General features: G+C 72.1%; 53 protein-coding genes (1 of these 53 only partly in view). 29 read left to right on the top strand and 24 right to left on the bottom strand.

The window, feature by feature from the left end; all coding sequences use genetic code 11:
* Positions 1 to 157: 157 nt before the first annotated feature.
* Entirely contained in the window at positions 158 to 1,717 is a 1,560-nt protein-coding gene (locus IF73_RS0120665) for an MDR family MFS transporter (protein WP_078868168.1), read from the top strand.
* 446 nt (positions 1,718 to 2,163) lie between these two features.
* Positions 2,164 to 5,562 (top strand): HelD family protein, encoded by a 3,399-nt coding sequence (locus IF73_RS0120655; protein ID WP_031010182.1) that lies wholly within the window; start codon positions 2,164 to 2,166, stop codon positions 5,560 to 5,562.
* 96 nt (positions 5,563 to 5,658) lie between these two features.
* Here the strand turns inward: IF73_RS0120655 and IF73_RS0120650 are convergent, their stop codons facing one another.
* The 3 genes from IF73_RS0120650 to IF73_RS0120640 form a co-directional block, all read right to left on the bottom strand.
* Complete coding sequence (locus tag IF73_RS0120650; protein WP_031010180.1) at positions 5,659 to 6,531, bottom strand: alpha/beta fold hydrolase; 873 nt, start codon at positions 6,529 to 6,531, stop codon at positions 5,659 to 5,661.
* Between the two features lie 279 nt (positions 6,532 to 6,810).
* Complete coding sequence (locus tag IF73_RS0120645) at positions 6,811 to 7,596, bottom strand: creatininase family protein (protein ID WP_031010178.1); 786 nt, start codon at positions 7,594 to 7,596, stop codon at positions 6,811 to 6,813.
* A 64-nt stretch (positions 7,597 to 7,660) separates the two neighbouring features.
* Positions 7,661 to 8,728 carry an alpha/beta fold hydrolase gene (locus IF73_RS0120640; protein WP_031010176.1) on the bottom strand — a complete coding sequence of 356 codons (1,068 nt, stop codon included), beginning with the start codon at positions 8,726 to 8,728 and terminating at the stop codon, positions 7,661 to 7,663.
* Positions 8,729 to 9,264: 536 nt separating this feature from the next.
* Between IF73_RS0120640 and IF73_RS0120635 the strand changes: the two genes are divergently transcribed.
* Entirely contained in the window at positions 9,265 to 10,707 is a 1,443-nt protein-coding gene (locus IF73_RS0120635; protein WP_031010175.1) for an aldehyde dehydrogenase, read from the top strand.
* Between the two features lie 84 nt (positions 10,708 to 10,791).
* Here IF73_RS0120635 and IF73_RS37845 read toward each other — a convergent pair whose 3' ends face one another.
* Positions 10,792 to 11,265: a hypothetical protein gene (locus IF73_RS37845; protein ID WP_234338296.1), complete on the bottom strand. Its 474-nt coding sequence runs from the start codon at positions 11,263 to 11,265 to the stop codon at positions 10,792 to 10,794.
* Between IF73_RS37845 and IF73_RS37840 the strand changes: the two genes are divergently transcribed.
* The 4 genes from IF73_RS37840 to IF73_RS0120615 all read left to right on the top strand — a co-directional run bounded on the left by IF73_RS37840 (position 11,228) and on the right by IF73_RS0120615 (position 14,109).
* Positions 11,228 to 11,545, top strand: coding sequence for an SDR family oxidoreductase (locus IF73_RS37840; RefSeq protein ID WP_063833457.1), 318 nt, complete (start codon positions 11,228 to 11,230; stop codon positions 11,543 to 11,545). The genes IF73_RS37845 and IF73_RS37840 overlap by 38 nt on opposite strands.
* A 130-nt stretch (positions 11,546 to 11,675) precedes the next feature.
* Complete coding sequence (locus IF73_RS0120625) at positions 11,676 to 12,611, top strand: SDR family NAD(P)-dependent oxidoreductase (protein ID WP_031010169.1); 936 nt, start codon at positions 11,676 to 11,678, stop codon at positions 12,609 to 12,611.
* Between the two features lie 57 nt (positions 12,612 to 12,668).
* Positions 12,669 to 13,370 carry an alpha/beta hydrolase gene (locus IF73_RS0120620; protein ID WP_031010166.1) on the top strand — a complete coding sequence of 234 codons (702 nt, stop codon included), beginning with the start codon at positions 12,669 to 12,671 and terminating at the stop codon, positions 13,368 to 13,370.
* 82 nt (positions 13,371 to 13,452) lie between these two features.
* A complete protein-coding gene (locus IF73_RS0120615; RefSeq protein WP_031010164.1) occupies positions 13,453 to 14,109 on the top strand; it encodes a TetR/AcrR family transcriptional regulator in 657 nt (218 codons plus the stop codon).
* 105 nt (positions 14,110 to 14,214) lie between these two features.
* Here the strand turns inward: IF73_RS0120615 and IF73_RS0120610 are convergent, their stop codons facing one another.
* The gene (locus IF73_RS0120610) at positions 14,215 to 14,553 is read right to left on the bottom strand and encodes a hypothetical protein (RefSeq protein ID WP_234338295.1); all 339 of its coding nucleotides are present in this window, start codon (positions 14,551 to 14,553) and stop codon (positions 14,215 to 14,217) included.
* A gap of 276 nt (positions 14,554 to 14,829) precedes the next feature.
* On the opposite strand from IF73_RS0120610, the gene IF73_RS0120605 reads away from it, so the two are divergent.
* From IF73_RS0120605 to IF73_RS0120580, 6 genes are all read left to right on the top strand, one after another.
* A complete protein-coding gene (locus IF73_RS0120605; RefSeq protein WP_031010160.1) occupies positions 14,830 to 15,855 on the top strand; it encodes an alpha/beta fold hydrolase in 1,026 nt (341 codons plus the stop codon).
* 201 nt (positions 15,856 to 16,056) lie between these two features.
* Entirely contained in the window at positions 16,057 to 16,839 is a 783-nt protein-coding gene (locus IF73_RS0120600) for an SDR family oxidoreductase (RefSeq protein WP_031010158.1), read from the top strand.
* A 414-nt stretch (positions 16,840 to 17,253) separates the two neighbouring features.
* Positions 17,254 to 17,598, top strand: a complete 345-nt coding sequence (locus IF73_RS0120595) for an OsmC family protein (protein WP_031010155.1) — start codon at positions 17,254 to 17,256, stop codon at positions 17,596 to 17,598.
* A 353-nt stretch (positions 17,599 to 17,951) separates the two neighbouring features.
* Positions 17,952 to 18,398: a VOC family protein gene (locus IF73_RS0120590; RefSeq protein ID WP_031010153.1), complete on the top strand. Its 447-nt coding sequence runs from the start codon at positions 17,952 to 17,954 to the stop codon at positions 18,396 to 18,398.
* 105 nt (positions 18,399 to 18,503) lie between these two features.
* Positions 18,504 to 19,943, top strand: a complete 1,440-nt coding sequence (locus IF73_RS0120585) for a dihydrolipoyl dehydrogenase family protein (protein ID WP_031010151.1) — start codon at positions 18,504 to 18,506, stop codon at positions 19,941 to 19,943.
* On the top strand, positions 19,940 to 20,539 hold the full coding sequence (locus IF73_RS0120580; protein WP_031010148.1) for a GPP34 family phosphoprotein: 600 nt from the start codon (positions 19,940 to 19,942) through the stop codon (positions 20,537 to 20,539). Before IF73_RS0120585 ends, IF73_RS0120580 begins: the two co-directional genes overlap by 4 nt.
* A 124-nt stretch (positions 20,540 to 20,663) precedes the next feature.
* Here IF73_RS0120580 and IF73_RS0120575 read toward each other — a convergent pair whose 3' ends face one another.
* Entirely contained in the window at positions 20,664 to 21,221 is a 558-nt protein-coding gene (locus IF73_RS0120575; protein WP_031010147.1) for a hypothetical protein, read from the bottom strand.
* A gap of 498 nt (positions 21,222 to 21,719) precedes the next feature.
* Here IF73_RS0120575 and IF73_RS0120570 point away from each other — a divergent pair, with 498 nt between their 5' ends.
* Positions 21,720 to 22,349, top strand: a complete 630-nt coding sequence (locus IF73_RS0120570; protein ID WP_234338294.1) for a hypothetical protein — start codon at positions 21,720 to 21,722, stop codon at positions 22,347 to 22,349.
* A gap of 116 nt (positions 22,350 to 22,465) precedes the next feature.
* Here the strand turns inward: IF73_RS0120570 and IF73_RS0120565 are convergent, their stop codons facing one another.
* The 3 genes from IF73_RS0120565 to abc-f all read right to left on the bottom strand — a co-directional run bounded on the left by IF73_RS0120565 (position 22,466) and on the right by abc-f (position 26,512).
* The gene (locus tag IF73_RS0120565; RefSeq protein ID WP_031010143.1) at positions 22,466 to 23,026 is read right to left on the bottom strand and encodes a CGNR zinc finger domain-containing protein; all 561 of its coding nucleotides are present in this window, start codon (positions 23,024 to 23,026) and stop codon (positions 22,466 to 22,468) included.
* 113 nt (positions 23,027 to 23,139) lie between these two features.
* Positions 23,140 to 24,798: an ABC-F family ATP-binding cassette domain-containing protein gene (locus IF73_RS0120560; RefSeq protein WP_031010140.1), complete on the bottom strand. Its 1,659-nt coding sequence runs from the start codon at positions 24,796 to 24,798 to the stop codon at positions 23,140 to 23,142.
* A gap of 79 nt (positions 24,799 to 24,877) precedes the next feature.
* Entirely contained in the window at positions 24,878 to 26,512 is a 1,635-nt protein-coding gene (gene abc-f / locus IF73_RS0120555; protein WP_031010137.1) for a ribosomal protection-like ABC-F family protein, read from the bottom strand.
* 743 nt (positions 26,513 to 27,255) lie between these two features.
* On the opposite strand from abc-f, the gene IF73_RS0120550 reads away from it, so the two are divergent.
* Together IF73_RS0120550 and IF73_RS0120545 are read left to right on the top strand one after the other, a co-directional pair.
* Complete coding sequence (locus tag IF73_RS0120550; protein ID WP_031010135.1) at positions 27,256 to 28,872, top strand: tannase/feruloyl esterase family alpha/beta hydrolase; 1,617 nt, start codon at positions 27,256 to 27,258, stop codon at positions 28,870 to 28,872.
* A gap of 42 nt (positions 28,873 to 28,914) precedes the next feature.
* A complete protein-coding gene (locus tag IF73_RS0120545; protein WP_031010133.1) occupies positions 28,915 to 29,505 on the top strand; it encodes a DUF308 domain-containing protein in 591 nt (196 codons plus the stop codon).
* A 359-nt stretch (positions 29,506 to 29,864) separates the two neighbouring features.
* On the opposite strand, the gene IF73_RS0120540 is transcribed toward IF73_RS0120545, so the two are convergent.
* The 3 genes from IF73_RS0120540 to IF73_RS42100 form a co-directional block, all read right to left on the bottom strand.
* Positions 29,865 to 30,233 carry a hypothetical protein gene (locus IF73_RS0120540; RefSeq protein WP_031010131.1) on the bottom strand — a complete coding sequence of 123 codons (369 nt, stop codon included), beginning with the start codon at positions 30,231 to 30,233 and terminating at the stop codon, positions 29,865 to 29,867.
* Between the two features lie 130 nt (positions 30,234 to 30,363).
* A complete protein-coding gene (locus IF73_RS0120535) occupies positions 30,364 to 33,168 on the bottom strand; it encodes a helix-turn-helix transcriptional regulator (RefSeq protein ID WP_031010128.1) in 2,805 nt (934 codons plus the stop codon).
* Positions 33,169 to 33,406: 238 nt separating this feature from the next.
* Entirely contained in the window at positions 33,407 to 33,649 is a 243-nt protein-coding gene (locus IF73_RS42100) for a ricin-type beta-trefoil lectin domain protein (RefSeq protein WP_051717079.1), read from the bottom strand.
* A 496-nt stretch (positions 33,650 to 34,145) separates the two neighbouring features.
* On the opposite strand from IF73_RS42100, the gene IF73_RS0120525 reads away from it, so the two are divergent.
* Together IF73_RS0120525 and IF73_RS0120520 are read left to right on the top strand one after the other, a co-directional pair.
* Positions 34,146 to 34,469 carry a ricin-type beta-trefoil lectin domain protein gene (locus tag IF73_RS0120525; protein WP_031010126.1) on the top strand — a complete coding sequence of 108 codons (324 nt, stop codon included), beginning with the start codon at positions 34,146 to 34,148 and terminating at the stop codon, positions 34,467 to 34,469.
* A 164-nt stretch (positions 34,470 to 34,633) separates the two neighbouring features.
* Complete coding sequence (locus IF73_RS0120520; protein WP_031010124.1) at positions 34,634 to 35,092, top strand: cupin domain-containing protein; 459 nt, start codon at positions 34,634 to 34,636, stop codon at positions 35,090 to 35,092.
* Here the strand turns inward: IF73_RS0120520 and IF73_RS0120515 are convergent, their stop codons facing one another.
* Together IF73_RS0120515 and IF73_RS0120510 are read right to left on the bottom strand one after the other, a co-directional pair.
* On the bottom strand, positions 35,093 to 35,752 hold the full coding sequence (locus tag IF73_RS0120515; RefSeq protein ID WP_031010121.1) for a response regulator transcription factor: 660 nt from the start codon (positions 35,750 to 35,752) through the stop codon (positions 35,093 to 35,095).
* 75 nt (positions 35,753 to 35,827) lie between these two features.
* Positions 35,828 to 36,388, bottom strand: coding sequence for an isochorismatase family cysteine hydrolase (locus IF73_RS0120510; protein ID WP_031010119.1), 561 nt, complete (start codon positions 36,386 to 36,388; stop codon positions 35,828 to 35,830).
* A gap of 412 nt (positions 36,389 to 36,800) precedes the next feature.
* Here IF73_RS0120510 and IF73_RS0120505 point away from each other — a divergent pair, with 412 nt between their 5' ends.
* Positions 36,801 to 37,208: an SsgA family sporulation/cell division regulator gene (locus IF73_RS0120505; protein WP_031010117.1), complete on the top strand. Its 408-nt coding sequence runs from the start codon at positions 36,801 to 36,803 to the stop codon at positions 37,206 to 37,208.
* Between the two features lie 75 nt (positions 37,209 to 37,283).
* On the opposite strand, the gene IF73_RS0120500 is transcribed toward IF73_RS0120505, so the two are convergent.
* The 6 genes from IF73_RS0120500 to IF73_RS0120475 all read right to left on the bottom strand — a co-directional run bounded on the left by IF73_RS0120500 (position 37,284) and on the right by IF73_RS0120475 (position 43,712).
* A complete protein-coding gene (locus IF73_RS0120500; protein WP_031010116.1) occupies positions 37,284 to 38,681 on the bottom strand; it encodes a CHASE3 domain-containing protein in 1,398 nt (465 codons plus the stop codon).
* Positions 38,682 to 38,902: 221 nt separating this feature from the next.
* Positions 38,903 to 39,655 (bottom strand): pyridoxamine 5'-phosphate oxidase, encoded by a 753-nt coding sequence (locus IF73_RS0120495; protein ID WP_234338293.1) that lies wholly within the window; start codon positions 39,653 to 39,655, stop codon positions 38,903 to 38,905.
* Positions 39,656 to 40,175: 520 nt separating this feature from the next.
* The gene (locus IF73_RS0120490; RefSeq protein WP_031010114.1) at positions 40,176 to 40,583 is read right to left on the bottom strand and encodes an ankyrin repeat domain-containing protein; all 408 of its coding nucleotides are present in this window, start codon (positions 40,581 to 40,583) and stop codon (positions 40,176 to 40,178) included.
* A complete protein-coding gene (locus IF73_RS0120485; protein WP_031010113.1) occupies positions 40,583 to 42,046 on the bottom strand; it encodes a catalase in 1,464 nt (487 codons plus the stop codon). The genes IF73_RS0120490 and IF73_RS0120485 overlap by 1 nt, the downstream gene beginning before the upstream one ends.
* Positions 42,047 to 42,118: 72 nt before the next feature.
* Complete coding sequence (locus tag IF73_RS0120480; RefSeq protein WP_031010110.1) at positions 42,119 to 43,465, bottom strand: epoxide hydrolase; 1,347 nt, start codon at positions 43,463 to 43,465, stop codon at positions 42,119 to 42,121.
* Between the two features lie 55 nt (positions 43,466 to 43,520).
* Positions 43,521 to 43,712, bottom strand: coding sequence for a hypothetical protein (locus IF73_RS0120475; RefSeq protein WP_031010108.1), 192 nt, complete (start codon positions 43,710 to 43,712; stop codon positions 43,521 to 43,523).
* A 458-nt stretch (positions 43,713 to 44,170) separates the two neighbouring features.
* Between IF73_RS0120475 and rpmF (IF73_RS39120) the strand changes: the two genes are divergently transcribed.
* The 5 genes from rpmF (IF73_RS39120) to IF73_RS37825 all read left to right on the top strand — a co-directional run bounded on the left by rpmF (IF73_RS39120) (position 44,171) and on the right by IF73_RS37825 (position 46,864).
* Positions 44,171 to 44,344: a 50S ribosomal protein L32 gene (gene rpmF / locus IF73_RS39120; RefSeq protein ID WP_063833456.1), complete on the top strand. Its 174-nt coding sequence runs from the start codon at positions 44,171 to 44,173 to the stop codon at positions 44,342 to 44,344.
* A 436-nt stretch (positions 44,345 to 44,780) separates the two neighbouring features.
* Positions 44,781 to 44,984, top strand: a complete 204-nt coding sequence (rpmF, locus tag IF73_RS39670; protein WP_420706571.1) for a 50S ribosomal protein L32 — start codon at positions 44,781 to 44,783, stop codon at positions 44,982 to 44,984.
* Between the two features lie 180 nt (positions 44,985 to 45,164).
* Entirely contained in the window at positions 45,165 to 46,085 is a 921-nt protein-coding gene (locus IF73_RS0120460; RefSeq protein WP_031010106.1) for an alpha/beta fold hydrolase, read from the top strand.
* Positions 46,086 to 46,226: 141 nt separating this feature from the next.
* Complete coding sequence (locus IF73_RS37830; RefSeq protein ID WP_420706570.1) at positions 46,227 to 46,586, top strand: hypothetical protein; 360 nt, start codon at positions 46,227 to 46,229, stop codon at positions 46,584 to 46,586.
* 77 nt (positions 46,587 to 46,663) lie between these two features.
* Entirely contained in the window at positions 46,664 to 46,864 is a 201-nt protein-coding gene (locus tag IF73_RS37825) for a hypothetical protein (RefSeq protein WP_037879838.1), read from the top strand.
* 88 nt (positions 46,865 to 46,952) lie between these two features.
* On the opposite strand, the gene IF73_RS0120445 is transcribed toward IF73_RS37825, so the two are convergent.
* Positions 46,953 to 47,507, bottom strand: a complete 555-nt coding sequence (locus tag IF73_RS0120445; RefSeq protein WP_031010104.1) for a hypothetical protein — start codon at positions 47,505 to 47,507, stop codon at positions 46,953 to 46,955.
* Between the two features lie 128 nt (positions 47,508 to 47,635).
* On the bottom strand, positions 47,636 to 48,406 hold the full coding sequence (locus tag IF73_RS0120440) for an MBL fold metallo-hydrolase (RefSeq protein WP_031010102.1): 771 nt from the start codon (positions 48,404 to 48,406) through the stop codon (positions 47,636 to 47,638).
* 429 nt (positions 48,407 to 48,835) lie between these two features.
* Between IF73_RS0120440 and IF73_RS0120435 the strand changes: the two genes are divergently transcribed.
* From IF73_RS0120435 to IF73_RS0120420, 4 genes are all read left to right on the top strand, one after another.
* On the top strand, positions 48,836 to 49,333 hold the full coding sequence (locus IF73_RS0120435; protein ID WP_051717075.1) for a sigma-70 family RNA polymerase sigma factor: 498 nt from the start codon (positions 48,836 to 48,838) through the stop codon (positions 49,331 to 49,333).
* Between the two features lie 530 nt (positions 49,334 to 49,863).
* A complete protein-coding gene (locus tag IF73_RS0120430; protein ID WP_031010098.1) occupies positions 49,864 to 50,583 on the top strand; it encodes a molybdopterin-dependent oxidoreductase in 720 nt (239 codons plus the stop codon).
* The gene (locus IF73_RS37820; RefSeq protein WP_031010095.1) at positions 50,537 to 51,223 is read left to right on the top strand and encodes a cytochrome b/b6 domain-containing protein; all 687 of its coding nucleotides are present in this window, start codon (positions 50,537 to 50,539) and stop codon (positions 51,221 to 51,223) included. The genes IF73_RS0120430 and IF73_RS37820 overlap by 47 nt, the downstream gene beginning before the upstream one ends.
* Positions 51,224 to 52,347: 1,124 nt before the next feature.
* Positions 52,348 to 52,635, top strand: coding sequence for an ATP-binding protein (locus IF73_RS0120420; RefSeq protein WP_031010093.1), 288 nt, complete (start codon positions 52,348 to 52,350; stop codon positions 52,633 to 52,635).
* Positions 52,636 to 52,690: 55 nt separating this feature from the next.
* Here IF73_RS0120420 and IF73_RS0120415 read toward each other — a convergent pair whose 3' ends face one another.
* Together IF73_RS0120415 and IF73_RS0120410 are read right to left on the bottom strand one after the other, a co-directional pair.
* Positions 52,691 to 53,506 (bottom strand): Bax inhibitor-1/YccA family membrane protein, encoded by an 816-nt coding sequence (locus IF73_RS0120415; RefSeq protein ID WP_420706573.1) that lies wholly within the window; start codon positions 53,504 to 53,506, stop codon positions 52,691 to 52,693.
* 227 nt (positions 53,507 to 53,733) lie between these two features.
* On the bottom strand, positions 53,734 to 54,201 hold the full coding sequence (locus IF73_RS0120410) for an SsgA family sporulation/cell division regulator (protein ID WP_031010088.1): 468 nt from the start codon (positions 54,199 to 54,201) through the stop codon (positions 53,734 to 53,736).
* A gap of 773 nt (positions 54,202 to 54,974) precedes the next feature.
* Between IF73_RS0120410 and IF73_RS42740 the strand changes: the two genes are divergently transcribed.
* Positions 54,975 to 55,445 carry the 5' portion of a hypothetical protein gene (locus tag IF73_RS42740; protein WP_324616094.1) on the top strand. 15 nt of this gene lie beyond the right edge of the window, so 471 of the gene's 486 nt are visible here — the first part of the coding sequence; the start codon lies at positions 54,975 to 54,977; its stop codon lies off the right edge, out of view.

Genomic DNA, 55,445 nt, shown 5'->3' with positions numbered 1-55,445 from the left:
CCTCTCACGCGCTTAGAACCTCTCTGGTGAAGAGGTTTCATTTATAAGTGCTACATTGAAGTGACAGATAGGGAAGGTAGCGGCAGAGTCGTGAGGCACCGGCGTGTTGTGCGGCCGGTGCGGCGCCCCTGCCGCCCCCGACGAGGAAGGCGTGTCGATGCCCAAGACACCGTCCGCATCACCGCAGAAGAGCCGGGTCGCCGCCGCGATGAGCGCGCTGGTCCTCGCGGTCCTGCTCGCATCTCTGGATCAGACGATCGTCTCCACCGCGTTGCCCCGGATCGCCGAGGACCTCGACGGCTTCGACGACATCGCATGGGTCAGCGCCGCGTACCTCCTCGCGTCCACGGCCGTGACGCCGCTGTGGGGCAAGCTCGGCGACATGTTCGGCCGCAAGCCCCTCTACCTCGCCTCGACGACGGTCTTCCTGATCGCCTCGGTGGCCTGCGGGCTGGCGCGGAACCTCCCCGAACTGATCGGCGCGCGGGTGCTCCAGGGCGTGGGCGGCGGCGGCATGATCGTGCTGACCTTCGCCCTGGTCGGCGACATCGTCGCCCCGAGCGAACGCGGCCGGTACCAGGGCATGTTCGGCTCGGTCTACGGCGTCGCCAGCATCGTCGGCCCGCTGCTGGGCGGGGTGTTCACCGACCAGCTCTCCTGGCGCTGGGCCTTCCTGATCAACCTGCCCGTCGGCGCCGTCGCCCTGGCCGTCGCCGCCCGCGCGCTGCCCGCCGGCGCCCGGGGCGCCAAGGCCCGGATCGACTACGCCGGCGCCACCCTCCTGGCGGCCATCGCCACCGGCCTGGTCCTGGTCACGTCCTTCGGCGAGCGCTGGGGCTGGGGCTCGCCCGCCATCCTCGGCCTGATCGTCGCGACGGTCGCCCTGGCCGCCCTGCTCGTGCCCGTCGAGCGCCGCGTCGCGGCCCCCGTCCTGCCGCCGGCCATGCTCGGCTCGCGGACCGTGGTCTTCTCCTCGCTCGTCGGGTTCTTCGCCAACGCCGCGATGTTCGCCGTCCTGATCTACCTGCCGACCTACCTCCAGATCGTCCACGGCGTCTCGGCGACCCTGTCCGGCGTCCACATGCTGCCGCTGGTCGCCGGCCTGGTCGTCAGCCAGTCACTGGCCGGACGCCGGGCCGCCCACGCCGAACGGCTCCGGACGATCCTGCTCGTCGGACTGGCCGCCAACCTCGCCGGACTGCTCCTGCTCGGCACCCTCGGAAGCGGCCCCGGCACGCTGGTGCTGAGCCTCTACTCCCTGATCACCGGCGTCGGCATCGGCATGGTCCCCATGGTCGTGCTGACCACCGTCCAGAACAGCGTCCCCGCCGCCGACCTGGGGGCCGCGAGCGCGGTGGTGACCTTCGCCCGCTCCATCGGCGCCGCGTTCGGGGTCGCCGTCTTCGGCACCCTGCTCAACACCGGCTTCGCCGACCGTGCCGACGCCCTGCCGACGGCCGGCGGCTTCGACCCCGCCCGCCCCGACACCATCGGCCTCCTGCCCGCCGCCCCGCGGGACGCCGCCTTGGACGCCTTCGCCCACGCGACGGCCACCGGCTACCTATGGATCGCCCCGACCCTCGCCGTCGGCATCCTCCTCGTCCTCCTCCTGAAGCCCTCGGGCGAGAAGGGCGGCCCCACAAGGCCCACCAGCCCCACCGGCACCACCCCCCACCTCACCGGCTCCCGCACCGAGGAATCCGTCCCCGCCGCCTGAGACGGGCGCGTTCTCCGACAGCCGCCTGAGCTGCGCCAGCCACAGGGCGTGCAGGCGGCGCGCCCACAGGGGAGCCGACGCGGCGCCCGGGCCGCGTACGACGCCTTCGACCGCGAACCGCAGGTGCCCAACGCGGTACCGAGCCGTGGCCTGCCGTTCGTGGTCTTCGGGTTCGCGGTGGGCGCCCCCGAGCAGACCGCGTCACTGCGGGCCGAACTGGCCCGGGTCGTCGACGGGCTGGCGTCAGCCGAGTCCGGGGTGCCCTCCCACCTGTACGAGCCGCGCCCACGTGCGACCAGGCCCGGGGCCGGCGGACCGAGACCCGCGGCTTTGTCCGAGAACTGATCCACTGACTGTTCGTCACCGTCCCGTTTCTGGTAGTTGTTTCAGCGGGGTACGGGCACATGCCCGTGGCGGTGTCCCCCGGCACCGCAGGGAGGACGCACATGAGCACCACCACTCGGGACGAGATCCTCGCCGGCGAGCAGCGGGCGGTGGACCACGCGTACGACTGCTACACCGTGAAACTGGCCGAACTGAACGGCACTTCGGCCGCCACCGCCTCGGCGAGCGGCAAGGACGGGATCGCCAACCGGGCCGAGGCCGAGGCTCGCGCGAAGGCATACGGAGGGCTCGGCGACGAAGCCCTGGTCTTCGCCCGCGTCGACGCGCCGGAGGACCCGGGCGGGGAGGCCCGGCCGTGGTACATCGGGCGCCGCAGTGTGCATGACGCCTCACACGAGCTGGTGGTGCTGCCGTGGACCAGCCCCCTGGCGAAGAAGTGGATCGAGACCCGGCCCGAACAGCCGGGAGAGGTGGTCCTGCGCCGGCAGCTCCGCTGCGTGCAGCGGATCGTCGAGAGCTACTTCGACGAGATCTCCCTGCCGGCGCCCGCTCCCGTACCCGCCGTCGTACCCGAGCCCGCCGCCGTACCGGAGCCCCGTCAGGCCGCCAACGACGGCGCGGCGGAGGAGCCGGACACGTCCCCCGCGCCGGGGCATGCGCCGGCATCCACCCCCGGCGACGTCGTACGGCGGCAGCGTCGGAAGGCGCTCCAGCCGGACGACTTCCTGCTGCGGGAGCTCCAGCGGTCGCGCGGCGGCCGGATGCGGGACATCGTCGAGACCATCCGCCGTGACCAGATGGAACTGGTCACCGGTTCGCCCTCGGACATCCTCGTCGTGCAGGGCGGCCCTGGTACCGGCAAGTCGGCGGTCGGTCTCCACCGGGTGACCTGGCTGGTCAACAACGAGCACTTCAAGGCCCAGGACATCCTCGTCATCGGCCCCCACCAGCGGTTCCTCGACTACGTGGGGCAGGTCCTCCCCACCCTCGGCACCCGGGACGTCAACGCCGTCCAGCTGGACCGGTTATGGGAAGGCGAGACCCTCGGCACCGACTCCTCGAAGGCGCGCCTCGTGAAGTCGGACGAACGCATGGCGACCGTCCTGCGACGCCGCGTCGAGAGCGACTACCGCCCCGAGGCTCTCGACGCCCTCACCGTCGATCCCTCGTTCGAGGGCGACGAGCCCGCGATCGTCGTCACCGCCGGCAGCACGACCCTCCGCGTGCCGAAGTCCGAGGTCCTCGCCCTCCTCGACCGCGCCCACACCGGCGACGGGCCCTTCCGGGAGCGACGCGACCGCTTCCGGGGCCTCTTCGTCGACCGGCTCCTCCAGGAACTCGCCGACATCGCGCCCCGCCGCGGGCAGGCCGGCACGATCCGCCGCGACCTGGAGCGCAACCGCCGGGTCGAGCGACTCGTCGAACGCGTCTGGCCGTCCCCCGGCCCCCGGGAGGCCCTGCGCAGCCTCTACGACTCGGCCGACCTCCTGCGCGACTGCGCCGACGGCATCCTCGACGACGACGAGCAGACGGCCCTGCTGCGGGCCCGCGCCGCCAGCGCCGACGCCGATCCGTGGACCCTCGACGACCACGTCTGCCTCGAAGAGCTCGGCGTGCTGATCAGCGGGGACACCCCACCGCGATACGGCCACATCGTCGTCGACGAGGCCCAGGACCTCACCCCCATGCAAGCACGCTCCCTGCGGCGGCGCTGCGCCGCGGGCGGCTCCATGACCGTCCTGGGCGACCTCGCGCAGGCGACGGGCGCCCACGTCCCGACGAGCTGGGACCTGCTCGGCGCACTCCTCTCCGACCACGGAGACTGGAGCGTCGCGCAGCTCACCACCAGCTACCGCGTCCCCGCCGAGATCATGGAGTTCGTCGCCCCGCTCGCCCGCGCGATCGCCCCGGCCCTGCCCTATCCACGGGCTGTCCGTGAGGCGGGAGCCGACGCCGTACGGACCGTGGCGACCGAACCCTGGAAGCTGCTCGACGACACCGTCGCCCACGTGGCACGACTCGTGCGCACCAGCGACGGCAGCACCCCCCGCTCCGTCGCCGTCATCGTCCCCGACGACTCGGACTGGCTGGACGCCATCAGCCACCGCATCCACGAGGGCGGCGACATCGCCGAGCGCGACCGCCAGGCCGTGTCCGTACTGGCCGCCACCCAGGCCAAGGGAATGGAGTACGACCACGTCCTGGTCGTCGAGCCCGCGACGATCGCCGACCGCGGTCCGGCCGGGCTGCGCCAGTTGTACGTGGCGCTCACCCGCAGCACCCAGAGCCTCACCGTCCTGCACACCGCCGCGCTGCCGGAGGCGCTCACGGGTTCCGGGGACGCCCTGGCGCCGACGGTGCCCGATACCCGGCCGGAGGGCGACGGGGCCGTAGGGCTGCCCCGGATCGGCACCGACGTCCGGGTCGAGGTCGTGGACCGGGCTCCGGGCGGGCGCTACAAGGTCAAGCCGTTGTCACCGGAGATCGACCGACCGCTCGTCCTCACCGTCCGCCACGGATCGGTGCCCCCGCGGCGGGGCGAGAAGCTGGACTGCTGGGTGTTCGTCAACGAGACGACCCAGACGGTGCTCACCGCCGACCAGCGTGGCCGGTCTCCCGTCTCGGAGCGGATGGCAGGGCGCTACCTCGCGGCACTGGACGTACTCGGAGAACTGACCGAAAGCGGCGGCGACGTCTCCGAGGCCCGCGTCCGTCTCTCCGAGCTTCAGGGCATGGCCAACCGTGTCCTCCGAAGGGACCAGGCCGACTGGGTCGACGTGCTTCACCTGTTGGGCGATCCGGACCGAGAGCGACTCGGAGCCCTTCGCGACCTCGCCGCGACCACCAACCGCGCCCTCAAGGAGGGCACTTTCGACGCGGGCCGGCTTGCGGAGGGGCTGGACGCTTCCGGCTGGGCGAGGCCCCTCGCCGAAGCGCGGCGAGAGCTTCAGCAGCGCTTCGGCGCGGCGGCGAAGCCGGACTCCGACGGCGCGGTCCCCGTCCCCCCGACGCAACCCGACCAGAAGGAACAGGCGCAGATGACCACCGCGGACACCACCGCCGCAACACCGGCCGCGACCACGAAGGACGGCTTCCTCCGCGCGCTGGAGGCGGCTGCCGGGGCCGACCGTACGTGCAAGAAGCACGAGGCGGTCCGCCACGCGCTCAAGGCGGCACTTCTCTGGGCGGACCTCCAGCCGGCCGACTCCCCGGTCGTCGACGTCAGCTGCGTCACCGAGCACGGTCTCTTCCTCTACGAGGCCCTGGGCGCGGGCTGCTCCACCTATGCGGACCTGCGATCGGGCGCTACCCGCCTGCTCGAGATCAACCACACGCTGCCCGTGCCGGCCGACGGTCTCTACCTCGTCCTCTCCGAACCGCCCGCCGAGGACTGGTCTATGGACATCCTTCGCGATGTCTTCCGCGTCCATGTCATCTGGCACAGCCCGGCCGGCTGGGGCGGCGAGAACGCGGACGTCGTCCTCGGAACCTCTGGGTGAGCTCAGGGGTGAAGGCTGTGCGCCCGCGTTAGCTTTCGGGGCGCTCGGGTCGCCCGGGGCGCGGGGCCGGTCTGGCCCCGCGCCCCCGTGAGGGTGTCAGCGGACGGTGGTGCGGGCGGCTCGTTCGATGATGTCGGCGACGAGGTGGGGGTGGGAGACGGCGACGGAGTGGGAGGCCGCGACCTCGGTGGTGTGGGCGTGGGCGCGTTCGGCCATGAAGCGCTGGGCCGCGGCGGGGATGTTGAGGTCGCGGGTGGTGACGATGGCCCAGGAGGGCTTCGTCTTCCAGGCGGCCGACGTGGCCTTCTCCTCAAGGGCGGCCTGGGCGATGGGCCGCTGCGTAACGGCCATCAGGGCGGCCTGCTTCGCGGGGACGTCGGCGGCGAACTGCCGGCGGAACTCGTCCTGCTGGATGTACAGGTCGGTGGCGGTGGAGCCGTCGCCCTGCTGGTAGGTGACGGGGTCGAGGGCGTCGGGGAGGGTGGAGCCGGGGAACTTGTTGGTGAGTTCCAGCGCGCTCTCGCCGGGGGCGGGCAGGAAGGCGGCGACGTAGACGAGGGCCTTGACGTCGGGGTCGTCCGTGGCGGCCTGGCTGATGACGTTGCCGCCGTAGGAGTGGCCGACGAGGATCTTGGGGCCCTCGACGTGGTCGAGGACCGTGCGCAGGGCGGCGGCGTCGGCCGAGGGGCCGCGCAGGGGGTTCGCTGCGGCGACGACCGGGTAGCCGTCGGCGCGCAGTTCGGCGATGACGCCGTTCCAGCTGGAGCCGTCGGCGAAGGCGCCGTGCTCCAGGACGATGGTCGGCTTGGGCTTGGTGTGCCGGCCGGCGTCCACGGTCTCGGGCGTGGTGTCGGCGGCCACGCCGTTGGCGGTGCCGCTGAGGGCGAACGCGCCGAGCGCGAGCCCCGCCGTGAGCGTCGAGACCACGCCCGTCACCAGTCGCTTGCGTCCACTCTTGTTGCTGACCACGGCATTTCTCCTTCAGGTGTTTCGACAACGGGTACGGAGCGGCTTCGCCGACCCCTCGTCACCGTTCTGGCTGGTGACGAATCTGACAGGCGAGTCCGTCACCTGTCAAGCAGGTGACGGATTGAGGTGTGGGGAAAACAGGTGTGCGGCGTCGGGACTACGACCCCGGGCCATGGGTTCCAGGGTGGGGTGGCCGCCGACGTGGTGCTCAGGGCGGCGGCCGCCGAGGTGTGCTCAGGGCGGCCGCCGAGGCATGCCCCTGGTGTCGGGTGGGTGTGCTCAACGCGTGGCCGCGCACGCGGCCTCGTCCTTCGCCCATGGGTCCCGCACGAGGATGTCGGCCAGTGCCCGGGCGCAGCCGGACAGCAGCCGCTCGCCCTTCTCGGGGCTCGCCACCCGGGCGTCCCCCGCGACACCGGACGCGGTGACGCGGTCGAAGGTGACGGCCATGAACACCGGCTCGGTGGACTCGGCCGGCAGGACGATCCGCGGCCCGTGCGCCTCGGGCAGGTGCTCGGTGCGGATCAGCTCGGGGAAGACGGCCATCATCATGGACGTCTCGCCCTCGCAGGCGTGCATGAGGCCGTCCTGCGCCTCCAGGGTGTCCCTGACCGCCTCGCGGCCGGCGCCGAAGTAGCTGGCGAAGGCGATCGGCGTTCCCAGCTCCACGGTCAGCTCCGTGGTGAGCGCGTTCAGCGCGGTCATGTTCCCGCCGTGCCCGTTGACGATCAGGATCCGGGAGAACCCCGCCCGCGTGACGGACCGGCAGATGTCCCGCAGCAGGGCGTGCAGCGTGGCAAGGCCGAGAGTGAGGGTCCCGCCGAACGGCATGTGGTGCTCGGACAGCCCGATCGGGACCGAGGGGGTGACCACCACACCCGTGTGCTCGGACGCCAGCGCCGCCGCCCTCGCGCACACCTCCGAGGCCAGGAAGTCGTCCACACCGGTCGGCAGGTGCGGGCCGTGCTGCTCCGTGGCCCCGATCGGCAGCAACACCACCGCGTCCCGCGCCGCGAGGTCGCGTAACTCCGCGGCGGTCAGACGGTTCCACTGGACTTCGCTCATCTGGACTCCTCCTGGAGGTGCCGGCGCCGGACACGGGGCGCCGGGTCGGTGTCGGGTGCGGGGATCAGAGGCGGTCGGCGTCGACGACCGCCTGCGCGAAGGCGGTGGGCGCCTCCTGCGGCAGGTTGTGGCCGATGTCCGCGAGGGTGCGGTGCGCGTAGGGGCCGGTGAAGTGGTTGCGGTAGCCGGCGCCGTCGCCGGGCGCCGTGAAGGGGTCCAGGGCCGCGTCGAGGGTGACGGTGGGGACCTGGATCGAGGGCTGGGCGGCCAGCGCGCGCTCGTAGCGGTCGTAGCGGGCCTCCCCGTCGACCAGCCCGATGCGCCAGCGGTAGTTGAAGAGCACGATCGCCGCGTAGTCGGGGTTGGTGAACGCCGCTGCCGTGCGCTGGTACGTGGCGTCGTCGAAGTTCCAGTTGGGGGAGACCAGGGTCCACACGTAGCGGCACAGCGCCAGACGGTCCTCGACGCTCTCCATGGCCTTCTTGCCACGGTCGGTGGCGAAGTACCACTGGTACCACCAGTTGTGCTCGACGGCCGCGGCCGCCGGCTCCAGCTGGGCCTTCCGGTTGGTGATCAGGTATCCGCTGGTGGAGACCAGCGCCTTGACGCGCTCGGGCCAGAGGGCGGCGATGATGTCGGCGGTGCGCGAGCCCCAGTCGAAGCCGGCCAGGACCGCCTTGTCGATCTTCAGGGCGTCCATCAGGGCGATGATGTCGAGCGCGATGGCCGACTGCTCCGCCGTACGAGGGGTGCGGCCGGACAGGAAGCGCGTGCTGCCGTGACCGCGCAGATAGGGGACGATGACGCGGTAGCCGAGGCCGGCGAGGAGCGGGGCGACGTCGACGAAGCTGTGGATGTCGTACGGCCAGCCGTGCAGGCAGAGGACGACCGGGCCGTGGGCGGGGCCCGCCTCGGCGTAGCCGATGTCGAGGACGCCCGCCTTGACGTGCTTGAGCTTGCCGAAGCCGGTGTGGGTGCCGGGCGCGATGTGCGGCACCGTCGGCACCGGCGCGCCGACCGGTCGGTGTGCGGTGGCGGCCGCCGCCGCGCCGGTCTGCAGCCCGGTCAGCGAGACCGCCGCCGCGCCGGTGCCCAGGCCGACGGCCTTGTTGAAACTGCGCCTGTTGATCATGTGAAGCCCTCCGTCGCGTGTTTACGGTGGCCGGCCGCGTCCGGAACCCGCCGTGCACACCTGCGGTACGAGAGGGCCGCGGCGCTTCGGCGCGGTGACACTCGCTCGTACGTAGTCCCCTGACGAACAGGTGCTGGGCTGATGTGCCGCGCAGGTCCCGGATGCGGACCGGCGCCGGCCCGGGTCTGCCCGACACCGTGCCGACGCCGGGCCGACGCCCACATTCTGGATCGCGGCGAATGCGGACACATCAGTCAGATGACGGTTCGGCGTCAGGGGGCCGCGAGAGGTCCGCACCCCTCGGTGACTTGGGTCATTCGACTGATCCGCCGGTCTCCTGATCCGTCGATGCTTGAAGGTCGGCACAGCTTCGAGGGGTGCGCGCGGCATCGACTCCCAACCCTGAAGGGCAACCAGTGTGCGGAGGACACGACGAGATAATGCGCTCCATCGTGAAGCTAGTGCCGCTAAGTGCTACATTGAAGTGTCAGTTAGATAGAGGTTCGCACAACCGCAGCAGAGATGAGGGAAAGCGCATGATCACCTACGACCGGCTCTTCATCGGTGGTTCCTGGGCCCGGCCGAGTAGCCCGGAGCTCCTCGACATCACGTCGCCGCACGACCAGTCGGTGGTCGGCCGTGCCGCGCAGGCGCGGCCCGCGGACATCGACCGCGCGGTCGCCGCGGCCCGCGACTCCTTCGACCGGGGCGCGTGGCGGCTCACCCCGCCCGCCGAACGCATCGCGCTCCTGCGCCGGTTCAACGCGCTGCGGGAGGAGAACGCGGAGAAGATCGCGGACCTGATCTCGCTGGAGAACGGCTCAGCGGGGTGGTTCACCCGGGCCGGCCAGCCCGGCCTGTCCCGGCAGGCCAACGCCTACCTCAAGGCCGCGGAGGAGTTCGCCTGGGAGGAGACCCTGGTGCCGTCCGACCCGTCGGCGACGGTGCGCAGCGTGGTCCGCCGCGAGGCGGTCGGTGTCGTGGCGGCGGTGATCCCGTGGAACTCGCCCTTCTCCTCCGCCACCTCGAAGATCATCCCCGCCCTCGTCGCCGGAAACTCCGTGGTCCTGAAGGTCTCTCCCGAGAACTCGCTGAGCATGGGCTTCCTGGCCGAGCTCCTGGAGCAGACCGGTCTCCCCGAGGGCGTCGTCAGCGTTCTGCCCGCGGACCGCGAGACCAGCGAGTACCTGGTGTCCCACCGGGACGTCGACAAGATCGCCTTCACCGGGTCGACGCGCGCCGGCCGCCGCATCGCCGCCATCGCGGGCGAGCAGCTCAAGCGGGTCAGCCTGGAACTGGGCGGCAAGTCCGCCGCGATCATCCTGCCCGACGCGGACATCGCGAAGGCCGTCGCGGGCGTCCGGTTCGGCTCGCTGCTCAACAACGGCGAGTCCTGCATCGCCCAGACCCGCATCCTCGCCCCGCGCAGCCGGTACGAGGAGGTCGTGGCCGGACTGAAGGACCTGGTCGAGTCGCTCAAGGTCGGCGACCCGTCCGACCCCGACACCTTCATCGGGCCGATGATCCGCCCCGACCAGCAGGAGCGGGTGCGCGACTACATCCGGCTCGGCATCGAGGAGGGCGCCCGCCTGGTCACCGGCGGCCCGCAGGTTCCCGAGGGGCTGGAGAAGGGCAACTACGTGACGCCCACCGTCTTCGCCGACGTCGACAACTCCATGCGGATCGCCCAGGAGGAGATCTTCGGCCCGGTCCTGGTCGTCATCCCCTACGACGACGAGGACGACGCCGTCCGCATCGCCAACGACTCCGAGTACGGCCTCTCCGGCGGCGTCTGGTCCGCCGACGAGGAGCACGCCCTCGCCGTCGCCCGCCGCGTGCGCACCGGCACCATCACGGTCAACGGCGCCCCCGTCGGCTTCGACGGCCCGTTCGGCGGCTTCAAGGCGAGCGGCGTCGGCCGGGAGTTCGGCGCGGTCGGTCTCGGCACCTACACCGAGTACAAGACCATCACCGTCTGACGGCGAGGGCGGGGCGAGCGCTCCCGCGCGGGGTCCGCCCCGCCGGCCCGCGCCTGGCCGAGTCCCTGCCCGCGGGTATCCGCTTCACGCCCGTGAAGGCGCCCCGCCGTGCTCCGTCCTGGCGAGGGTGCCCGTGATGAGGGTGGTCAGCATCTCCCGCAGGGTGGTGGCGAAGTCCATGCGGAGGGCGGCGAGCGAGGGGTCGGCCTCGTAGGCGGCGAGCATGGCGGCGGACGGCCGGGCACGGGTCCACACCGCGCCGCTGACCATGATGGCCTCGGCGCAGAACCGGTCGGCGTGGTCGCCGAGTTCGGGGAGGCGCCGGCGGGCGAGCGCGGCCAGAGCGGCGACGTTGTCGAGGGCCGCCTTCTTGTAGCGTGCGGCCACGCCCGCGGAGACGTTGTGTTCCAGGACGCCCGCCCGGGCGCTGAGCAGGTCGCACAGGACGCGGTGCTGTTCGAGCGAGTGTGCCAGGACGGCGGCGAACTCCTGACGGCGCTGGAAGGGCGGGGCGCCGGGGGTGACCGAGGCGGCGAGCCGCATCAACGCGGTCGCCACCGCCGCGATCAGGACCGGCATCCTCAACTCCGCCATCGAGGCCGGCGCCTGGGACGAGGCGGGCATCGCCTCCCTCCAGCCGGTGAACCGCATGGGCCGACCCACCGAAGACGCCGAGGCCATCACCTGGCTCGCCTCGCCGGCGGCGTCCTTCGTGACCGGAACCATCCTCAACGTCGACGGCGGCTACAAGGCCCAGGAGAAGGTACCCGGGGCCCGCCCGCCCCTCTCACGCTCACATGTATTCCTCTGGGGAGAGGGGTGGACTCCGCACACCTGACATGGGTCGACGAAGATGACATGTTTGAACACGTTGTATGGTTGCCGCAGCGCGGGCCCCGGCAGGCGCGGGCCCGAATCGTCCCCGTACCGGGCCCTCAACCATCCCTTCGTGAAGACAGGGCGCAGACATGACACTGACCACCACGCCGTTCGGCATGCGGGCCACCGCCGCCGAGGTACTCCGGGGAGTCGACCTCCGCGGCCGACGGATGATCGTCACCGGCGGGTCCTCCGGCCTCGGCGTCGAGACGGTGCGCGCGCTCGCCGGAGCGGGGGCCGAGGTGACCATCGCCACCCGCAACCCCGCCGCGGCCGACGCGCTGCTCAAGGAACTCCCGGGAACACGCGCGGTCGCCCTCGACCTCGCCGACCTTGCCTCCGTCCGGGCCTTCTGCGAAGGCTGGAGCGGGCCGCTCGACGCCCTCGTCGCCAACGCCGGGGTCATGATGCTCCCCACGCGGCAGGTCTCCGCCGAAGGGTGGGAGGCGCAACTCGCCACCAACTACCTCGGCCACTTCGCGCTGGCCGCCGGCCTGCGCGACCCGCTCCGGCAGGCGGAGCGGCCGCGCGTCGTCGCGGTCAGCTCCGGTGCCCAGCTGAGGGCGGGATTCGACTTCGACGACCCGCAGTTCGAGCGCCGCCCCTACGACCCCTTCCTCGCCTACGCGCAGTCGAAGACCGCCCTGGTGCTGTTCGCCGTGGGGATCGGCCGCCGCTGGGCGGAGGACGGCATCGAGGCCAACTCCTGCGCACCCGGATGGATACACACCAACCTGACCCGCCACCTCGACACGGCGACGATGCAGGCGCTCGGAGCCATGGACGCGGACGGCGCGCTCCTCACCCCGGATTACTACAAGACGCCCGCCCAGGGCGCCGCCACCACCGTGCTGCTGGCCGCCTCCCCGCTTCTCGACGGGGTGAGCGGGAGGTACTTCGAGGACAACCAGGAGGCAGAGGTCGTCGACGGCGGCCCCGACCCGATGGCGGGCGTCGCCCGGTGGTCCGTCGACCCGGCCGCCGCGGACCGGCTGTGGGACCTCTCGCTTTCCGTGGCGCGCTGACGCGCGTCGACCACGGGGCACCGCCGCGCACCACCGAACGACAGGACAAGGACGACGATGAACGACACCGCACAGACCCCCGAGTTCCTCCTCGTGCACGGAGCCTGGCACCGCTCGTGGTGCTGGAGTGAGCTCCAGGACGCCCTCTCGGCACGCGGCTGGACCAGCCACACCGTCGACCTGCCGAGCGTCGTCGACGAAGGGGCCGGGGGGCGTCTGCCCGGTCTCCTCGACGACGCGAAGGTGATCCGCGAGAAGATCGCCGCCATCGGGAGCCCCGTCGTGGTCGTCGGCCACTCCTACGGCGGCGCGCCGGTCACCCAGGCCATCGCGGGGGCATCCGGAATCGCCCACGTCGTCTACGTGGCCGCCTTCACCCTGGACGAGGGCGAGAGCCTGATGACCTGCTTCGGAGGCGAGCAGCCGGACCCCGCGACCGTGGAGGGCGTCATCCCCGTACGGGAGAACCCGGCGGAGACCCTCTACAACGACGTGCCCGAGGACAAGCGGGACGCGGCCCTCGCGCGGCTGCTGCCGCAGTCCGCCCTCTCGTTCGCCGAGCCGGTGAACCAGGCCGGCTGGAAGACCCTCCCCACCAGCTACGTGCTGTGCCACGACGACCAGAGCCTGCCTCCGTCGTACCAGGAGCCGTTCGCCGAGCGAACCGGCACCACGTACCACCTGACCAGCGGTCACACGCCGATGCTCTCCGTGCCCGAGGAACTGGCCGGACTGCTGGACCGGATCGCGCGGCAGTGAGGAACGGGGCGGGGGACGGACCGCGGAGCGGACCCGCACGCGGACCGGGCTCGCACGCGGACCGCAGGCGCCGATGAGACCCATGACACGGCGCCAGACGCGCCATCACACCGCGCGTTCGGCGGCGACCCGGACGCGGGTGATGTCCGCCCTGCGGCGGCTGCTCGACTCGGGCGAGTCCTTCTCGGAGCTCAGCATCCAGCGGATCCTCGACGAGGCGGGCGTCTCCCGCGCCACGTTCTACGCGCGCTTCACCGGCAAGTCGGATGTGCTGGTACGGCTCACCGACGAACTGAGGGAGTCGCTGCTGACGCTGGCCAGGCGATGGGAACCGGGCGCGGGGGAGGACGGGGCGGAGCGGTTCGCCCGCTTCTTCGAAGAGGTGATCGCGATCCATCGCGCCCATCGCGCGGTGCTCACCGCGGTCCGTGAGGCCGCCTCCTACGACCCGGCCGTGAGCGACTTCCACACCGCCGACCTCGGCGGCTTCGACGAGGCGGTACGCAGGACCCTGCTGGCCGAACAGGCCGCCGGCAGGACGGCCGCAGACCTCGACGTCGTCGCCGCGAGCCGGATCATCGTCTGGGGCGGCAGTCAGGCGATCGCCCAGCACATCCAGGTGGACGACGGCACCGGGGACGGCGCGCTGGCGCGGGAGCTCGCCCGGATCTGGTGGCACGGCGCCTACCGCCGTCCTGCCCCCTCCCCGCTCCAGGAGGCGGTCCCGCCGCACTGGTGACGGATGCTTCTCTGCGTGCCGCGTGCCGCGTGCCGCGTGCCGCGTCACCGCGCGGTCCGGCCGACGGACGCGGCCGGACCCGTGGGGGAGGGTGCGGGCGGGCCGTCAGAGGCCGACCACCCGGTAGCTCAGCTCGGCGAAGGGAAGGTCGCTCTGGGCGAGGGAGCCGCTCGCCCATGCCTGACCGGTGCACCCGGCCCCGGAGTACAGGACCACGGACGCGGATCCGTTGACGATCTGCAGGGAACGGGCCGGCTGGGCCAGGTCGTGGCAGGTGCCGAAGTCGTGGAGGTCGACGTTCGTCACGATGCCGGTCCCGCCCGTGCCGGAGTAGAGGTAGGCGCCCTCCGTCAGCGGGGGCCATCCGGTGGCGCTCGCCGTTCCGGCGCCGAAGGCGGTCAGGGCCACCGCCAGGGCCGCGGCAGCGGTACAGAGTGTCGGCATGCGGGTGAACATACGGTCCGCCTCTCGTGTGATGTGCCGGCGCCCGAAGCGCCGACAGCACGACTGGTCGCCGGATTCTTTCGCGTTCAACCATTCTTGGGCAGGCCGTATTCAAGCCACATTGGCATGTGTGAGGGCGGGAAGCGTACTCGCCCATGTCACACGTGTGGTCCTTGACAGAGTGTGCCGGCCCGTCGATGCTCGTGACCTGTTGGAGCGGTGACGCATCGAGCGTGCGGGTCTCCGCACGCTCCCACCCGAACGCGAGGACACGGCATGATCAGCAGGCGCAGGCTGACCGGGACCATGACAGCGGCGGTGGCGGGAGCCTCCGTCCTCCACGGGGCGGGCGGGGCGTCGGCGCTCACCGGCGCCGCCTCGCCCGGACGGGCGGCGCGGGGGCTCGGACCGGTGCGCCGGGTGCGCACCGACGTGCTGGAGATCGCCTACCACGATGTCGGGCCGGTCCACGGCACTCCCGTGATCCTCCTGCACGGCTGGCCCTTCGACCCCGTCGGCTCCTACACCGAGGTGGTCGCGGAACTCGCCCCGCGCGGCTACCGCTGCTACGTCCCCTACCTGCGCGGCCACGGCGAGACCCGGTTCCTGGACGCCAGTTCCCTCCGGTCCGGCCAGCAGGCGGCACTCGGCGCGGACCTGGTCGCGTTCATGGACGCGCTCCGCGTCCCGAGGGCGCTGTTCGCCGGATACGACTGGGGCGGAAGGGCCGCCGACGTCGCCGCCGCCCTGTGGCCGGAGCGCTGCACCGGACTGGTCTCCGTGAACGGCTATCTCGTCCAGAACCTCGCGGTCGCCCAGGAGCCGCTGGCGCCCGCGCGCGAGGAGGGCTTCTGGTACTTCTTCTACTTCGGCACCGAGCGGGGACGCAAAGGGCTCCAGCGCGACCGGGAGGGCCTGGCCCGGGTCGTGTGGCGCCGCAACTCGCCCGAGTGGCGCTTCACCGAGGCCGAGTTCGCGCAGGCGGCGGAGGTGTGGCGGAACCCGGACTACGTCGACGTGGTGATCCACAGCTACCGGCACCGGCTGGCCGCCGCACCCGGCGACCCCCGGTACGCGGCCCTGGAGAGGCGGCTCCTGGAGCAGCCGAAGATCACCGTGCCCACCGTGACGCTGGACGGGAAGGCCGACGGCGTCACTCCGTGGACCGACGGCAGCGGTCACGCGGCGCACTTCGCGGGCCCCTGGCGGCACCACGTCGTGCCGGGCGCCGGCCACAACCTGCCCCAGGAGACGCCGGGGGCCTTCGCCGCGGCGGTGGTCGAGGCCGACGACATGGGGTGACCGACCACGTCGTCAGCACCGCCGCACACATATGTGTGCCGAGCGAGGGGGTATGTGTGAGTTCGGCCGGATCCGGTAGTACGGTGGAGCGGCACGGTGGCTCGGACCCCCTCGCCGTGGGTCCTCGCAGCGCCGCGACATCGGAAGAGCCCGTCTTCACGGGCGCGCGCGGCAGGGCCGCGCGAGGCAGAAGGGCCCACCATGGACTTGCGTCTGACCGGACGTACCGCTCTCGTCACCGGGGCCTCCCGGGGTATCGGGGCGGCGATCGCCGAGGCGCTGGCGGAGGAGCGCTGCGACCTCCACCTGGCCGCCCGCAGCGGTCCGCTCCTGGAGGAGACGGCCGCACGACTCCGCTCGGCCCACCACGTCACCGTGACCACCAGCGTGGTGGATCTGAGGGATCGCGGTGAGCTGGCAGCACTGGCGGCGAAGGCCGCGGACGTCGACATCCTCGTGAACAACGCCGGCGACATCCCGGGCGGCACGCTCGACGCCACCACCGAGGAGAGCTGGCGCCACGGGTGGGAACTCAAGGTGTACGGCTACATCGACCTGACCCGGCTGCTGTACGCCGAGATGAAGCGGCGCGGCAGGGGAGTCGTCGTCAACGTCATCGGCAACGCGGGGGAGAGCGTCGACAGCCGCTACCTGGCGGGCAGCACGGGGAACGCCGCTCTCATGGCGTTCACCCGCGCCCTTGGAGGCACCAGCCTCGCCGACGGCGTCCGCGTGGTGGGAGTCAATCCGGGCCCGGTGGCCACGGAGAGGATGGTCCAGCACCTGAAGAACGCGGCGCGGACCACGCTGTCGGACGAGAGCAGGTACGCCGAACTCACCGCCCACTACCCGCTCGGCCGGCCGGCGGAGCCGCGGGAGATCGCCGATCTCGTCGCCTTCCTGGCCTCGGACCGCTCCGGCTACACCAGCGGGACCGTCGTCACCGTGGACGGAGGAGCCACGTCCGCCACGTCGCTGTACTGAGAGCACGGGTACGTGCCCCGGGGACGCGCGCGCCGCACACACCGCCCCCTTCGGGGCCACTGTGCGTCTCCGGAGCGACTCACCCGACGGCGGCCCCGCCCGGGCACGCGTGGTGCCCGGGCGGGGCCGCCGTCGGCTTTGCTGCGGCGGTCGGCGGTCGTCCGCGCGATCGAAACCGTCGGCCGCCCGGAGCGCTTCACTCGATGCCGGTGGCGCGGCCGGGACACGTCGCACGTGCGGCAGGGGTTCGTGTGCGAGACATGTGTCGACGAGCCGTCCCCGCAGAATATGCGTCACCGGCTTGACGGGTGACGCTTGAGACTGCCATGCTGGCGTCACCTTCCCAACCGGTGATGCAAAGTCCCGGCGGGAGGGCCTCTCACGAACCTTCGACCCACATGGGGAGCACCAGTCATGGCCGTCACCTACACCGCCGTTGTCGATGTCGACGGAGAGGGCCGCAACGGCGGTCGTGTCCGCTCCGCCGACGGTCTCCTGGAGACCAGCTTCCTCGGCGCGCTGCGCCGCGCGGCGTCCCTGCGCAAGGTCCGGCTGACCAGCACCACCATCACGGCCGAGATCACCCTCACCCACGGCGACGACGGTGAGTTCGGCCTCTCCGCGGTACTCGCCCCCGTCCTCGGCGGCGTGGACCAGGCCACGGCACAGGAACTGGCCGAGGCCGCCCACCAGATCTGCCCCTACTCCAAGGCCACGCGCGGCAACATCCCGGTGACCCTCAACGCCTCCGCCGCCTGAGGGGCCCGCCCCACCCGGACCGCGGGTCCCGTGTTCTCCACGCCCCCCTGCACGGGACCCGCCCCCCCCCAGGGGGGCCAAGCGCGAGGTGCACCGGGGCCGCCGGCGCCCCGGAGCACCCGGCGGACGACTCCCCGCGACGTGCCGCATGGCTTGGGGAGCGGCCCGGGGACGGCCGGGGAACCCACCGTCAGGTGACTGACGCGGAGGTCACCGTCCTGAGCTGACCGTGGGGTGTGAGGCCGACGCGGTCCCCCCCGCCGGCACCGCCGCCCACGGTCCGCGACAGCGCCCGGAACCGGGCATCCGCATCACGGTCCGCACCCGGACCACCGACCAGCAGGAGCACAACCATGGACATGAAGCTCGAAGTCGTCGTTCTGCCCGTGTCCGACGTGGACCGCGCCAAGGACTTCTACGCCGGACGCCTCGGCTGGCGTCTCGACGCGGACTTCCCGATCCACGACGGCTACCGGATCCTGCAGGTCACCCCGCCGGGCTCGGAGTGCTCGGTCATCTTCGGCGAGGGCGTCACCCTGCAGGAGCCGGGCACGCTCCACGGCCTGCAGCTGACCGTCACCGACATCGTCCAGGCGCAGAAGGAGCTGGAGTCCCGCGGCCTGGCCGTCACCGGCCCGTTCCGTGACGAGACCGGCGCCTTCCACCACGCCGGGGACTCCCACCGGGTACCCGGCCCGCACCCCGAGCGGGCCAGCTACGGCACGTTCGCCGCGTTCACCGACCCCGACGGCAACGAGTGGTTCCTCCAGGAGGTCACCGAGCGCGCCCCCGGGCGCTGAGACCCGGTCCCGGCGCGGCACCGTCTGGCCCCGCCGCGCCGGGACCGCCCTTCCGCGGGCGCCCGCACCCGCCCGCCGCACGCTTCCCACCCCTGGAGGAGACACATGACGACCGAGAACACACGCACCTACGACGTCATCGTGATCGGCGCCGGACCCGTCGGTGAGAACGTCGCGGACCGCACCACCGCCGCCGGTCTGGACACCGTCATCGTGGAGAGCGAACTGGTGGGCGGAGAGTGCTCGTACTGGGCGTGTGAACCCAGCAAGGCCCTGCTGCGCCCGGCGCTGCTGCGCGCCGACGCCCTGCGGGTCCCGGGCATCGACCCCGCCGTCAAGAACTCTCTCGACGTCGACGCCGTCCTCGCCCACCGCGACCGCATGTCCGCCGACTGGAAGGACGACGACCAGGTCGCGTGGGTCGCGTCGGCCGGCATCGACCTGCTGCGCGGCCACGGCCGTCTCACCGGGCAGCGCGAGGTGTCGGTGCGCACCCCGGACGGCGACACCGTGCGCCTGCGGGCCCGGCACGCCGTAGCGGTGTGCACCGGCAGCCGCGCGGCCCTGCCCCCGCTGCCCGGCATCGGGGACCTCAGGCCCTGGACCAGCCGCGAGGCGACCAGCGCCCGGAAGCCGCCCGGCCGCCTGGCGGTCGTCGGCGCGGGCGTCGTGGGCGTCGAGATGGCCACCGCCTGGCAGGCACTGGGCAGCCGAGTGGTCCTGCTCGCCCGTGAGGAGGGCCTGCTGCCCCGCATGGAGCCCTTCGCGGGGCAGATGGTCACCGAACGGCTCAGGGAAGCGGGCGCCGACGTACGGTTCAGCGTCTCGGTCACGGCCGCGGAGCGCGGACGCGACGGAGCGGTCCGTGCCACCCTGTCGGACGGCACCGACGTCGTCGCCGACGAGATCCTCTTCGCCACCGGCCGTGCCCCGCGCACCGAGGACATCGGGCTGGACGTCCTGGGACTGGTGCCGGGGGAGTGGCTCGCGACCGACGACAGTCTGACGGTCACCGCGGTGCCCGGTGAGTGGCTGTACGCCGTCGGCGACGTCAACCGCCGTGCCCTCTTCACCCACCAGGGCAAGTACCAGGCTCGTATCGCCGGATCCGTCATCGCCGCCCGGGCGCGCGGCCAACGGCTCGACACCGGACGCTGGACGCCGCACAGCGGCACCGCCGACACCGAGGCCGTACCCGGTGTGGTGTTCACCGACCCCGAGATCGCCACCGTGGGCCTGACCACCGCGGAGGCGGAGCGCGCCGGCCGGGACGTCGAGGTCGTCGACTATGAGATCGGCCGCCTCGCGGGCGCCGTCCAGTACCGTCCCGACTACCGGGGCAGGGCACGCGTCCTGATCGACCGCGACCGACAGGTCGTCGTCGGAGCCACCTTCGCCGGGCCCGGCGTCGCCGAACTGCTGTACTCGGCGACCGTCGCCATCACCGGGGAGGTGCCCGTCGACCGCCTCTGGCACGCGGTGCCCGCGTTCCCCACGATCAGCGAGGTGTGGCTGCGCCTGCTGGAGACCAGGAGGGACGCATGACCACGGCACGCGATCTCGCGCTCATCGCCCTGGGCCTGCCCGCCGACCGGGCCGTCGAGCGGGGCGACCTCTCCCTCGCGCTGGCCGGGGCCGAGGCGGCCGATCTGCTGGCCGCCGGGGCACTGACCCTGGACGGCGACGTACTGGTTCCTGGCCGCCGGACGGCCCCGGACGACCGCCTGCTCGACCAGGCCCTCGCCTCCACCACCCTGGGAGAGCCCTCGGAGTCGGTCCAGGAGTGGCTGTGGCGCCGCGGCGAGGAACTCGCCGCGGCCTACGTCAGGGAGCTGGAACGAGCCGGCCTCACCGCCCACGGGCACGGGCCGCGGCGCGCACGGGCCGTGGTGACCCACTCGCCGGAATACCTCCGCGCCCAGGAGCGCCTCGCCTCCGGCGACCCGGTCCTCACGACCCTGGCGGCCGTCCTGGCGATCGGCGACCTTCCGCCGGACAGCGGCGAGGGGGACGCCTCGGACGGAGAGGCCGCCGTCGCCACTGTGCTGGCGGCCGTGGGAGAAGCGGTGACGGAGCTGGAGGCCGTACGACTGCGCCGGACCATCGAGACCGACGCGTTCGACAACATCTGGCGCGGCTGACCACCGTCCCGCGACACCCGGCCCGCCACGTGCCCACCGTCGACCCGACCGCGTATGACATACGGCATATGACATGTGAGCACAGTGATCACATGTCGTCGCGGCCGAGGAAGGCGGGGATGCGTCAGCTCTCCGAGCGCCCGTCGACCACGGTGTACATCACGGAGCGCTGCTCCTTGTGGCGCCGGAGGCGGCCCTTCGCCACCAGCGACTCAAGGGTGTTGCGCACCACCTGCGGGGTCGGGGCGCGGTCCGGATGCTTCGCCAGCAGCTCGTCCCGCAACTCCTTCGCCGGCCGGGGTCCGTCGTGCCGGCCGAGCAGTTCCAGCAGCAGGTCACCGAGCAGGGGTCGGCGCGACTTCGCCTTCGCGCCGGCCTTCGGCGAGGCACCCGCCGAAGAGGCCCGGGCCGGTTCCGGGCGACGCGCGGCCGCACCGGCGGAGGCTCGCTTCGCCTTCGGGAGGGCGGGCTCGTCCTGCAACTGCTCGGGCAGTCGGGACGGGTCCGCGAAGCCCTCGTACCGCTGGGCGAGGTTCAGAATGCCCGTCAGAAGGGCCTCCTCCTGCCGCAGCACCGCGATCCGCTCCGCCAGCTCCTGCTGCCGGCGGCGGTTCTCCTCCAGGTCCGACGCGGCCTGGTCCACCAGCCGCGACCGGAGCGTGCCGGTCGACTCGTCTGTCACAACCGTTTCACTCCCTCGATATGAATGTTTCTGCGCATGGTACTCACGGTGAGTCCCCTGTGCAGATAAGTGTCGACGCCGGACGGTGCGCCGGGCATGTTCACCTTTCACGATAGGCGCCAATGTGCCGGTGCACGTAGCCCATGGCGGCTTTTGTTCGTCCGTGCGGGGCGTGCGACCTGTCCTGTCAGGTCGGGGACGCCGCCCGACCGTGTCCCGGGGAGCCGGGACGCGAAGCGGTCACCGAGCGGTTGCGTCGCCCGCGCTCCCGCCGGCGCCGTCTCATGGCACATGTATGTCACCTTCTCGTGCGTGCGACGCGTCACAGGGCGGCCGGACGGCCGTTCATGTGTCTGAGAACTGTCCGCCCATGCTTTGACAGGTGACATGTGTGCCGGGATGCTGAATGCGTCGGGCGGGCGGGGGAGGAAGCCGCAGCCGACCGGACGACTCGCCGCCACGAGCCGCCGCACTGGGGAGGGGAGGAGTCCCGTGCACGTGCTGGTCCCTGACGATCCCGTGTTCTTCGCGACGTTCCAGAGCCTTGAGGAACCGCTTCTCCGTCATCTCTACCGGCTCCACGCCGCCGGGCTGGACTGCGACGACGGCCGGATCCTCTCGGATGCCTACGACAGCTGGGTGCAGGTCCTGCTGAGACTGCCCGGGTGGCCCGAGGGGCACGCGCACAGGACCGAGCCCGCACCCGACGAGCGCGCCGGGTACGTGCTGTACGGCACGCACGGCGACCCGCTCCCGAGCCTGTACCCGATCGAGGTGACCGCGGTCGAGCTCGGACACCTGACGGCCTGCCTCGACCTGTTCGCCGCACGCGACCGCGCGCTGCCCGCGCTGCCGGGCCAGCCGGCGGTCCCGTGGGTCGCCGAGCAGCCGGAGCGGGACCGGGGGCTGGCCGACGTCTTCCGCCGCGTCCTGCAGGTGCTGTTGCTGCCGCCGCCGCGGCGGCTCCTCGCCGCGGTCCGGCACGTCGTGCTCACGGGAGCCAAGGGCTCCATGACCCTGCCCGCCGACCAGGAGCGGGAGTACCGGCGCTTCTGCGAGGACATCGTCACCATCCTCAGCTCGGGTGACGCCTTCGCCCACCGCAGCCACTGGGCCCTGTACTTCTGAGTCCGCGGTCCAGCCTGTCGCCGCTTCGGCCACGCGAGGGGCCGGACCTCGGGGCCCGTCAGCCTCGCGTGTCCTGTGGGCCGGCGCGGGGCGCCGCAACCAGGGTCAGGCCGTCGTCACGCGCCCACGCCGGCCGTGGTCTTCTTGCGGGCGCGGTAGGCGGCGGCCTTGTGCTTGTTGCCGCACGACTCCATGCCGCACCACTGGCGCCGCATGCCGCGGGACCGGTCGATGTAGACGCGGGTGCACTCGGGGTTGCCGCACTCCTTCAGCAGGGGCACGTCCGGGCCGCTGAGCAGCTCCACGGCCTGCCGGGCGACGGTCGCCAGGGCCTGCTCGGGAGTCGCCTCGGTGTGCCGGCCCGTCACGGTGAGCTGCGGCGTCACGGGGATCTTGCGCGCGGCGCCGTTGAGCAGGGCGAGCGCCTCGCCGTCGAAGTCCTCGCCGAGGCGGCGGTCGGTGATCAGCCGGTAGAGGGCCTCGCGTACCGTGATCGCCTCCCGGACGTCCTTCTCGTCGCCGGGGGTGATCGCGTCCACGAGCCCGGACTCCAGGTACCAGGCGTTCAGCCGCTCAGGGGTCACGAACATCTCGAACCGGGTCGATCGCCGGGCCCGCAGGGTGGCCGCGAAGTCGAGCGCCGGGTGTCCACAGACGAAGGCATGGTCAAGATTCACGTCACCATCTTGACAGGTGACTCCCTCGGGGCGCAAGGGAGCGCCGCCCTCGGCGGGCGATGTCGCCTGTCGAGGGCGGGCCGGCACCCGTACCCCACGCGGTGCACACGCGTTCAGGACCGGGCAGGGGCCGCCTCCGCCCGGAGGGCGCGGACCGGCTCCAGCCGGAGCTCGCGGCCCTGCCAGCCGCGGCGCAGCCACCGGTCGTGGCTGGCCACCACGATCGCGCCCGGACCGGTGCCCAGCGCCTCCTCCAGCTCGTCGCACAGGCGGGGGGAGAGGTGGTTGGTCGGCTCGTCGAGCAGCAGCAGCTGGGGCGGACGGGCCATGAGCAGTGCCAGCGCCAGCCGACGGCGCTGCCCCACCGACAGGTGCCCGACCGGCCTGTCCAGGTCCGCCTCGTGGAGCAGCCCGAGCGAACCGAGCGGCACCCGCTCGGCCCTCGCCGCGCCCACCGACAGCTCGTAGGTGTCGCGAACGGTCCGTTCGGGACGGTCGAACACGGTGTCCTGGGTGAGCAGCCCCACCCTCAGCCCGCGCCGCCTGCGCACCTCGCCCTCGGCCGGAAGGCGACCGGCGAGCACGCCGAGCAGCGTCGACTTGCCCGCCCCGTTGCCGCCCGTGACGAGCAACCGGTCGGTCGCCGCCACCTCCAGGCCGTCCAGTGCCAGCCGGCCGGGGATCCGGACGTCGCGCAGGGCCACCAGCGGCTGCGGGCCCTCCTCCGCGCCCGCCGCCAGGTCGACTCCGGCGAACCGCAGGGGGAGGGGCGGCTCGGGCACCTGGGCCCGCTCCAGCTCCTCCAGTCGCCGGGTGGCGTTGCGCACCCGGCGGGAGATCTGGTTCTGCACCCGGCCGGCCCGGTGGCCGTACCCCATCTTCTCGTTGTCGACGCGCCCGCGGTCCGGGGCGACGCGGTGCGCGGTGACGCCCGCCGACCGCCGCAGCTCCTCCAGTTCCTCCTGCTCCTCGGCGTACCGCCGTTCCCAGCGCGCCCGTTCGGCACGCTTCTCGGACAGGTAGGCGCTGTAGTTCCCGCCGTAGCGGACCGGTCCGTCCACCGCCGGGTCGAGGTCGATCAGGTCGGTGCAGACGGCGTCGAGGAACGCCCGGTCGTGGCTGGCGACCACCACGGTGCCGGGCAGGGAGCGGATCTGCTCCTCCAGGAACGCTGCGGCCCCGTCGTCCAGGTGGTTGGTCGGCTCGTCGAGGAGCAGGGCGGAGGGGCGCCGGACGAGCAGCGCGGCCAGGGCGAGGCGGCCGCGCTGCCCGCCGGAGAGCGACCCGAGCGGACGGTCGTGCGCCACCGCGCCGAGACCGAGCCCGTCCAGCACGAGGGCGGCGCGACGGTCGGCGTCCCAGGACTCCCGGTCCTGGGCCCGCTCAAGCCGCCTGCCGTAGGTGTCGAGGAGTTCCCGGTGGCGGGGGTCGTCCTCGGGGACCCGGGCGAGTTCCTCGCCGAGCCGGTCCAGTTCCGCGAGATCCTCGCGGGCCTCGTGGAGCGCCTCGTCGAGTACGGAGGCGAGGGTCGAGGAGGTGTCGAACGGCATCTCCTGGTGGAGGAAGCCGAGGTCCGCGGGGCGGGTGACGCTCCCCGCTTCGGGTTCGTCCACGCCGGCGAGCACCCGCAGGAGGGTGGACTTGCCGACGCCGTTCTCTCCGATCAGGCCGATCCGGTGGCCGGGGGAGGCGGTCAGGGAGACGCCGTCGAGGACGCGGCGTCCGCCCAGGTTGCGGACGAGGTCGTGGGCGATCAGGGCAGGTCGGTGCATGGGAGTCCGTCCGGGGCGTTCGGTGGTCGGCCCGCCGGGCATGGAGCCTCGGGCGCGGGCCAGGGCACACGCCGGCGGCTCACACCACGGGGGCTCCCGTCTCCTGCAGTACGCCGTCGGCCAGTCGCAGCCAGCGGTCGATGCCGATCTGGGCGAGGAACCGCTCGTCGTGGCTGATGACGACGAAGGCGCCCTGGTAGGAGTTGAGGGCGCTCTCCAGCTGGCTCGCGCTGACGAGGTCGAGGTTGTTCGTGGGCTCGTCGAGCAGCAGGAGGTGCGGGGCCGGTTCGGCGCACAGCACGCAGGCCAGGGTGGCGCGCAGCCGTTCGCCGCCGGAGAGGACGCCGACCGGGAGGTGCGCGCGGGGTCCCCGGAAGAGGAAGCGGGCGAGGAGGTTCATGCGCTCCGCCTCGGGCCGCTCCGGGGCGAACTTGGCGAAGTTCTCCGCGACGGTGAGGTTCAGGTCCAGCAGGTCGAGGCGCTGCGAGAGGTAGGCGACGCGGCCGTCGTTCCGCTTGATCTCGCCGCTGTCGGCGGCGAGGTCACCGGTGATCAGTCGCATGAGGGTGGTCTTGCCGGCGCCGTTGGGACCGGTCAGCGCGATGCGCTCCGGGCCGCGCACGGCCAGGTCGACGCCGCCCGCGGCGAACACGTCCGCGTCACCGAGCCGGACCTGCATCTGTTCGCCGAGGAACAGGTTGCGGCCGGCGGGCACGCGGGTGTCGGGCAGCTCCAGGGTGAGGCGTACCTCCTCGCGCAGCGCGCGCCCGGCCTCGTCCAGACGGGCCTTGGCCTCGCTGACCCGGGCGGCGTGCATGGTGCTGGACTTGCCCGCGGCCTCCTGCGCGCCGCGCTTCATGTTGCCGGCGAAGATGCGCGGCAGACCGGCATTCTTGAGGTTCTTCGCGGCGTTGCTGGCCCTGCGGTCGGCGCGCTCGCGGGCCTGCTGGGCCTCGCGCTTCTCGCGCTTGAGTTCCTGTTCGGCGTTGCGGACGTTCTTCTCGGCGACTTCCTGCTCGGCGCGGACGGCCTCTTCGTACTCGGTGAAGTTGCCGCCGTACAGGCGGAGTTCGTCGCTGCCGAGTTCGGCGATGCGTTCCATGCGGTCGAGCAGCGCGCGGTCGTGGCTGACGAGGAGCAAGCAGCCGTTGAAGTCGGACAGGGCGTCGTAGAGGTGGTGACGGGCCTGCGCGTCGAGGTTGTTGGTGGGTTCGTCGAGGAGGAGGACGTCGGGGCGCTTGAGGAGCTGGGCGGCGAGGCCGAGGGAGACGACCTGGCCGCCGCTGAGCGTGCTCAGACTGCGTTCCAGGGTGAGGTCGGCCAGGCCCAGGCGGTCGAGCTGGGCGCGGGTGCGCTCCTCGATGTCCCAGTCGTCGCCGATGGTGGTGAAGTGCTTCTCGTCGACGTCGCCGGACTCGACGGCGTCCAGGGCGCGGATCACCTCGGCGATGCCGAGGACCTCGGCGACGGTGAGGTTCCCGGTCAGCGGCAGGCTCTGCGGGAGGTAGCCGAGTACGCCGCTGACGTGCACGGACCCGGTGGCGGGCTTGAGTTCACCGGCGATCAGCTTGAGCAGGGTGGACTTGCCGGAGCCGTTGGGCGCGACCAGGCCGGTGCGGCCGGGGGTCACGCTGAAGGACAGGTCGTGGAAGACCGGGGTGTCGTCGGGCCAGGCGAAGGAGAGGTTCGAACAGATGATGGCTGCGTCGGACATGAAAGACCTCGGAGACGTCGTGGGCAGAGCGTGGACCTCTGCCCTGGGAAGACGGTGGAAAAGGGGTACGACGAAACGGACCACTTCGGCAGCGCTTCCGAGCGCCGGCCGGTGGCCGTCAGATCCGGATCTCACCCGGAGATGTCGTCTTCACCCACCACGTCTATGACTCCTCGATCGACAACCTGTCTCCGTTTCACCGTACCAAATCGAACCGGCCGGATGGGCATATCGCCGGTGGGTCGTGTCGGGGTCAGCGGAGTGTGTACGGGTGTGGGGGTCGTCGCGGCCGTCCTGCACATGTGTCAGCGCGTCACCTGTTGAACCAGTGGTGGCCTTCGTGCGCCCCGGCGTGGCGTCGCTCCGTGGCTGCGGGCTCCCCCGGGGTTCCGGCGGCGGCCGGGCGTGCCGTACGGCCGGCGGCGAGCCTTCCGTGAGCAGGCGCCGAACTCGGCAGATGACCTAACACGTCCGTCATATGACGGATCCGCGGTACACGTGACCCCGACCGTCAAGTGACTGTTCTCCGCCGCTCCGTGAGGCGTCAGGCTGGGGTCGTCCGTCACCGTGGCGGGCAGCGCCGGGCGGGTCGACCCCTTTCGTCACCGATCTAACCGGTGATAAGGTCTGGATCAGACTTCGGCGCACCGAGAGTTCCGAGCTCCGGCCCGCCCCTTCTTCGCCTTTCGTGCACACGTGTCGCGGTGCGGCCGCGTGCACTCCTACCTCCTGGATGGACTTTCATGAGACGTCGACTTCTGGTTGCTGTCGCGGCTGGTGTTCCGCTCACCGCGGCCGTATACCTCCCGACCGCTTCGGCCGAGGGCGAGACCTCCGCCGCCACGCCCCTCAACTGTCAGACCGTGCCGGTGAAGGCCCCGGCCGGTACCGAGGTGGAGTCCGTGACGGCGGTCCGCCAGGCGGGCGGCACCATCAAGGGCTCCGGCCTCCTCGGCGGCGAGGTCAGCGGTGTGCCGGCCTTCTGCGAGGTGACCGTCACCCTCACCCACCCGGGCGACGGCGACCACGCCAGGATCAGGACCTGGCTGCCCGAGCAGGGCTGGAACGGGCGCTTCCAGGCGATCGGCGGCAGCGCCTACCTCGCCGGGGACAACGGCGTCGGGCTCGGCGCCGCGGTGAAGAACGGCTACGCCGTCACCACGACGGACGCCGGTGTCGGTGACGTCCTCGACGTGAGCTGGGCGCTGGACGCCGACGGCAGGACCAACAAGGCCCCGCTGGAGAACTTCGCCTCCCGCTCCCAGCACGAGGCCGCCGTCGTCGGCAAGGACGTCGTCGCCTCGGTCTACGGCAAGCGCGCCTCGTACGCCTACTTCACCGGCTGCTCCACCGGCGGCCGCCAGGGCTACATGGAGGCGCAGCGCCACCCGGACGACTACGACGGCATCCTCGCCGACGCGCCGGCCATCAGCTGGGACGAGTACGAGGTCGCCACCCTGTGGCCGCAGGTCGTGATGAACAACGAGAAGAACTACCCGACCGGCTGTGAGCTGGACGCCTTCACCAACGCCGCCGTCAAGGCGTGCGACAGGCTCGACGGGGCCCGGGACGGGCTGGTCAACGACGCCTCCCGCTGCGACTTCGACCCGCGCCGGCTGATCGGCACGAAGGTCGTGTGCGAGGGCAAGGAGCTGACCATCTCCGCCGCCGACGCGGCCGTCGTCCGCAAGATCTGGGACGGCCCGCGCACCACGACCGGCAAGAAGCTGTGGCCCGGCGTCCCGGTCGGCGCGGACCTGAAGGGCCTGGCCGGCACCGTCGTCGACACCGACGGCACCCTCAAGGGCGCGCCCTTCCCGGTGCCCGCCTACTGGCTGACCCACTGGGTGAAGAAGAACCCGTCCTTCGACATCTCCACCCTCACCTACAGCCGGTTCACCGAAGTGTTCAAGCAGTCCCAGGCCGAGTACGACGCGGTCATCGGCACGGACGACCCCGACCTGTCCGCCTTCCGCGACTCCGGCGGCAAGCTGCTGACCTGGCACGGCAGCGCCGACGAGTTCATCCCCACCCAGGGCACCGTGAAGTACCGCAAGCAGGTCGAGCGGACCATGGGCGGCGCCGGGAACGTCGACGACTTCTACCGCCTGTTCCTCGCCCCGGGCACCAACCACTGCGGCCTGAACGGCCAGGACGGTTCCACCGACGGCCTCGCCGCCCTCACCACCTGGGTCGAGCAGGGCAAGGCGCCCAGGACGCTGCCCGCCACGCTGGTGAACGCCGACGGCAAGCAGGTCGAGCGCAACCTGTGCCGCTACCCCCTGGTGTCCCACTACAAGGGCTACGGCGACCTCGCCGAGGCGACCAGCTTCCGCTGCGTCTCCCCGTCCCGGTACTGAACCGGCCGTCTGACCCGCTGAATCGAGAAAGGCCGGACCACCATGAGCACGCAGACCTCGACCGCCCCGACCCCGGCGGCGGCCGGCGAACGCGCCTCCCTGCTGAGGCTGTACCTGGGCCGTGGCGTCCTCGCCGTGGCGTGGGCGCTGGCCTTCGCCGGAGCCCATGAGGACGTCGACGCCGCGGCGATCACGCTGCTGGTCGCCTACCCGCTGATCGACGCGGTGTCCTCGCTGATCGACCACCGTGCCGTCCCGGACGGCTCCGAGCGCCGGGTCATCGCCTTCAACGGCGTACTGAGCACACTGGCCGCCGTCGCGATCGGCATCGCGGGAGCGGGTGGCGAGGCGCCCGTGCTCCATGTGTTCGGCGCCTGGGCCGTCGTCTCCGGGGCGGCCCAGGTGATCGTCGGAGTGCGGCGGCGCGGCCCCGAGCTGGGCGGGCAGTGGCCCACGCTCATCTCGGGCGGACTCTCCTTCGTCGTCGGCATCTTCTACAACATCCAGGCCGCGGGCGCCGATCCGTCGCTCGACGTGCTCTCGGTGTACGCCACCGGCGGCGGGGTCTGGTTCATCCTCCAGGCCCTGCTGCTGGCCTGGAAGTCCCGCGGGACGCGCACCCGCACCGCCTGACCCGCCTCGTGCCGAGCCCCGAATCCTGGTGAAGGAAGTTGGAGCCCGATTCCGCCCCGCCGGATGCCATCCGGCGGGGCGGAGGGCTGTGCAGGGCCCGCTCGCGCGCCGCGACGAGAAGCCTCCGGTCCGAGACCGGAGGGGCAGGATGCGACGAGGACGAAGGCGGCGTTCGTGGAGAGGCGCGGGACGCGGGGACGCTCGACGCCGCGCGCTCGGCCGGCTGCCGTAGCGCAGCCGCTTCGAGCGCTGGGCGAGCGGGTGTCGGCGACTGCGGTCGAGGACCGGGTCACCGCATGACGCGCGGCAGCGCGGTCAGCCGTGGTCCTCCCACTCCTCCTGGCAGAACCGGGCCCCGCTCACCATGGTGTCACCGGCTCGGGTGGCTCGTACATAATGGGGAGGCCCGTGGGGCCAGGGTCTCCTCCGCAGCCGAAGGTGACACCTTGCCCGCTCTGCTCCAGATGCTGGATCAGCAGCGTGTCAACGGCCTGGACCGGCATGCCGATCAGCCGGATGCCCTCGAATTCGACCTGCGGCCCGGTGAGTCCGTCGACCGTGACCGCGCCCAGAGTGGGAGGCAAGCCGGGGCCGCAGGCGTACTGAGCACTCACTCCGGCCTGGTCGAACCGGTCGTGGTAGAGGATCCACTGCCCGGCGCCCTCCCACGGCTCGAAGGGGTGCCGGCCCAGGCGAGCAGTCGGCCTCTCGTCCAACGCGCTCGCCACCTGCAGGGGAACCGGTCCCGGCAGGCGGTCCGGGAGGTCGCGCGTCCCCCGGCCGTCGGCCGGGCTTCCCCCGGGCGGCCCCGCTCACCCTGGTGACGGGAGCGCGGGGCCGCCCGCGAACGTCCCCGGATCAGGGATCCAGCCGCCGCAGGGCGTCCCGCAGTGCCACCCGGGACGCGATGCCGAGCTTGGGATAGATCTGGTACAGATGCGCGCCGACGGTCCGGTGCGAGAGGAACAGCCGCTCCGCGATCTGCTTGTTCGTCAGACCCGTGGCGGCCAGCTCCGCGATCTCCCGTTCCTGGGCGGTGAGCGCGGCACCCGTCCCGGCCTCACCCTGCGGCACGACCCGGCCGGCCGCGCGCAGCTCCTTGCGCGCGCGCTCCGCCCAGGCGGTGGAGCCGAGCTGCTCGAAGGTCTTCAGCGCGGCCGCCAGCGGCGCCTTGCACTCCGACAGCGCCCGGGACCGGCGCAGCCGCTCCCCCTGGGCCAGACGCACCCGGGCCACCGTGAACGGCCACCGCTCCGCGTCGGCGGCGGCCGGCGTTCCGGCGAACAGGCGGGCCGCCTCGGCGTCGTCCTTCGTCACGAGCGCCTCGGCGGCGTCCGCCAGCAGGCTCAGCCGGGGCGAGAGCCCGGAGATGCCGGTCTCCTCGCGCAGGGCACGCACGTGTGCGACCGCGGCCTCCCGCCGGTCGGTGCGCACGGCCGCCTCCACCAGCTCGAAGAACACCCACGACGCGTGCGCGACGTACGGGGGGAACTCGCCGGCCGGGCTGATGGCGGTCACCCGGCCGAACGCCGCGTCGAAGTCGCCGTCGGCGATGTCCGCGAGCGCGTGCACGTGCTGGGCGCAGTGGACGGCCTCCCGGATGCCGCGCGGGGCCGCCCAGTTGATCATCGCCTCCGCGAGCGCGTGCGCCGTCCCGGTGTCCCCGCGCGAGGCGGTCACCAGGCCCTTGGTGTACTGGAAGAACCAGGTGCACACGGTGTACCCGGACTCCGCGCACTGCGTCAGGCCCTCCTCGGACAGGTCCAGGACCGTGTCCCAGTTCCCCCGATGGTAGTCCTCCAGACAGAGGTGCAGCAGGGCGCCGATGTGCCGGCGCACCGCGCCGCCGTCCCGACCCTGCCGCACCAGCCGCCAGGCCACGTCGCGGACCCCCGCCAGCCGGTCCGGGTACAGCGCGGCCGTCCCCACCCGGACGATCCTGGCCGGGTCGGTCTCGTTGGCCGCGTCGGCGACGATCTCGTCCAGCTCCCGCAGCGTCGCCGCGTCGGCGTGCGACGGGTCGCCCCAGGTGCGGGCGGCCACCAGCAGCAGCGGCGGCGGAGCGGGCCGCAGTCTGGCGACGGCGGCGTAGTAGGGCACCCACAGCTCCTCGCGTGCCCCGTAGTTGCACAGCAGCAGCAGGAAGTGCAGTGCGTCGATCAGCGCCGGGTCCTCGGCGTCGAAGCCGTGGTCGCCCTCCTCGATGGCGCCGACCAGCAGTCGGTGCGCGGTCGCCAGGTCGCCGTCGCTGTTCAGCACGAGCTGCACCGCTGCGGTCGCGGACCGCAGCGAGGCGCCGTGCTGGGGATCGGCCCGCCAGGCGTCCTCCAACAGCGCCGAGGCGCTGCTGAGCGCGCCGATCGCCTCTGCGCCCACGTAGGCGGCCTCCGCCAGCCGCCGCGCGCGGTCGGAGTCGAGCGGGCTGAGCTCCGCGGCCCGGGTGAGCGAGGCGATCGCGGCGACGGCGTCCCCGCGCTCCTGGATGCGCCGCGCCGTCCGCTCCAGCAGGAGCGCGACCTCCTCGTCGGGCTGGAGCGTGGCCTCCCCCAGGTGCCAGGCCCGCCGCTCCGGCTTGTCGGCCAGCACCGCCGCCAGGGCGCGGTGCGCCGCGCGCCGGGCGCTGCTGGTGGCCTCCCCGACGACGGCCGACTTGATCAGCGGGTGGCGGAACACCAGCCGGCGCGGGGAGTCCTCCACCCGCACGAGCCCTTCCACTTCGGCCGCGTCCAGGTCGCCCAGCTCGGCGTCCCGGTTCGTGGCCGACGCAGCGGCGGACAGGACGCCGAGGTCGCCCGTGTCGTCCAGGGTGGCGAGCAGCAGCAGGGTGCGGGTCGCGGCGGGCAGGGAGCGGACACGGGTGGCGAACAGCGACTGCAGACGCTCGCCGAGCGGCAGGACGGCCGGGAGGACCTCCCGGGCCCGGCGCTGGTCCGCGCGCAGGGCCCCGGGCAGCTCCAGCAGCGCCAGCGGATTGCCCTGCGCGTCCTTCAGGAGCCGTCGGCGCACCGGTTGCGCGAGGTCCGGGAAGCAGAGGTCCACGAGACGGGCGGCGGCCTCGCGGTCGAGGGCCGGCAGGTCGTAGGACGGCAGTCCGTTGCCGTCGAAGAAGCTGCCGACGCCGGTGCGCGAGGCGGCGAGGAACCGGACGGGGACGTCGGACAGCCGCCGCGCCAGGAAACCGAACACGGCGGCGCTGGCCCGGTCCACCCACGGAAGGTCGTCCACGACGAGCAGGACGGGACCGTCCTCGGCCGCCGACCGCAACAGGGCGAGCGCGGCGTTGCAGACCACCAGGCGCTCGGGCGCCGGCCCGGCGCCGAAGCCCAGGGCGACACGCAGGGCGTCCCGGCTCGGGCCGGCGAGCCGGTCCAGGATGCCGTGCAGCGGGAGGAGGACCTGGTTCAGGGCCGAGTAGGCGACGTCGACCTCGAACTCGGCACCGGCCGCGCGCAGGACCCGGGCACCGTCCCGGGCGGCGGCCCCGGCCAGGGCGTCCAGCACCGCGGACTTGCCGACTCCGGGCTCCCCGGACAGCAGCAGGGTGCCGCCCGACCGCCGCCCCAGCAGTTCGCGGATGCGGTCCAGGTCCCGCTCTCGTCCCACCAGGGAGGCGGTGGACCCCGGGTGCGAGGTGTCCCGCGAGGAATCAACGGCGTAGCGCACCGGGCACCACCTTCTCCAGGCCGCCGGCGAGGGTCGCGGCGGCATTGCGTACGGCTCCGAGTGGCACGCTTCCCTGCGCCACGCCGGACGGCACCGTGGCGGGGCCGCGTCGCGCCGGACCGGACATCCGCGTGAAGCCTGCCATCTGCGTTCCTCCGTCGGTGCCGGGCCATTGTAGGAGAGCCCGATCACCGGCGCGCACCGCTTCACCCCAGGTCACCGGGCGGACGGCGAGGGCTCAGGACGTCGACCACTGCTGGTTGTCCTGCCCGTTGCACGTCCAGAGTGGGAGCGGACTGCCGTTCGCCGTCAGCATGTCCCGTACGTCCACGCTTTTGTCGGCGAGACCACCGGCCACGTCATGCCGGAAGTTCAGCATGAACTGCTGCGCCGGGCCGCCGTCGCAGGAGGTCGTGCGGAGGCCGACGCCGTCGGCGGTCGAGCCGCCCGCGAGCTCCACGCACAGGCCGAGGGAGCGCATGGTCCCGTCCGACGAACGTCCAGTGCTGCGAGGCCGAACCCGAGCAGCCCCAGATCATCAGCGCCGCACCGGGTACGGCCCGGCCGCCGACGACGTCGATGCGGCGCTGCGAGGTGTGGCCGAGCACGCCCACACCCGGCAGGGGTTCCGGCGTCGGCTGCTGCGCCGGGGCGCGCGACGATGCATCGGCGGACGTCCCGGAATCGATCCTGAAGGCCGCCAAGGCGGCTCCCGACCACTGGTTCGGCATGGTCGACCCCGCCTGGCGCGGAGAGGACGAGACGGAACACCCGGCCGAGAACTCCTCCGGATCCGGGGGCACATCGGACGAGGCTTCCGGCAGGTCGGGGAACGCGTCGCCCGACGCCGGCTCCGGTTCGTCGTCGCAGGAGGAGAAGCCGACCCAGCCCCCGAGCGAGCCCTGGCCCGGCGGTGTGCAGATCTACGCTCACGCCTCCGGGCGCTGCATCGACATCGCCACAGCCCGAACGCGCCGGTGGTCTCCAAGCTGGTGATCTGGGACTGCTACGACGAGTCCTACCAGCGGTGGACGTTCGTCGACGGCACGGTGCGGTCCGAGGGCACGTGCATGAACGTCAGCGGTGGCGCGACGAACAACGGCGCCGTCATCAACTGGGCGACGTGCAACGGCTCGGGGGCCCAGAGGTTCCCTCTGAACGCGTCGCACGACCTGACCAACGCCGCGTCCGGCACCAAGTGCGTCGACGTGGTCGACCAGCGGACCGACACCGGAGCGCATCTGCAACTGTGGCAGTGCGCCGGCACGCCCCACCAGAAGTGGAGCACGCGCACCCCGTAGGCCCGGCCGGAATGCGATCCGCGCGGGGCCGCATTCCCCCCGCGGACACGTCGTGAACACGTGTGCCAGTGGCCTGGCCGATATCGGTGCTTGCGGGCATGCACACACACGTGTTTGCGTATGGGGGCAGTGTGGTCGTCCCACCCGGCTCGAAGGGAATCGAAATGATCGACAGGCGTTCCGTCCTCCGGACCAGTGGTGTCGCGGCGGCCGGCGTACTCGCCGCCGCCCTGCCGGCCTCGGCCGCGGTGGCTGATCCGTCCCGCCCCGGCGGGACCGTCTCTGCGGCGGATTCCGGCCCGACCGACGGCGTCACCCGCACCTTGCTCCAGGAACACCCTTCGCCCGCTGAGGGATGGGAGGCCGTGCAGACGCTGGTCGAGATCCCGGTGCACAAGGAGTCCGGCCGGCACAGCCATCCCGGCGTGGAGGTCGGCTACATCGTCCGGGGTGAGGTCCTGATGGCGTTCGACGACCGGCCGCCCCTGCGGCTGCGCACGGGCGACCCGTTCTTCATCCCGAGCGGTGTGATCCACAACGCCCGCAACATCGGCAGGGTGACGACGATGATGCTCTCCACCTACATGGTCGACGAGACGAAGCCCCTGGTGACCACCTACTAGCTACTGCCCGAGGTAGCGCAACACCGCCAGCACCCGGCGGTGCTGACCGGACGCGGTCTGGTTGAGGCCCAGCTTCATGAAGATGCCGGTCACATGCCGTTCCACGGCCGCGACGCTCACGAAGAGCTGCTCGGAGATCCCCGTGTTGGAGTGGCCCTCGGCCATCAGCGCGAGCACCTGCCGCTCCCTCGGCGTCAACCCGGCCAACGGGTCCTCGGGACGCTTGCGGCCCAGCAGGGCCGAGATCACGTCCGGGTCGAGAGCGGAGTCCCGGGCCACGACCCGTTCGACGGCGTCGATGAGGAGCTGCGGGTGGGCCACCTTCTCCTTCAGGAGGTAGCCCACCCCGCTCGGATCGTCTCCGACCAGGTCGAGCGCGTAGGAGGCGTCGAGGAACTGGGACAGGACGATGACCGCGGTGTCCGGCCGTGCGGCACGGATCTTCCGTACGGCGTCCAGGCCGTCCGCCTCCAGGGCCGGCGGCATGCGGATGTCGGTGATCACCACGTCGGGGCGGTGTTCATCGGCCGCCCGCACGAGGTCGACCGCGTTGTCCACGGCCGCGACCACGTCGATGCCCGCCGTGCGCAGGATGGTTGCGATGCCTTCGCGGACGATCGGCTGGTCCTCACCGAGTACCGCCCGACGTGGTTGCTTCATGGCGACATCCTAACGCGCATACATGTCACGGTCGTTCGGAATCGGGACACCGCCCGGCAGGCCCCGCGGGGTACGTCACCTGGAGACGGCGAGGGCGGCGAGGACCTCCTTCGTACGGCCCGTCTCGGCGATGCGCGGGTAGATCCGCGTGACGGTGTGGTCGTGGGCGGAGCCGTCGGTGTCGGTCACGGCGTCCAGCGCCACCGTGACGTTGTATCCCCGTTCGTGGGCGTCGCGGACGGTGGACTCCACGCCGCTGCTGGTGGCGATGCCGGTGACGACGAGCTGGGTGACGTCCTGCTCGCGCAGCCACCCGTCCAGGCCGGTCCCGGTGAAGGCACTGCGCGCGTGCGTGGTCACGAGGTGGTCGCCCTCGCCGGCGTTCAGCTCGGGGACCAGCTCGGTCCCTTCGGCGCTCGGCTCGGGGAAGCTCGCGCCGAGGTCGTTGCGTCCGGCCGGGCCGCCCGCGACGTTCACGAGCACCACGGGCAGGCCACGGCGGCGGAACGCCGCGAGCAACTCGGCGTTGCGGTCGAGGACGTCGGCAACCGGGTGCGCGAGCGGCAGTCCGACGACGCCCTTCTGGAGGTCGACGACGATCAGGGCGGTCTTCCGGTCTACAGCGGTGACGGACACATCTCTCCTCGACGGCCGTGCCCTTCGGTCGGCACATGGCCATGATTCTCGCGCTCAAACTAACACGTATGAAGAGAATCATGAGGATAGGTATGCAATCGGTCGTCGATGGCCGTGCGTCGGCCCGGGGCGGACGCCACGCGTCCCTCGGCCGGTCCGCCCGCGGTCTGCCCGCGGAACGGCGTGGGGTGTGCCCTACGTCGGCACGGGGGAGTCCCGAGGAAGGCCGAGGGGTCACACGACAGACCCTGCCGCACCTCCGGGCCGACACTTGGTGCCAGGACGAGGACGCCCCGCGCGTACCGCACACATGCGGTTCCGCCCCATGGCCATCGGCGAGGCGCACGACACCCCGCGTCCACCTGCCCGGACGTCCAGGCCGGTCGACCGGCTCAATCCCTTGGAGGCGACCATGAAGAAGTGCCACCTCACCCTGGAGATCACCCACTGGGTGACGTCCGAACTCCCCCTGGACCTGACGTGCGAGTTCGGCTACGACACCAGCGACCCGCTGGCCGTCTCCCTGGTCCTGGACAGCCACGGGGCACGGCCGGTGCGGTGGTTCCTCTGCCGCGAGCTCCTGGCCGACGGCCTGGTCGCCCGCGCCGGCGAGGGCGAGGTCGTGCTCTGGCCGCTGCTCGACAGCGACGGCGAGCGGTCCTCCTTCTGCGTACGGGTGGGCGGAGGCGACCGCACGGCGCTCTTCGAGATCCCCGTCGAGCCGGTCGCGCGGTGGCTCGCCCGCACCTGGGAGATGGTGCCCCGCGGGACCGAGCTGGAAGGTGTCGACTGGGACGAGCTCGTCCAGCTGGCGGAGTGACGACAGCCGTCCACGACACCAGGCCCCGGCCGTTCCGACGGCCCGCGACACCGCCGGGCAGGGGCGCCGCCCGGTTCAGTCCCGTACCGGGATCTGGATCAGCAGGGTGGTGCCCCGGCCGGGCGGCGAGTCGATGGTCAGCTTGCCGTCGAAGGCCGCCACGCGGTCCGCGAGGCCGGTCATCCCGCTGCCCGCGGTCGCCTTGCCGACGCCGCCGATCCCGTCGTCCGCGACCTTGAGCCGCAGCACCTCCCCGAACTCGACGAAGACGTCGATCCGGGACGCCTGGGCGTGCTTGACCGCGTTGGTCACGGCCTCGGCCACCACGAAGTACGCGTTCGACTCGACCGTGGACGGGATCCTGCGTTCGCCCTCGCAGTCGACGACCATGGGCACCGGGCACCGGGACGCCAGGTCCCTGACCGCCGGCACCAGCCCCTTGACCGTGAGCACCAGCGGATAGATCCCGGAGGCCAGCTCCCGCAGCTCGTTGATCGCCGTCTGCGCGTTGTCGATCGACTGGTCGAGCAGGTCGACCGCCGCCCGCTCCGACCCGGGGAGCAGCTCTCGCGCCAGCCGCAGCCCGATCATCAGGCTGACCAGCCGCTGCTGCGCCCCGTCGTGCAGGTCCCGGGCGGTGCGCCGGTGGACGGCCTCGGTGCTCTCCATGATCCGCCGGCGACTGTCCTGGAGGGAGGCGGCCATGCTGTTGAAGGAGCTGCCCAGCGCTCCGATCTCCGCGATCCTGCTGGGTGCGACCCGTACGCTCAGGTCTCCGCCCGCCAGCTCCTGCGCTGCCGCGGCCGCGCCGCGCACGGGCCGTACCACCGCGCGGTGCTGAAGCACCGTGAAGACGGCGAACAGTGCCATGGACGCGGCGAGCCCGACCGCGGCGGCGGTCACCGCCTGGTTGCTGTTGGCCCCCGCGGCGTCGGTGCGTTCGGCGAGATGGACGCGCTCGTCGGACATGTACTCGTCGAACTGCGCCCGCAACGCGTCCACCCGTCGCTTGCCCTCGGTCGCCTCCTCCAGTGAACCGGCCGTGGGGTCGCCGCCACGCGCCTTCGCGATCAGCGGGACCGAGTAGTCGTCGAGGAAGGACCGGACTCCCTGGGTGATCCGCTCGGCGGTGCGCCGCTGCTCCTCGGAGGTCGTGCTGTCGGTGAACTGCCGGGCCTCCAGCGGCAGTGCCTTCCGCGCCGCGTGCCACGGTTCGAGGAACTCCTCCCGCCTGGTGATCACGAAACCGCGCTGGCCGGTCTCCAGGTCGATGAGGAGCTGCTCCATGCTGCCGGCCCTGACGAGGGCCGTGCGCGAGGCCCGTCTGGCCGAGATCGAGTTGTTCGCGTCGTTGATCGCCCACAGCAGCACGGTGAACGCGACACCGATCAGCAGCGCGAGCAGGCCGCTCGCCGCGATCGTGAGACTCGTCAGCCCCAGGGGCCGACCTCCGTGGCCACGCCCAGCACCCATGAATCCGCCCTGCCCCCGTGAAGAAATGTGACAGGCAAAGTGTGCAACGTATTCCGGCCGAGCAGAAGACATGTCCGGAACGTGAACACCGTGAGAGCCCCGGACGGCGCCCACGGAATGCGGGGCCCGGCGTTCACATGTGACCGGGCCCGGCTCATCCGCACCGCACACACATGGCGGTGTCAGGACTGGCGTCGTGGCGTCAGTTCCCGGAAGGGGTCTCATCGTACCGGGGGAAGTGACAGGCCCCTGCGCTCCAGGTAACGGTCGGTGGAGCGCCGGCTGCGCCGCAGGAGGCGCAGCCCGTCCGCGCCGCGCCCCGAGCCCATCGGCTCGACCACCGAGGAGGGCACCAGCAGCCACCCGTCGCCCGCGGGCCGCAGTTCGCCCCGGACCAGGGCATTACTGAGGCCGTTCAGCCGCTCGTCGTGCCGGTGCACCAGGAGCGAGGCGGGGCCTGCCGTCACGGCGCAGTCGGCCGGCACGCGGACCGCGAAGCCGTCCGTCGTCGGCACCGGCCGGGTGCGGGCCGGCACGGGTGCGCCGGACGCGTCGCGGGAGGCCAGGACGGCCGTGGCGTGCCCCGCGAGCTGTGCGGCTCCGGTCGGCGGCACACCTCCGGGCGCGCCGGTGGGCACCCGTGGTGCGGGCGGATCCCCGGCGGGGCGCACGATCACCTGCTCGGGAGTGACGGTGATGACCAGACGCAGGTAGTACCAGGCCGTCAGCCGCCGCAGCGGGCGCGCGAGGTAGGACCGGCTGTGCGGCTGCCGGTCGAAGAGCATCCGCCAGTACTCCTCCAGGCCCTCCGGCCCGGTGTGGATCTCGTCGGGGCACTCGGCCCGCCCGCCGACGAAGATCTGCGCGGGTTCGGTCAGACCGCTTCCGGTGGGGTCGGAGAAGAGCAGGGCGACCCGGCCGTCCCGGCGCACGTTCAGCGCCTTCTGCGCGAACGCCAGGCGCGTCGTCACCACGAGCCCGCCGTTCTCGCGTCGCCACACCGCCGTCGGCCAGGCCGTCGGCGTGCCGTCACGGCCCAGCGTGACGACCTCGCAGCTGCGGTAGGCGTCGAGGACGTCCAGGGGCGGAGTCGAGCACCGTCATCGCCCCGCCTCCACGGTCAGCGGAGCCCGGCCGTCGCGGTGTTCCCGCGCCGGCCCGGTGGGGCTCTCGGACGCCGGGGCGGTGGCGAGCGGCGGTGCACCGCCGTGCGGAACCGCCGGCCCACGCTGGACCGCGGACACCGTGCGGAGGTCGGGGCGCCCGGACGGGGGAGGAGTGGGTGAAGGGATACGGGAAGTCACGCTGGTGTGCTCCGATGCTCGGGAACAGGGAAGTCCGGCCGGACAGCCACGTGACGCTCGGCGCACACGTGGCGAGACGCCGGCGGCGCCGTGCCCCGGCACCGCGACCGCTCGTCCGGATGGACCGCGCCGGGAAGTCGGCCTGACCCGGCGCGGGTCCAGAGCCGGTCGGCGAGCACGTGCCCGCGGATCAGGGCCGGTCGACGAGCAGGTGTGCGCGGCCGAAGAGGGCCGCGGCGGCGCGCGCGGTCGGGGTGCCGGCGTCCGGATCGGCGCCCGCGGCCCGCAGGACCGCCACCACCTCGTCCGCGCCCTTGAACAGGGCGCCGGCGAGGGGCGACTGGTCGCGCGCGTTGCGGGCGTCCGGGTCGGCGCCGAGTGCCAGCAGCGCCCGCACGGTGTCGGCCCGACCGTGGTAGGCGGCGAGCATGAGGAGGGTGTTGGCGCCCGGGTCGGCCACGTCCACCGGCAGCCCGTGCCGTACGAACTCCACCAGCTCCCCGGTTCTGCCCTCCCGGGCCAGGTCCAGGGCGATCTCCACGACACGGGCCCGCTGCCCGGCGCTCAGTCCGCCGCCCTCGCGGTTCGACGACTCCATCAGGAAGGGCCGGCGGCCAGGGCCTCGATCGCCTTGCGGACGCCCTCACCGTAGGCAGGGTCGGCCTGGGCGCAGTGGGCGATGTGCCGTTCCACGGTCCGGCGCGACGCGCCGCGGATGGCGCGCGCCGTGTTCTCGAAGAGCGTCTGACGCTGTTCGGGGCTCATCAGCCGGAACAGGTCGCCGGGCTGTTCGAAGTAGTTGTCGTCGTCCTCGCGGAAGTCGAACCGGTCGGCGAAGGCCCCCACCGCCTGGCCGGGCTCGCGGTAGGCCGGCTGCTCCTGCCAGCGGCCGTACGAGTTCGGCTCGATGCCCGGCGTGGCGCCCTGGTTGCCGTCGACCCGCATGGCGCCGTCGCGATGGTAGGAATTTGCTGCGTTCCGGGGGGCGTTGACGGGGATCTGGTGGTGGTTCACGCCGAGGCGGTAGCGCTGGGCGTCCCCGTAGGAGAAGAGCCTGCCCTGCAGCATCCGGTCCGGCGAGAAGCCGATGCCCGGCACCACGTTGGCAGGGGAGAAGGCGGCCTGCTCGACGTCGGCGAAGTAGTTGGCGACGTTGCGGTTCAGCTCCCACTCGCCGACCTCGATCAGGGGGTAGTCCTTCTTCGACCAGACCTTGGTGAGGTCGAAGGGAGGGAAGCGGTAGCCGTCCGCGTCGGCCTCCGGCATGACCTGGACGAACAGCTTCCAGCGGGGGAAGTCGCCGTTCTCGATCGCGTCGAACAGGTCGCGCTGGTGGGACTCGCGGTCTTTGCCGATCAGGGCCTCGGCCTCGGCGTCCGTCAGGTTCCTGACGCCCTGCTGGGTGCGGTGGTGGAACTTCACCCAGAACCGCTCGCCCTCGGCGTTGACCAGGCTGTAGGTGTGCGAACCGAAGCCGTGCATGTGCCGGTACGAGGCCGGGATGCCGCGGTCCGACATGATGATCGTGACCTGGAGCAGCGACTCGGGGAGGCTGGTCCAGAAGTCCCAGTTGTTCTCGGCGTCGCGGAGGTTGGTGCGCGGGTCGCGCTTCACCGCGTGGTTGAGGTCGGGGAACTTCAGCGGGTCGCGGAAGAAGAAGACCGGGGTGTTGTTCCCCACCAGGTCCCAGTTGCCCTCCTCGGTGTAGAACTTCACGGCGAAGCCGCGGATGTCGCGCTCGGCGTCGGCGGCGCCGCGTTCGCCCGCGACGGTGGAGAAGCGCGCGAACAGCTCGGTCCTCTTGCCGACCTCGGAGAAGATCTTCGCCCGGGTGTACCGGGTGATGTCGTGCGTCACCGTGAAGGTGCCGTACGCCCCCGAGCCCTTGGCGTGCATCCGGCGCTCCGGGATGACCTCCCGGTCGAAGTGCGCGAGCTTCTCCAGGAACCAGACGTCCTGCAGGAGCATCGGCCCGCGTGCGCCCGCGGTCAGCGCGTTCTGGTTGTCGGGCACGGGGGCGCCGGCCGCGGTGGTGAGCCGCTCATGGGACTTCTCGGACAAGATCGTCTCCTCGGTGGGTCCTGGGTGCGTGTGTGCGGCCGGGCCGCGGGCGGCCCGGGGGTGCGGCGTCGTCTAGCGCAGCGTCCTGAAGGCCGTGCGGAGCTCCTCGGCCAGCAGCCGCGGCTGCTCCCACGCCGCGAAGTGGCCGCCCCGGTCGACCTCGTTCCAGTGGATGAGGTTGCCGTAGGCGCGCTCGCCCCAGCTGCGCGGCGCGGGATAGATCTCGCGGGGGAAGACGGTCACCGCGACGGGGACGGTGGGAATGTCGACGGCGTTGAACGGGCCCCCGCCGGCCTGGGTGCCCTCCCAGTAGAACCGGCCCGACGACGTCGCGGTGCCGGAGAGCCAGTAGAGCGAGATCGCGTCCAGCATCTCGTCGTAGGTGAGGACCTTCTCGGGCTCCCCGCCGGAGTCGGTCCACTCCGCGAACTTGTCGTAGTAGTACGCCGCCATGGCGACCGGCGAGTCGGTGAGCGCGTACCCGATCGTCTGCGGGGTCTGGTTCATCATCGCCGCGTAGCCGAAGCCGTCGCGGTAGAAGTGCAGCAGACGGTCGTAGGCGAGCTTCTCGCGCGCCGTGAGGCCGGCCGGCGCGGGGTCGAAGTTGCGCAGGTGGCGCAGGACGTCCGGAGGCACGGTGCCCGGCATGTTGACGTGGATGCCGAGGAGCCCCTCGGGCTTCTGGGCCGCGAGCACCTGCGAGATGATCGAGCCGTGGTCGCCGCCCTGGGAGACGTACCGGGTGTATCCGAGCCGGCGCATGAGCACGTCGAACGCGACCGCGACCCGGGCGGGGTTCCAGCCGGTCGACGTCGGCCTGCCCGAGAAGCCGTACCCGGGCAGGGTCGGCAGGACCAGGTGGAAGGCGTCCTCCGCACGGCCGCCGTGAGCGGTCGGGTCGGTCAGGGGCGCGACGACCTTGAGCAGCTCCACGATCGAGCCGGGCCAGCCGTGCGTCATCAGCATCGGCAGGGCGTCGGGATGCGGCGAGCGGATGTGCGCGAACTGGATGTCCAGTCCGTCGATCTCGGTGATGAACTGCGGCAGGGCGTTGATCTTCGCCTCCGCCTTGCGCCAGTCGTATCCGGTGCCCCAGTACTCGACCAGGGGCCGCAGCTTCGCCAGCTGGGCGCCCTGGGACCGGTCGCCCACCGTCTCCCTGTCCGGCCACCGCGTCGCCCGGACACGCCTCCGCAGCTCGTTGATCTCCCGCTGCGGGACCCTGACGCGGAAGGGGCGGATGGCGGTGCTCCGGCGTGTCCTCCGGGATCCCGCGGTGCTCGCCGCCGGCGTTCCGCTCGTCGCCGCCTGCGCCGGGCCGGACAGTCCCAGCTGTGTGGCGGCGACGGCGCCCGCAGCGAGGCCCAGGAATCCGCGACGGCCGGTGGCGCCGCGTCCCGTGTGGTCGTTCATACCCATCGCACTTCCGTTCCTCGGTGGCCGTCGACAGTTCGTTCCGTGGTGGTCCGAGCCACTACAGGCCCAGGTCGAGAGCCACGCAGGAGTAGAACTTCCACGCGTTCTCGGGGTTGTAGCCGCCGTTCGCGCCGGCCGGATCGACCTCGGTCTCGAGGGTCATGTCCTCGGGACGGATGCGCTCGGGCAGCGTGCCGAAGCGGGCGAGGCGGGCGATCGCGTCGGGGTCCGTGGCAGGGGTGTTGTTCATGGCCATGCTCCACTTCGTCGGTCGTGGATCGCGTCCTGTGGTCGTTCTCGGACGACCGTCATCAGCGTGCACCCCTCTCCGTCACCTGTCAAGCCGGTGACGGGGGAGTGGCAGGGAAACCGGGGGTTCACTCACATGTGAGCAGCGGCGACAAGGACACACGTGTGTAGCTTATGCGCGATCGCCCGAAGGCGGAGGCAATGTCGTTGCGACTGTCGGCCAGCGGTTGTCAGCCTCGCCCGTGTGCTGATCGAAGTCGACGGAGCCCAGCCCGAGCCCACCGCCGTGGCGCCGCTCCGGGCACCCTCGTACGGGGGGGGCCGACCGGAGACCGGGCACGGCGGTCGAGCGCTCACCGCGCCCCTCTCTCGCGACTCCGACCCCACTGGCTCGTTCCCGGCCGGCCGTGCCGTGCCTCCCGGGTCGGAGCGCTGTTCTACGGAAACGAAGTCATCGACATGACGTACACGAAGTCCCGCGTGCGCACGCCGCACGGCCGAGCCGACTGGAAGCTGCCGGTGCCCGTCGTGGTGACCTGCGCCGACACCGCCTGCGGCCTGATGACCCCACCCCACGCTGCCTGCCGGCACTGCGGAACGCTCCGGGGCGCCGAGGTGCCGTCCCGAGCCTGACAACTCGTCGGAGAAACGTGCTCGCCGGGTCCCGCCGGTGCGGGACTTCGGCGGGACCCGGCACCGCGCTCCCGGCCACTCGTCGTGCCACGCACCCCCTGGGTGCAGGGGAACATGTGTCCGTGGCATATCGCGTTGCAGCCGCGCCCGGCAGTTGCTAGCCTCCGGGGCGTGCTGATCGAAGTCGACAGAGCCTAGCCTGAGCCCCGCCGCCCGTCGGCCCCGGTCCAGGCGTATCTGACAAGCCCCTTACCCGGACTCCGGCAGGGCGGACGTGTGCACACCGCGCCCCAGCCCAGCGGCTCCGACCTTCATCGGCCCCTTCCCCGTCGACCCCGCACCAGACGGCGGCACCCATGTGTCCTCCCCGGACCACCGGTGTGCTCCCTCTGTGTGCCGATTCGTCGGCCTGTGCCGTGCCCTTGCGGTCGGAGCGATGTCCTACGGAAACGGATCCATCGCCATGATGCACAGGAAGTCCCGCGCGCGCACGCGCCACCGCCGAGCCCACTGGAAGGCCGCTGCGCCCCTGTTGGCGGCGTGCGCCAACCCGGCCTGCGGTCTGCCGACCACGCCCCACACCGCCTGCCGCCACTGCGGCATGTACCGGGGCCGTCAGGTACTGCCTCCGGCGGTCTGACGCCAGGACGGCGCCCCTGTTCACCGGATCCCGCCGCACGCTCGGCTTCCGTGCCGGCGGGATCCGGTCCTCCACCCACGACACCACCACGTGAGGCGGATCACGCGCGGAGACGTGAACCAAACGGCCCGCCGAGCTGCGTATCGGTGTCGGAAACCCGAACACCACAAGGAGCTCAGGATGGACACGTCGAGCGCGCACACCGACCCCCTCGCACCCGGTACACACGTGTACCGGCTCTCCGGTATCGCGCAGCGGTATCACGTCCACGGCAGCGGACCGGTCTGCCTGGCCCTCTCCGGCGGGCCCGGCATCTTCTGGGAGTACATGCGCATGCCGGTCCTCGAAGCGCACCTGACCATGGTGTACGTCGAGCCCATCGGCATCGCGGAGGACAGCCGCCTGGCGTCACACCCGCACGGCTACACCCGGGAGCGCTACAGCGCCTTCCTGGAGGTCCTCATCGACCGGCTCGGCGTTCCGAAGGTCCACCTGCTGGGGCACTCGCACGGCGCGTTCGTCGCCGCGTACCACGCCTTGAACCGCTCCGAGCAGCTGGCGGGCGTCGTGCTGTACGAAGGTTCGCCGGTGACCGGGCCGGAACACGGCCGGGAGGCGGGCCGTCTCGTCGAGGCGTTCGCGGCCAGGCACGCCGGCCACCCCGGCCTGCCCGACGTGCTCGCCGCGTTCGGCGCGATGTCGAGCATCTCCGACGACGCGCAGACCAAGGCGGTCGCCAAGGGCGTGCTGCCCGCGTACTTCGCCGACTTCTGGGGCAACGAGGAGCGCTACGCGCCGATGCGCGACGCGATCCGGGCCACGTACATCTCAGGGCTGGACGAGCACCGCGAGTCCGAGACCATCGACGACCGCGCCGCCCTCAAGGAACTGGCGGTACCCGCACTGGTGATCGTGGGCCGGCACGACGTCATCTGCGGCGTGCGCTGGGGGACCGAGCTGAGCGAGCTGATCCCCGGCGCCAGCCTGCTGATCCTCGAGAACAGCGGTCACTTCGGGCACGTGGAGGAACCCGAGCCGTTCGCCGACGCGGTGAGCCGCTTCGTGCGGGAGACCGTCGGCCCCCGGCCCGGCACCGCGTAGCCCGGTGCCTCAGGGCTCACATGTCTCACATTCGTCACCACCTTGACTGGTGACGAATGTGAGTGCCAAGATTGAGTCACCGCCTCAACCGGTGACTCGCGGAGTCCGGAAAGAAGGCGTTCTCAGGAGTTCGCACCAGAAATGGGGAGCATCAGCCATGGCAGTCACCTACACCGCCGTTGTCGACGTCGACGGAGAGGGCCGCAACGGTGGCCGCGTCCGCTCCTCCGACGGCCTGCTGGAGACGGCTTCCTCGGCGCGCTGCGCCGCGCGGCGTCCCTGCGCAAGGTCCGGCTGACCAGCACCACCATCACGGCCGAGATCACCCTCACCCACGGCGACGACGACCAGTTCTCCCTCTCCGCCGTCCTGCGTCCCGTGCTCGGCGGCGTCGACCGGGCCACCGCCCAGGAACTGGCCGAGGCCGCCCACCAGATCTGCCCCTACTCCAAGGCCACGCGCGACAACGTTCCCGTCGTCATCGCGGCCGACGCCGCTTGACGGCCCCACAGACCGCGGGTCCCGCGTCCCCCCACGCGGGACCCGCGTCCCTCCCGACCGGAGAGCGAGGACAGGTCATGGACTCCGGAACGCGCACACCTTCCGACGGGTACGGCCGTCCGGGATTCGGGCGCGCGCTCAAGACCCCCGACGAGCGCACGTCACCGGCCGCGGAAGGACTCGCCGATCAGACATGGCCCACGGACACCCAGGTGTGGAACTGGGCGCGGAGCGTGACCTTCGCCGGGTACGGCCCGTCCCCCTCCGACTTCCTCTGACCGACGGCCCCGGCCGAACCACACGGGGACGTCCGCACCTCGGCACGTGTGGCGGGCCGGGATCCGACCGCGCCCCCGCTCCGTGACGTCAGTGGGCGGAGTCCGGAACGACAAGCGTGTACATGACGGAGCGCTGCTGCTTGTGACGCTGGACGCGCCCCTTGGCGACCAGGGCCTCAAGCGTGTTCCGCACCACCTGCGGAGTCGGGTTGCGGTCCGGGTGCTCCGCGAGCAGCTCGTCCCGCAACTCCTGGGCGAGGCGCGGTTCTTCGTGCGCTCCGAGCAGTTCCATCAGGAGGTCGCCGAGCAGCGGCTGCCGGGCCTTCGCCTTCGTGCCGGCCTTGCGCGGGCGACCTGTCGCGGCCGCCTTGGCCGGGGTCGCGCGACGGGCTTCGGCCCCAGCGGAGGCTCGCTTCGCCTTCGTGGCGGCGGTGCCGGGCTCGTCCTGAGGCTGCTCGGGCAGCCGGGACGGGTCGGCGAAACCCTCGTACTGCTGGGCCAGGCTCAGAATGTCCAGCAGGAGGGCTTCCTCCCGCTGTAGCACCGTGATCCGCTCCGTCAGCTTCTGCTGCAGCCGGCGGTTCGCCTCCAGGTCCGACGCGGCTTGGTCCACCAGCCGGGTGGCGGTTGACTGGGTGGTCACAAGGCTTCACTCCCTCGATACGAACGTTGCTCCGCATGCTACCCAGGCCCGGAGCTCCTGTGCAGACAAGTGTCGACGCGCGAGGCCGGGCGGATCGTGCTCCCTCGCCGGACGGATCGTGCTCCCTCTCAGACGCGGGCCGAGGCGCGGTCGCGGGCCGTCGCCGTCGCCTCCTTCGCGGCGCCGTGGTGCACGGGACCGTGGCCGGGGAGCAGGATCTCGGCGTCCACCTCCTCCAGCACATCCAGCGACACGAGGGCCCGCGAGCGGTCGGTGTGGAACATGGTCGGAAGGAGCTGCGGGCCACTGGTCCGGGAGGTGGGGTGGGCGGTCACCAAGGCGTCGCCCGTGATCAGGATCCCGCTGCCCGGCAGGTGGTAGGCGCAGTGGCCGCGCGTGTGCCCCGGCGTGTGCAGGGGCACGGGGCCGCCGGGAAGGTCGAGCGGGCCCGCCGAGGGGAAGGCCCGGGGCTCCGAGACCGGGACGTGGGCGGTGCCCCCGGCCCGCAGGGCATGGACCGCCCAGGGGAGCACACCGGGCCGCCACGCCTGCGCCAGGACCTTTCCGACGGAGACCTGGTCGAGGAAGTCACGACGGGCATGGGGCACCTCCTCCTCGTGCATCAGCACGGGGACGTCGTACACGGTGCGCAGGTGCTCGGCCGCACCGATGTGGTCGTTGTGCGCGTGCGTGACCAGGAGGGCCGTCACCGCCCCGGGATGCAACCCGACGGCTCGCAGGGAGGCCAGCACGGCGGCGCGGTCACCGGGGTAGCCGGCGTCGACGAGGGTGCAGCTGTCGCCGTCCTTCACGATCACCCAGTTGGTGTTGCTGCCGGACACCGCGTAGACGTCGCGCGCGACGCGGACGATGTCGCCGTCGCCCGGAACCTTCGTCATGATCGTGCTGATCCTCTCCGGTAAGCGGACCACGGGGGCTCTCCCGCCGGGGCTGTCCCACCGGGGCTCCGGTGACTTCGGCCCATGCTGTCATGTGTGCGCCACAGGAAGAAATGTGTGCCGCGAAGGCGGCACCGTCCGGCGAGCCGCACCGTCTTCCAGGGCGGCCTCCGAGGACGGGGCGTCGGGTGGAGACTCTTCACACATATGTCACTATGGGCGCACGCGATGACCGGATCGGCACATGTGACATCCGACTCACGGGTGTGCGTCCGAGGGAGAAGCGCGTCGCACTGGACAACGCGGAACGAGCGGTCTTCCGGCGCTTCCCGGCCGCGTTCCCAGACGGCGGCCGCCCCCGACTTTCCGTTGCCCACATGACAGAGAACCAGGACGGTTCAGAACACCATGGCTACGCCTCTCACGCCCATGTCCCGATCGGATCTGCTCGGCTCGATCATGGGGGAGCACAGGAACGCCCTCGTCTCCTACGCAGAGAAGCTGCTGGGCGACCACGGGCTCGCCGAGGACATCGTGCAGGAGACCGCCATCCGGGCCTGGCGGAACATGGACCGCCTGATCGGAATGGAGGGATCGGTCAGGGGCTGGCTCTTCACCGTCACCCGGCACCTGGTCATCGACTGGGTGCGCAAGCCCCACGCCCGGAGAGAAGCCACCGGGGTCACCTACAGCGATCCCGTCTCGTGCTCCGACAGCCCCGAGTCCGTGCACGACGCCCTGGTCGTCGCACGGCTGCTGCGCGGTCTGTCTCCCGAGCACCGCGCCGTCCTGGTCCACATCTATCTCTGCGACCGCAGCATCCAGGAGACCGCGGGGATCCTCGGAGTACCGACGGGCACCGTCAAGAGCCGCCACCACAACGCCCTGCGCAAACTGCGCGCGGTCGTGGAGCCCGAGGCGGCGTAGTAGGCGGCCCGCGTACGCCACCCGGGCGGCTCCGCACGTTCGAGCCGGGGACTGAACCTTTCCCCGCGCCGTCCCGTTGTCCCAGTAGAGGGAGCCGCCGCTGCTGAGGGGCGGCCGATCCGGGACGGGACTTCCGGTGGTGCAGCATCCCCCCGTGACCGGGGCCCGTCCCCGCGCCGGCGGCCGCATCCCCCGTATCGCGGACCGCCGGCGCGCTCGCACGTCCTGTCCGCTGAGCGGCCGACGTGCCGCGCGGACATCTCGCTCCGAGTCACCTTTCTGACGGGTGTCTCTGACGTGGCGCAGGGCACAGCTCCCTGCGGACTTCGAGCCCGGTCGCCTCAATGTTCCTCTTCCGCTCTTCATGTGCGCGGCATCCGTGTCGTTGACAGTCCCTGGGGTGCGTGTCACGATCGTCACCAGTTGAACAGGTGACTCTGGCGGATTCCGGAGCGCGCCCCCATGTGTCGACGACACCGCGCGCCCCCACATCGCCGGGGATCCGGCACCACGTGAGGAGCACACGGACCATGGCACGAAAATCGAAACCGGATGCCGAGGGCGGCCCGCCGATGGGGCGACGGGCGATGCTGGGCATGCTGGGAGCGGGAGCAGCCTCACTCGCCCTCGCGCCCCCGCTCCAGCGCGGCTGGGAGAAGTTCCTCGCCACCGCCTCCCAGGCCGACTCGACCGGACTCACCGGCCTGCTGCCCAACCCGGGCGGCTTCCGCTACTACAGCGTCGTCGGATCGGTACCGCGCAAGGACGAGACCACCTACGCCCTCACGGTCGGCGGCCTCGTGGAGAAGCCGAAGACCTACACCCTCGCCGACCTGCGCGCGATGCCGCAGACCCGGGTCGTCGCCGACGTGCTGTGCACGGACGGATGGCGTGTGGACGACACCCCCTTCGAGGGCGTGAAGCTGGCGGACATCCTCGACGCCTCCGGGGTGCGCTCCTCGGGGACGGCGGTCCACTTCACGTGCTTCGACGGTGCCTACACCGAGAGCCTCACCCTGGAACAGGCGCGGCGCTCCGACGTCCTGGTGGCCCTGAACATGCAGGACAAGCCCCTCACCCACGAACACGGCGGCCCTGTCCGCCTCTACGTGGCTCCCATGTACTTCTACAAGTCGGCCAAGTGGCTGTCCGGCATCTCGGTCACGGACAAGGTCGTTCCCGGGTTCTGGGAGGAGCGTGGATATGCGATCGACGGCTGGCTCGGCGACGCCGACCGCGGTGCGGCCTGACCCCTCGGGCCGGGTCCGGCGCTTCAGCACCGCCGAACGCATGGTCCACCGCGCCACCGGCTACCTGATGCTGGTGTGCCTGACCACCGCCGCATGCCTCTACCTCGGGCCGATCGCCCAACTCGTCGGACGCCGGCACCTCATGGCCACGCTGCACGAATGGTCGGGCATCCTGCTGCCGGCGCCCTTCCTGCTCGGTCTGTTCTCGGCGGACTTCCGCGCGGACCTGCGCAGGCTGAACCGGTCCGCCCCGTACGACCGGCAGTGGCTGGCGGCCGCACGCGGGCGCAGGACGGCGCCGGGGGCCCGGCCGGCCGGCAAGTTCAACGCGGGGCAGAAGCTCTACGCGGGCTGGATCGCCGGCGCGGTCCTGGTCATGATGTTCACCGGTCTGCTGATGTGGTTCATGGGGCTGCTGCCGTTCGTCTCACGCACCAGCGCGATCTTCGTCCACGACCTGGTGGCCTGGCTGATCGCCTTCGTCGTCATCGGGCACATCCGCAAGGCCCTGGAGGACCCGGAATCGCGGCTGGGGATGCGTACCGGGTACGTCAGCCGGTCCTGGGCCGAGCGGTACCACTCCCACTGGCTGCGGGAGGAACACGACGCCGGCGCGGCCGGAAGAGCGGACGAGACGTGACGTGCCCGCCGCGCGAGGGCGTTCACCGGCAGTAGGGGCCCGTGAACGCCCCGGGCACCCCCGACGCCCGGATCGTCCGCCCACCCCACCAGGAACGGCGGCGCGTCCCCGCCGCTGACGCCCCACGGGAGCCGGCGGAGGTGCTGCAGCGTGCCGTGGAGCAGGCCGTTCACCGCCTTCGGGCCGTGGCGGCGGCCGTCTACCTCCCGTCGCCGACGGCGGCGAGCTGCGCGCCGCCGTGATCGGCGGCAGCCCGCCGTCCGTCCTCGCGCTTCCCGAGCGGATGGCCCCGGACGCCCCCAACGCCTCCGCGCGGGCGCCTGCCGGCCGGGCGGCGGCCTTCCTCCCCGATCCCCACTCACCCGCCGAACCGGAACAGGGCGCACCGGCCCCTCCGTACACCGTGGCCTCGGTGCCCCTGGAGGCGGACGGCCGCCGCTTCGGCGCGCTGACCATGCTGCGCACGGAGGACGCCGGCGCGTACGACGACGAGGGGGCCCCGGCGTGGGGCGTACCGGGGACACCCGGCTCGGCGGGACTGACCCTGCCGTACGCCGTGCAGCGGCTGACGGACATGCTGAACAGGGCGACCGCCATGGACCACGTCATGGCGGCGGCCGAACTCTGTCTGGCCGCACCGACCGGCGCCCGCGCGCTGGTCCTGGCCTCGGCCGCCGAAGGCCGGCTGCGGCTGGTGGGCCACAGCGGCAGGTCGGCGTCGCTGGTGCGCGACGTACACGGAGCCGCCCGGGACGCGGACGTCCCCGCGGCGCGGGCGGTGCGGGGCAGAGGGCTGTTCTTCTCCGGAACGAGCGGGGGTTGCGGTCGTACGGACGCCGCCGCCCTTCTTCCGTTCGCCGGCGACCGACACGTACTCGACCTGCCGATGGGCGAAGGCCCGCCTGCCGGTCGGCGCCCGCCAACGCGCCGCTCGGACAGGACCCCGGTGCCTACCCGTCTGAGGGACACACGCTTGAGCCGGGCACCGTCCTCGCGCTGTACGCGTCCGGCGGCAGCTGCCGCCGGCCCGCTACGAGGGAGGGGCCGACAGGAGAGCACCCCGGACCGCGCGCCTGCGCGTCCGGCGGCGGGATCCGCGCGGTGTACGAGCGGCCCGCGACGTCGTGCACGAGCACCTGTGCTCCGGGGGACTTGCGGACCTGTCGGCCGGTCTGTCGGCTGATCTGTCGGCAGACCTCGTCCTCGTCACCTCGGAACTGGTGACCAACGCACTCGTCCACACGGACGGAGACGTGGACCTGCGGCTCCGGGTGTCCGGCGGTCGCGTCCGCCTGGCGGTGGGGGAGCACGGCCGCGGTCTGCATCTGGTCGAGGCCCTCGCCTTCACGTGGCACACCTTCCCGACCGGCCGGGGCAAGACCGTGCGGCTGGAGACGGACATCCCTGGGTGATCGGACGCGCCGCAGGGGCACGCGCGTGGCGCGTGCCCCTGCGGTGTCGGTGGAGTCAGTTGTCGCTGTTGAAGATCGTCAGCAGGTTGAGCACCTCCAGGTAGATCCACACCAGCGTCAGGGTGAGGCCGAAGGCGGCCAGCCACGCCTCCTCGCGCGGGGCGCCGTAGGCGACCGCGTCCTCGACCTGCTTGAGGTCCAGGGCGAGGAAGGCGGCCCCCAGCAGGATGCCGATGACGCCGAAGGCGATGCCGAGGGCTCCGCTGCGGAAGCCGAGGCCGTTGCCGGCGCCGAACGCGGCGAAGAGCGCGTTGGCGACCGTCAGTAGCAGGAAGCCGGTAGCGGCGACGAGGACGAAGCCGGCGAACCGCCGGGTGACCCGGATCCATCGCATCCGGTAGGCGAGGAGCGTGGCTCCGGAGACGGCGAGGGTGCCGAGCACCGCCTGGACGACCACGCCGGGCGCGATGTACGTCGACAGAGTGCTGGACAGCACCCCGAGGAACACACCCTCCAGCGCCGCGTACCCGAGGATGAGCGCCGGGGACGGCTTCCGCCGGAACGTCTGGGCGAGCGACAGGGCGAAGGCGCCGAGGGCGGCGCCCAGGGCGATGCCGTACGACCGGCCGAGATTCGCCTCGTCGACGGGCAGCAGAACCCAGGAGAGGACGGCGGCCACCACCACGGAGCCGAGGGTCGTCGCCGTGCGGACGACGACGTCGTCCATGGTCATCACGTTCGGGCCGGTCCGGTGGCCCGTGCCTCCGGGGGAGGCGTAGGGGTTGGTCGTGTAGTCGTCCGCCGACCGGCCGCCGGCCGCGACCCCCACTGTCTCGCGCTCGTACGCGCCTGCCGGACCGGCGTCACGCATGGCGCCCCAGCGGGAGAAGATCGGGTTGCTGGTCCTGGTCCTCACGTCATTCCTCCTCGTCCGCCGCATGTGCGGCCCTGCCGCAAAGGGGTGTGGCGGAGCCCGCATCGGCACACGTGTGCCGATGCCGCCGGCATACCAGGCGACCACCCTTGCGTCACCACTCTGACAGGTGACGCATGGGGAGGCAAGTCCCGGCATGCGGGGCGAGAGGGACGGCGGATCGTTCAGTCGGCCGGTGTCTCCGGACTGCCGAGGAGGTTCCTGAGGAAGCCGTCCCAGTTCAGGCCCTCCATCTCCACGTCGGCCGCGACGATCCGGTACGTGGCTTCGAGCCACGCCGTCAACGGCTCGGTCGGGACCTCGAACAGCGCCTCCACCTCCTCGGATTCGAGGAGCAGCCACGACGAGGGGCGCTCGCGGTCCAGCGTCGGCCACATCCGTACGTCGCCGGTCCCGCTCATGGACGTGACGCCGAGGTGGAGCAGTTCACGTCCGATGTGCCAGACCAGGCTGGGGCCGCGTTCCGCGAGGAACTCGACCGTGATCACCGCGGCCATCTCCGGGTCGAAGAGGAACTTCGCGCGCATCGGCACCCGGGTGAACTCGTCGAGCATCTGGTCGAGCCCCAGGTGCAGCGACGGCACGAGCTCCGAGGTCGAGCGGGCACGCAAGGACGGCTGGTCACGGTGCATGGCGGGTTTCCCTCCGTGGGGCGAATGGTGCGCCTCCCACTCTTCGCCGGAGGCGGACATCCCACATCGGTCAGTTGACGGTCGACGGGCCTTTCCCCTCCCGGTGGTCGACGGCACCGTCATACGGGGCGGGGGCCGCTCCGGGTGTGTCCTCAGTCAATCTTCTGCGCGCCCGGGGAGGCGGCGGACCCCGCGTGCGCTCCGCGCGGGACGCCGTCGACATCGCCGGAACCCTCCCGGCGAGCAGGCCCCGCAGGTGACCCCGGTGAAGAGACTCCTTCAGGTGTGAACCCGGAGGGGGTGCCGCACCGTGTACCGATCGGAAGCGTCCGGCGCCGAGCGCACTGCGGCGGCGGACGGGGCGGGGAACCGGTCTTCGTTCGAGTGAGGCGAAGACCTGGCCCAGCCGTCGGCGCGGCGAGACACGCGTCGCGCCGACGGCACTTCCCCGTGAGGAGGTCCTGCCTCGTTCCCCCCGTGCGAGACAGGACCTCCCACGAGCACGTTCGCCAAGGCGTATCGATAGGCGGATCCGGTCCGGATCCCTGCGCCGCCCGAGCGCGGCTCTCCATCGTCGTGATCGCCGGGAGCCGGTTCGTGCGCGGCAGAGCCCGTGCGTTCGTCCCGGCATGCACGGAACACGTTTCGCCGGCCCCGACAGGACGGTCCGCCGCGCACCGGGGTACGGGAGCCGGCTGACGGACGTGGGTCATCGCCACCTTCCCGGGTCGGCGTGGACGAATCCGGCACCCCGAGCTGACACGGAGGAGAAGATGACAACGCACGACGGGTGCGGTCCCCAGTGCTGCGGCCGCACTCCGGCCCGGCCCTCGCCGCCCCGGCGGCGACGGACCGCCGTCGGCGGGAGCAGGCCGGCCCTCTCCCTCGTCCCGCGTCCCGAGGACGCCCGCGGCGTCCCCGTCCCGCTGTCCTCGCTGACCAGGAACCCGATGCCTCCGTCGGTGCGGGGCGCGGTCGTGACGGAGGTGGACGGCCGGCTGATGGCCACCTGGATGCCGTCTGAGGGACCGCCCCGTGTCCCGCACGGACGCATCCTGCTGTCCTGGACGCAGGCGACCTTCGGCAGGACGGACGTCCGGGCACACCTGGGCCTCGCGGGTGCGCAGGTCCTGCTCGCGTTCTGGCCCGGACTGCGCGGGGAATGGTCCTCCGTGGTCCGTCCCACTGTCGTGGAGGTGGCCGAACTGCACGCCGCGCTCCGCCTGGCGACCAGGGCCCGCGAC

This window comes from Streptomyces sp. NRRL F-5727 (assembly GCF_000719555.1).
Lineage (GTDB): Bacteria > Actinomycetota > Actinomycetes > Streptomycetales > Streptomycetaceae > Streptomyces.
The sequence above is the reverse complement of the archived record's forward strand: the minus strand, read 5'-3'. Positions and strand labels throughout refer to the sequence as shown.

Bases quoted from the DNA above. Each gene is read 5' to 3' on its own strand.
- IF73_RS0120520 (WP_031010124.1), top strand. From the start codon at position 34,634: ATGATCGACAGGCGTTCCGTCCTCCGGACCAGTGGTGTCGCGGCGGCC.
- IF73_RS0120550 (WP_031010135.1), top strand. From the start codon at position 27,256: ATGAGACGTCGACTTCTGGTTGCTGTCGCGGCTGGTGTTCCGCTCACC.
- IF73_RS0120605 (WP_031010160.1), top strand. From the start codon at position 14,830: ATGATCAGCAGGCGCAGGCTGACCGGGACCATGACAGCGGCGGTGGCG.
- IF73_RS0120515 (WP_031010121.1), bottom strand. From the start codon at position 35,752: ATGAAGCAACCACGTCGGGCGGTACTCGGTGAGGACCAGCCGATCGTC.
- IF73_RS0120560 (WP_031010140.1), bottom strand. From the start codon at position 24,798: ATGCACCGACCTGCCCTGATCGCCCACGACCTCGTCCGCAACCTGGGC.
- IF73_RS0120505 (WP_031010117.1), top strand. From the start codon at position 36,801: ATGAAGAAGTGCCACCTCACCCTGGAGATCACCCACTGGGTGACGTCC.
- IF73_RS0120625 (WP_031010169.1), top strand. From the start codon at position 11,676: ATGACACTGACCACCACGCCGTTCGGCATGCGGGCCACCGCCGCCGAG.
- IF73_RS0120595 (WP_031010155.1), top strand. From the start codon at position 17,254: ATGGCCGTCACCTACACCGCCGTTGTCGATGTCGACGGAGAGGGCCGC.
- IF73_RS0120410 (WP_031010088.1), bottom strand. From the start codon at position 54,201: ATGCACCGTGACCAGCCGTCCTTGCGTGCCCGCTCGACCTCGGAGCTC.
- IF73_RS37820 (WP_031010095.1), top strand. From the start codon at position 50,537: ATGCGATCGACGGCTGGCTCGGCGACGCCGACCGCGGTGCGGCCTGAC.
- IF73_RS0120635 (WP_031010175.1), top strand. From the start codon at position 9,265: ATGATCACCTACGACCGGCTCTTCATCGGTGGTTCCTGGGCCCGGCCG.
- IF73_RS0120500 (WP_031010116.1), bottom strand. From the start codon at position 38,681: ATGGGTGCTGGGCGTGGCCACGGAGGTCGGCCCCTGGGGCTGACGAGT.
- IF73_RS0120435 (WP_051717075.1), top strand. From the start codon at position 48,836: ATGTCCCGATCGGATCTGCTCGGCTCGATCATGGGGGAGCACAGGAAC.
- rpmF (WP_063833456.1), top strand. From the start codon at position 44,171: ATGACGTACACGAAGTCCCGCGTGCGCACGCCGCACGGCCGAGCCGAC.
- IF73_RS37830 (WP_420706570.1), top strand. From the start codon at position 46,227: ATGGGGAGCATCAGCCATGGCAGTCACCTACACCGCCGTTGTCGACGT.
- IF73_RS0120460 (WP_031010106.1), top strand. From the start codon at position 45,165: ATGGACACGTCGAGCGCGCACACCGACCCCCTCGCACCCGGTACACAC.
- rpmF (WP_420706571.1), top strand. From the start codon at position 44,781: ATGTCCTACGGAAACGGATCCATCGCCATGATGCACAGGAAGTCCCGC.
- IF73_RS42100 (WP_051717079.1), bottom strand. From the start codon at position 33,649: ATGCGCTCCCTCGGCCTGTGCGTGGAGCTCGCGGGCGGCTCGACCGCC.
- IF73_RS0120590 (WP_031010153.1), top strand. From the start codon at position 17,952: ATGGACATGAAGCTCGAAGTCGTCGTTCTGCCCGTGTCCGACGTGGAC.
- IF73_RS0120610 (WP_234338295.1), bottom strand. From the start codon at position 14,553: ATGCCGACACTCTGTACCGCTGCCGCGGCCCTGGCGGTGGCCCTGACC.
- IF73_RS0120600 (WP_031010158.1), top strand. From the start codon at position 16,057: ATGGACTTGCGTCTGACCGGACGTACCGCTCTCGTCACCGGGGCCTCC.
- IF73_RS0120615 (WP_031010164.1), top strand. From the start codon at position 13,453: ATGACACGGCGCCAGACGCGCCATCACACCGCGCGTTCGGCGGCGACC.
- IF73_RS0120475 (WP_031010108.1), bottom strand. From the start codon at position 43,712: ATGAACAACACCCCTGCCACGGACCCCGACGCGATCGCCCGCCTCGCC.
- IF73_RS0120585 (WP_031010151.1), top strand. From the start codon at position 18,504: ATGACGACCGAGAACACACGCACCTACGACGTCATCGTGATCGGCGCC.
- IF73_RS0120480 (WP_031010110.1), bottom strand. From the start codon at position 43,465: ATGGGTATGAACGACCACACGGGACGCGGCGCCACCGGCCGTCGCGGA.
- IF73_RS0120545 (WP_031010133.1), top strand. From the start codon at position 28,915: ATGAGCACGCAGACCTCGACCGCCCCGACCCCGGCGGCGGCCGGCGAA.
- abc-f (WP_031010137.1), bottom strand. From the start codon at position 26,512: ATGTCCGACGCAGCCATCATCTGTTCGAACCTCTCCTTCGCCTGGCCC.
- IF73_RS0120640 (WP_031010176.1), bottom strand. From the start codon at position 8,728: ATGATCAACAGGCGCAGTTTCAACAAGGCCGTCGGCCTGGGCACCGGC.
- IF73_RS0120580 (WP_031010148.1), top strand. From the start codon at position 19,940: ATGACCACGGCACGCGATCTCGCGCTCATCGCCCTGGGCCTGCCCGCC.
- IF73_RS0120490 (WP_031010114.1), bottom strand. From the start codon at position 40,583: ATGGAGTCGTCGAACCGCGAGGGCGGCGGACTGAGCGCCGGGCAGCGG.
- IF73_RS0120415 (WP_420706573.1), bottom strand. From the start codon at position 53,506: ATGCGTGACGCCGGTCCGGCAGGCGCGTACGAGCGCGAGACAGTGGGG.
- IF73_RS0120440 (WP_031010102.1), bottom strand. From the start codon at position 48,406: ATGACGAAGGTTCCGGGCGACGGCGACATCGTCCGCGTCGCGCGCGAC.
- IF73_RS0120430 (WP_031010098.1), top strand. From the start codon at position 49,864: ATGGCACGAAAATCGAAACCGGATGCCGAGGGCGGCCCGCCGATGGGG.
- IF73_RS0120665 (WP_078868168.1), top strand. From the start codon at position 158: ATGCCCAAGACACCGTCCGCATCACCGCAGAAGAGCCGGGTCGCCGCC.
- IF73_RS0120620 (WP_031010166.1), top strand. From the start codon at position 12,669: ATGAACGACACCGCACAGACCCCCGAGTTCCTCCTCGTGCACGGAGCC.
- IF73_RS0120655 (WP_031010182.1), top strand. From the start codon at position 2,164: ATGAGCACCACCACTCGGGACGAGATCCTCGCCGGCGAGCAGCGGGCG.
- IF73_RS37825 (WP_037879838.1), top strand. From the start codon at position 46,664: ATGGACTCCGGAACGCGCACACCTTCCGACGGGTACGGCCGTCCGGGA.
- IF73_RS0120645 (WP_031010178.1), bottom strand. From the start codon at position 7,596: ATGAGCGAAGTCCAGTGGAACCGTCTGACCGCCGCGGAGTTACGCGAC.